General features: G+C 70.3%; 56 protein-coding genes, 1 tRNA gene and 1 riboswitch (2 of these 58 only partly in view). Of the genes, 37 read left to right on the top strand and 20 right to left on the bottom strand.

Annotation, left to right across the window (positions count from 1 at the left end; translation table 11 throughout):
* A protein-coding gene (hppD, locus tag ACZ60Q_RS21030) for a 4-hydroxyphenylpyruvate dioxygenase (RefSeq protein WP_469636575.1) crosses the window boundary here: on the top strand, window positions 1-172 show its 3' portion. The gene continues 974 nt to the left of window position 1, outside the view; only the last 172 of its 1,146 coding nucleotides appear in the window; its start codon lies off the left edge, out of view; the stop codon is at window positions 170-172.
* A 124-nt stretch (window positions 173-296) separates the two neighbouring features.
* Here the strand turns inward: hppD and ACZ60Q_RS21025 are convergent, their stop codons facing one another.
* The gene (locus tag ACZ60Q_RS21025; RefSeq protein WP_469636572.1) at window positions 297-1,982 is read right to left on the bottom strand and encodes a tetratricopeptide repeat protein; all 1,686 of its coding nucleotides are present in this window, start codon (window positions 1,980-1,982) and stop codon (window positions 297-299) included.
* Between the two features lie 98 nt (window positions 1,983-2,080).
* Between ACZ60Q_RS21025 and ACZ60Q_RS21020 the strand changes: the two genes are divergently transcribed.
* Window positions 2,081-3,448: an FAD-binding oxidoreductase gene (locus ACZ60Q_RS21020; protein ID WP_469636569.1), complete on the top strand. Its 1,368-nt coding sequence runs from the start codon at window positions 2,081-2,083 to the stop codon at window positions 3,446-3,448.
* A gap of 25 nt (window positions 3,449-3,473) precedes the next feature.
* Here ACZ60Q_RS21020 and ACZ60Q_RS21015 read toward each other — a convergent pair whose 3' ends face one another.
* On the bottom strand, window positions 3,474-3,956 hold the full coding sequence (locus ACZ60Q_RS21015) for an SsgA family sporulation/cell division regulator (protein WP_469636566.1): 483 nt from the start codon (window positions 3,954-3,956) through the stop codon (window positions 3,474-3,476).
* A 247-nt stretch (window positions 3,957-4,203) separates the two neighbouring features.
* Between ACZ60Q_RS21015 and ACZ60Q_RS21010 the strand changes: the two genes are divergently transcribed.
* Together ACZ60Q_RS21010 and ACZ60Q_RS21005 are read left to right on the top strand one after the other, a co-directional pair.
* Window positions 4,204-5,733, top strand: coding sequence for an RDD family protein (locus ACZ60Q_RS21010; RefSeq protein WP_469636564.1), 1,530 nt, complete (start codon window positions 4,204-4,206; stop codon window positions 5,731-5,733).
* 161 nt (window positions 5,734-5,894) lie between these two features.
* Window positions 5,895-6,563 (top strand): RDD family protein, encoded by a 669-nt coding sequence (locus ACZ60Q_RS21005; protein WP_469636561.1) that lies wholly within the window; start codon window positions 5,895-5,897, stop codon window positions 6,561-6,563.
* Between the two features lie 31 nt (window positions 6,564-6,594).
* Here the strand turns inward: ACZ60Q_RS21005 and ACZ60Q_RS21000 are convergent, their stop codons facing one another.
* Window positions 6,595-6,918, bottom strand: a complete 324-nt coding sequence (locus tag ACZ60Q_RS21000) for a hypothetical protein (RefSeq protein ID WP_469636558.1) — start codon at window positions 6,916-6,918, stop codon at window positions 6,595-6,597.
* Between the two features lie 426 nt (window positions 6,919-7,344).
* Between ACZ60Q_RS21000 and ACZ60Q_RS20995 the strand changes: the two genes are divergently transcribed.
* Both ACZ60Q_RS20995 and ACZ60Q_RS20990 read left to right on the top strand, forming a co-directional pair.
* Window positions 7,345-9,747: an immune inhibitor A domain-containing protein gene (locus tag ACZ60Q_RS20995; protein ID WP_469636556.1), complete on the top strand. Its 2,403-nt coding sequence runs from the start codon at window positions 7,345-7,347 to the stop codon at window positions 9,745-9,747.
* Between the two features lie 124 nt (window positions 9,748-9,871).
* Window positions 9,872-10,312 carry a hypothetical protein gene (locus ACZ60Q_RS20990; protein WP_469636553.1) on the top strand — a complete coding sequence of 147 codons (441 nt, stop codon included), beginning with the start codon at window positions 9,872-9,874 and terminating at the stop codon, window positions 10,310-10,312.
* Between the two features lie 23 nt (window positions 10,313-10,335).
* On the opposite strand, the gene ACZ60Q_RS20985 is transcribed toward ACZ60Q_RS20990, so the two are convergent.
* Together ACZ60Q_RS20985 and ACZ60Q_RS20980 are read right to left on the bottom strand one after the other, a co-directional pair.
* Window positions 10,336-10,923, bottom strand: coding sequence for an isochorismatase family protein (locus ACZ60Q_RS20985; RefSeq protein WP_469636550.1), 588 nt, complete (start codon window positions 10,921-10,923; stop codon window positions 10,336-10,338).
* A gap of 252 nt (window positions 10,924-11,175) precedes the next feature.
* Window positions 11,176-12,504, bottom strand: coding sequence for a nicotinate phosphoribosyltransferase (locus ACZ60Q_RS20980; RefSeq protein ID WP_469636547.1), 1,329 nt, complete (start codon window positions 12,502-12,504; stop codon window positions 11,176-11,178).
* Window positions 12,505-12,583: 79 nt separating this feature from the next.
* Here ACZ60Q_RS20980 and clpS point away from each other — a divergent pair, with 79 nt between their 5' ends.
* From clpS to ACZ60Q_RS20930, 10 genes are all read left to right on the top strand, one after another.
* Complete coding sequence (clpS, locus tag ACZ60Q_RS20975) at window positions 12,584-12,901, top strand: ATP-dependent Clp protease adapter ClpS (RefSeq protein WP_398624987.1); 318 nt, start codon at window positions 12,584-12,586, stop codon at window positions 12,899-12,901.
* A gap of 58 nt (window positions 12,902-12,959) precedes the next feature.
* On the top strand, window positions 12,960-13,571 hold the full coding sequence (locus tag ACZ60Q_RS20970; RefSeq protein WP_469636544.1) for a DUF2017 domain-containing protein: 612 nt from the start codon (window positions 12,960-12,962) through the stop codon (window positions 13,569-13,571).
* A 424-nt stretch (window positions 13,572-13,995) separates the two neighbouring features.
* Window positions 13,996-15,441, top strand: a complete 1,446-nt coding sequence (locus ACZ60Q_RS20965) for an amino acid permease (protein ID WP_469636541.1) — start codon at window positions 13,996-13,998, stop codon at window positions 15,439-15,441.
* Window positions 15,442-15,572: 131 nt separating this feature from the next.
* Window positions 15,573-15,995, top strand: coding sequence for a M67 family metallopeptidase (locus ACZ60Q_RS20960; protein ID WP_469636539.1), 423 nt, complete (start codon window positions 15,573-15,575; stop codon window positions 15,993-15,995).
* Between the two features lie 250 nt (window positions 15,996-16,245).
* A complete protein-coding gene (locus ACZ60Q_RS20955; protein WP_469636536.1) occupies window positions 16,246-17,235 on the top strand; it encodes an ABC transporter substrate-binding protein in 990 nt (329 codons plus the stop codon).
* Window positions 17,232-18,272, top strand: coding sequence for a FecCD family ABC transporter permease (locus ACZ60Q_RS20950; protein ID WP_469636534.1), 1,041 nt, complete (start codon window positions 17,232-17,234; stop codon window positions 18,270-18,272). The genes ACZ60Q_RS20955 and ACZ60Q_RS20950 overlap by 4 nt, the downstream gene beginning before the upstream one ends.
* Before the next feature lie 40 nt (window positions 18,273-18,312).
* On the top strand, window positions 18,313-19,110 hold the full coding sequence (locus ACZ60Q_RS20945; protein WP_469636531.1) for an ABC transporter ATP-binding protein: 798 nt from the start codon (window positions 18,313-18,315) through the stop codon (window positions 19,108-19,110).
* Window positions 19,111-19,179: 69 nt separating this feature from the next.
* Entirely contained in the window at window positions 19,180-19,308 is a 129-nt protein-coding gene (locus tag ACZ60Q_RS20940) for a putative leader peptide (protein ID WP_398069060.1), read from the top strand.
* 97 nt (window positions 19,309-19,405) lie between these two features.
* Window positions 19,406-19,693 carry a MoaD family protein gene (locus ACZ60Q_RS20935; protein WP_469636527.1) on the top strand — a complete coding sequence of 96 codons (288 nt, stop codon included), beginning with the start codon at window positions 19,406-19,408 and terminating at the stop codon, window positions 19,691-19,693.
* Window positions 19,693-20,643 carry a PLP-dependent cysteine synthase family protein gene (locus tag ACZ60Q_RS20930; RefSeq protein ID WP_469636525.1) on the top strand — a complete coding sequence of 317 codons (951 nt, stop codon included), beginning with the start codon at window positions 19,693-19,695 and terminating at the stop codon, window positions 20,641-20,643. Before ACZ60Q_RS20935 ends, ACZ60Q_RS20930 begins: the two co-directional genes overlap by 1 nt.
* A gap of 174 nt (window positions 20,644-20,817) precedes the next feature.
* Here the strand turns inward: ACZ60Q_RS20930 and ACZ60Q_RS20925 are convergent, their stop codons facing one another.
* A complete protein-coding gene (locus ACZ60Q_RS20925; protein ID WP_469636522.1) occupies window positions 20,818-21,330 on the bottom strand; it encodes a type II toxin-antitoxin system PemK/MazF family toxin in 513 nt (170 codons plus the stop codon).
* Window positions 21,331-21,566: 236 nt separating this feature from the next.
* Between ACZ60Q_RS20925 and ACZ60Q_RS20920 the strand changes: the two genes are divergently transcribed.
* Window positions 21,567-22,319 carry an MBL fold metallo-hydrolase gene (locus ACZ60Q_RS20920; protein WP_469636519.1) on the top strand — a complete coding sequence of 251 codons (753 nt, stop codon included), beginning with the start codon at window positions 21,567-21,569 and terminating at the stop codon, window positions 22,317-22,319.
* Between the two features lie 68 nt (window positions 22,320-22,387).
* Window positions 22,388-22,882 (top strand): GNAT family N-acetyltransferase, encoded by a 495-nt coding sequence (locus tag ACZ60Q_RS20915; protein WP_469636516.1) that lies wholly within the window; start codon window positions 22,388-22,390, stop codon window positions 22,880-22,882.
* 87 nt (window positions 22,883-22,969) lie between these two features.
* On the opposite strand, the gene ACZ60Q_RS20910 is transcribed toward ACZ60Q_RS20915, so the two are convergent.
* Window positions 22,970-24,235 (bottom strand): PTS transporter subunit EIIC, encoded by a 1,266-nt coding sequence (locus ACZ60Q_RS20910; RefSeq protein ID WP_469636513.1) that lies wholly within the window; start codon window positions 24,233-24,235, stop codon window positions 22,970-22,972.
* Between the two features lie 279 nt (window positions 24,236-24,514).
* Window positions 24,515-25,774 carry a PTS transporter subunit EIIC gene (locus ACZ60Q_RS20905; protein ID WP_469636511.1) on the bottom strand — a complete coding sequence of 420 codons (1,260 nt, stop codon included), beginning with the start codon at window positions 25,772-25,774 and terminating at the stop codon, window positions 24,515-24,517.
* Window positions 25,775-25,964: 190 nt separating this feature from the next.
* On the opposite strand from ACZ60Q_RS20905, the gene ACZ60Q_RS20900 reads away from it, so the two are divergent.
* The 4 genes from ACZ60Q_RS20900 to rdgB all read left to right on the top strand — a co-directional run bounded on the left by ACZ60Q_RS20900 (window position 25,965) and on the right by rdgB (window position 28,308).
* Window positions 25,965-26,228 carry a PTS sugar transporter subunit IIB gene (locus ACZ60Q_RS20900; protein ID WP_257138869.1) on the top strand — a complete coding sequence of 88 codons (264 nt, stop codon included), beginning with the start codon at window positions 25,965-25,967 and terminating at the stop codon, window positions 26,226-26,228.
* Window positions 26,229-26,389: 161 nt separating this feature from the next.
* Entirely contained in the window at window positions 26,390-27,127 is a 738-nt protein-coding gene (gene rph / locus ACZ60Q_RS20895; RefSeq protein WP_469636508.1) for a ribonuclease PH, read from the top strand.
* Between the two features lie 123 nt (window positions 27,128-27,250).
* Window positions 27,251-27,640: a hypothetical protein gene (locus ACZ60Q_RS20890; RefSeq protein WP_469636506.1), complete on the top strand. Its 390-nt coding sequence runs from the start codon at window positions 27,251-27,253 to the stop codon at window positions 27,638-27,640.
* 65 nt (window positions 27,641-27,705) lie between these two features.
* Window positions 27,706-28,308 carry an RdgB/HAM1 family non-canonical purine NTP pyrophosphatase gene (gene rdgB / locus ACZ60Q_RS20885; RefSeq protein ID WP_469636503.1) on the top strand — a complete coding sequence of 201 codons (603 nt, stop codon included), beginning with the start codon at window positions 27,706-27,708 and terminating at the stop codon, window positions 28,306-28,308.
* A 53-nt stretch (window positions 28,309-28,361) separates the two neighbouring features.
* Here rdgB and ACZ60Q_RS20880 read toward each other — a convergent pair.
* The 4 genes from ACZ60Q_RS20880 to bcp all read right to left on the bottom strand — a co-directional run bounded on the left by ACZ60Q_RS20880 (window position 28,362) and on the right by bcp (window position 32,143).
* Window positions 28,362-28,449: transfer RNA gene (locus tag ACZ60Q_RS20880), tRNA-Leu, on the bottom strand.
* Between the two features lie 714 nt (window positions 28,450-29,163).
* The gene (locus tag ACZ60Q_RS20875) at window positions 29,164-29,823 is read right to left on the bottom strand and encodes an HNH endonuclease (protein WP_469636500.1); all 660 of its coding nucleotides are present in this window, start codon (window positions 29,821-29,823) and stop codon (window positions 29,164-29,166) included.
* Between the two features lie 202 nt (window positions 29,824-30,025).
* The gene (gene proP, locus ACZ60Q_RS20870) at window positions 30,026-31,522 is read right to left on the bottom strand and encodes a glycine betaine/L-proline transporter ProP (protein WP_469636497.1); all 1,497 of its coding nucleotides are present in this window, start codon (window positions 31,520-31,522) and stop codon (window positions 30,026-30,028) included.
* Window positions 31,523-31,675: 153 nt separating this feature from the next.
* Window positions 31,676-32,143 carry a thioredoxin-dependent thiol peroxidase gene (bcp, locus tag ACZ60Q_RS20865; RefSeq protein ID WP_469636494.1) on the bottom strand — a complete coding sequence of 156 codons (468 nt, stop codon included), beginning with the start codon at window positions 32,141-32,143 and terminating at the stop codon, window positions 31,676-31,678.
* Window positions 32,144-32,285: 142 nt separating this feature from the next.
* Between bcp and ACZ60Q_RS20860 the strand changes: the two genes are divergently transcribed.
* The 3 genes from ACZ60Q_RS20860 (at window position 32,286) to ACZ60Q_RS20850 (ending at window position 33,575) form a co-directional block, all read left to right on the top strand.
* Window positions 32,286-32,603, top strand: coding sequence for a DUF3618 domain-containing protein (locus tag ACZ60Q_RS20860; protein ID WP_469636488.1), 318 nt, complete (start codon window positions 32,286-32,288; stop codon window positions 32,601-32,603).
* A gap of 86 nt (window positions 32,604-32,689) precedes the next feature.
* Window positions 32,690-33,064, top strand: a complete 375-nt coding sequence (locus ACZ60Q_RS20855) for a GroES family chaperonin (RefSeq protein WP_469636485.1) — start codon at window positions 32,690-32,692, stop codon at window positions 33,062-33,064.
* A 93-nt stretch (window positions 33,065-33,157) separates the two neighbouring features.
* A riboswitch (guanidine-III (ykkC-III) riboswitch) is annotated at window positions 33,158-33,216 on the top strand.
* A 38-nt stretch (window positions 33,217-33,254) separates the two neighbouring features.
* A complete protein-coding gene (locus tag ACZ60Q_RS20850) occupies window positions 33,255-33,575 on the top strand; it encodes a DMT family transporter (protein WP_469636482.1) in 321 nt (106 codons plus the stop codon).
* Between the two features lie 112 nt (window positions 33,576-33,687).
* On the opposite strand, the gene ACZ60Q_RS20845 is transcribed toward ACZ60Q_RS20850, so the two are convergent.
* A complete protein-coding gene (locus ACZ60Q_RS20845) occupies window positions 33,688-36,018 on the bottom strand; it encodes a transglycosylase domain-containing protein (protein WP_469636479.1) in 2,331 nt (776 codons plus the stop codon).
* Window positions 36,019-36,206: 188 nt separating this feature from the next.
* Between ACZ60Q_RS20845 and ACZ60Q_RS20840 the strand changes: the two genes are divergently transcribed.
* From ACZ60Q_RS20840 to ACZ60Q_RS20825, 4 genes are all read left to right on the top strand, one after another.
* On the top strand, window positions 36,207-37,007 hold the full coding sequence (locus ACZ60Q_RS20840; protein WP_469636476.1) for an ABC transporter permease: 801 nt from the start codon (window positions 36,207-36,209) through the stop codon (window positions 37,005-37,007).
* Complete coding sequence (locus tag ACZ60Q_RS20835; RefSeq protein ID WP_469636473.1) at window positions 37,000-37,896, top strand: ABC transporter permease; 897 nt, start codon at window positions 37,000-37,002, stop codon at window positions 37,894-37,896. The genes ACZ60Q_RS20840 and ACZ60Q_RS20835 overlap by 8 nt, the downstream gene beginning before the upstream one ends.
* Before the next feature lie 6 nt (window positions 37,897-37,902).
* The gene (locus ACZ60Q_RS20830) at window positions 37,903-39,048 is read left to right on the top strand and encodes an ABC transporter ATP-binding protein (RefSeq protein WP_469636471.1); all 1,146 of its coding nucleotides are present in this window, start codon (window positions 37,903-37,905) and stop codon (window positions 39,046-39,048) included.
* Window positions 39,049-39,153: 105 nt separating this feature from the next.
* A complete protein-coding gene (locus ACZ60Q_RS20825; protein ID WP_469636818.1) occupies window positions 39,154-39,867 on the top strand; it encodes a DUF1707 SHOCT-like domain-containing protein in 714 nt (237 codons plus the stop codon).
* 151 nt (window positions 39,868-40,018) lie between these two features.
* On the opposite strand, the gene ACZ60Q_RS20820 is transcribed toward ACZ60Q_RS20825, so the two are convergent.
* Window positions 40,019-41,266 carry an SGNH/GDSL hydrolase family protein gene (locus tag ACZ60Q_RS20820; RefSeq protein WP_469636468.1) on the bottom strand — a complete coding sequence of 416 codons (1,248 nt, stop codon included), beginning with the start codon at window positions 41,264-41,266 and terminating at the stop codon, window positions 40,019-40,021.
* A gap of 142 nt (window positions 41,267-41,408) precedes the next feature.
* On the opposite strand from ACZ60Q_RS20820, the gene ACZ60Q_RS20815 reads away from it, so the two are divergent.
* The 3 genes from ACZ60Q_RS20815 (at window position 41,409) to ACZ60Q_RS20805 (ending at window position 44,668) form a co-directional block, all read left to right on the top strand.
* A complete protein-coding gene (locus ACZ60Q_RS20815) occupies window positions 41,409-42,992 on the top strand; it encodes a DUF445 domain-containing protein (protein ID WP_469636465.1) in 1,584 nt (527 codons plus the stop codon).
* A gap of 153 nt (window positions 42,993-43,145) precedes the next feature.
* Complete coding sequence (locus tag ACZ60Q_RS20810; RefSeq protein WP_469636462.1) at window positions 43,146-44,015, top strand: alpha/beta fold hydrolase; 870 nt, start codon at window positions 43,146-43,148, stop codon at window positions 44,013-44,015.
* Between the two features lie 53 nt (window positions 44,016-44,068).
* Window positions 44,069-44,668, top strand: a complete 600-nt coding sequence (locus ACZ60Q_RS20805) for a hypothetical protein (RefSeq protein ID WP_469636459.1) — start codon at window positions 44,069-44,071, stop codon at window positions 44,666-44,668.
* Here the strand turns inward: ACZ60Q_RS20805 and ACZ60Q_RS20800 are convergent.
* Together ACZ60Q_RS20800 and ACZ60Q_RS20795 are read right to left on the bottom strand one after the other, a co-directional pair.
* Window positions 44,628-44,867 carry an excalibur calcium-binding domain-containing protein gene (locus ACZ60Q_RS20800; protein ID WP_469636456.1) on the bottom strand — a complete coding sequence of 80 codons (240 nt, stop codon included), beginning with the start codon at window positions 44,865-44,867 and terminating at the stop codon, window positions 44,628-44,630. The two genes, ACZ60Q_RS20805 and ACZ60Q_RS20800, sit on opposite strands and share 41 nt — an antisense overlap.
* A 50-nt stretch (window positions 44,868-44,917) precedes the next feature.
* A complete protein-coding gene (locus tag ACZ60Q_RS20795) occupies window positions 44,918-45,643 on the bottom strand; it encodes an excalibur calcium-binding domain-containing protein (RefSeq protein WP_469636454.1) in 726 nt (241 codons plus the stop codon).
* Window positions 45,644-46,036: 393 nt separating this feature from the next.
* Here ACZ60Q_RS20795 and ACZ60Q_RS20790 point away from each other — a divergent pair, with 393 nt between their 5' ends.
* A complete protein-coding gene (locus tag ACZ60Q_RS20790; protein WP_469636451.1) occupies window positions 46,037-47,053 on the top strand; it encodes a phosphotransferase in 1,017 nt (338 codons plus the stop codon).
* Window positions 47,054-47,088: 35 nt separating this feature from the next.
* Here ACZ60Q_RS20790 and ACZ60Q_RS20785 read toward each other — a convergent pair whose 3' ends face one another.
* Window positions 47,089-47,640, bottom strand: a complete 552-nt coding sequence (locus ACZ60Q_RS20785; protein ID WP_469636448.1) for a hypothetical protein — start codon at window positions 47,638-47,640, stop codon at window positions 47,089-47,091.
* Between the two features lie 241 nt (window positions 47,641-47,881).
* On the opposite strand from ACZ60Q_RS20785, the gene ACZ60Q_RS20780 reads away from it, so the two are divergent.
* Window positions 47,882-48,523 carry a nucleotidyltransferase domain-containing protein gene (locus ACZ60Q_RS20780; RefSeq protein ID WP_469636446.1) on the top strand — a complete coding sequence of 214 codons (642 nt, stop codon included), beginning with the start codon at window positions 47,882-47,884 and terminating at the stop codon, window positions 48,521-48,523.
* 1,376 nt (window positions 48,524-49,899) lie between these two features.
* Here the strand turns inward: ACZ60Q_RS20780 and ACZ60Q_RS20775 are convergent.
* Complete coding sequence (locus tag ACZ60Q_RS20775) at window positions 49,900-50,769, bottom strand: endonuclease/exonuclease/phosphatase family protein (RefSeq protein ID WP_469636816.1); 870 nt, start codon at window positions 50,767-50,769, stop codon at window positions 49,900-49,902.
* Window positions 50,770-51,151: 382 nt separating this feature from the next.
* Between ACZ60Q_RS20775 and ACZ60Q_RS20770 the strand changes: the two genes are divergently transcribed.
* From ACZ60Q_RS20770 to ACZ60Q_RS20760, 3 genes are read left to right on the top strand one after another with little or no spacing between them, the layout of a single operon-like run.
* Window positions 51,152-51,607, top strand: a complete 456-nt coding sequence (locus tag ACZ60Q_RS20770) for a hypothetical protein (RefSeq protein ID WP_469636443.1) — start codon at window positions 51,152-51,154, stop codon at window positions 51,605-51,607.
* Window positions 51,608-51,615: 8 nt separating this feature from the next.
* Complete coding sequence (locus tag ACZ60Q_RS20765) at window positions 51,616-53,448, top strand: alpha/beta hydrolase (protein ID WP_469636440.1); 1,833 nt, start codon at window positions 51,616-51,618, stop codon at window positions 53,446-53,448.
* Window positions 53,441-53,947, top strand: coding sequence for a hypothetical protein (locus ACZ60Q_RS20760; RefSeq protein ID WP_469636438.1), 507 nt, complete (start codon window positions 53,441-53,443; stop codon window positions 53,945-53,947). The genes ACZ60Q_RS20765 and ACZ60Q_RS20760 overlap by 8 nt, the downstream gene beginning before the upstream one ends.
* A 60-nt stretch (window positions 53,948-54,007) precedes the next feature.
* On the opposite strand, the gene ACZ60Q_RS20755 is transcribed toward ACZ60Q_RS20760, so the two are convergent.
* Window positions 54,008-54,286 carry a hypothetical protein gene (locus ACZ60Q_RS20755; protein WP_469636435.1) on the bottom strand — a complete coding sequence of 93 codons (279 nt, stop codon included), beginning with the start codon at window positions 54,284-54,286 and terminating at the stop codon, window positions 54,008-54,010.
* A gap of 57 nt (window positions 54,287-54,343) precedes the next feature.
* Window positions 54,344-54,423: the end of a hypothetical protein gene (locus ACZ60Q_RS20750; protein ID WP_469636432.1), read on the bottom strand. Its footprint extends 370 nt past the window's final position; the window shows 80 of its 450 coding nt (coding positions 371-450); its start codon lies beyond the right edge, outside the window — the gene reads right to left on this strand; it ends in the stop codon at window positions 54,344-54,346.

Here is a 54,423-nt window from a genome sequence, read left to right as displayed (position 1 = left end):
CCGCGACGAGGACGGCTACCTGCTGCAGATCTTCACCAAGCCGGTCCAGGACCGGCCGACCGTCTTCTTCGAGATGATCGAGCGCCACGGCTCCATGGGCTTCGGCAAGGGCAACTTCAAGGCCCTGTTCGAGGCGATCGAGCGCGAGCAGGAGAAGCGCGGCAACCTCTGAGCCGCACCGGCCGCGCGTCTTTGGACCGCGGCTCCGCCTGATCCGCGTCCCGGCACGCGCAACGCCGCCGCGGTCCGGGGCAGTACCCCGGACCGCGGCGGCCCCCATCGTTGACGACGCCCCGTCAGGAGCTCTCCGACGCCCCGGCCGCCGCCGATCTCTCCGCCGCCGGGCTGCTCGCCGCCGTCTTCGACGGAACCGGGGCCGGACGCGGAGACGTCGAGGGGGCCGGAGGCGGAGACGTCGAGGGGGCCGGAGCCTCGGGCTTCGTCTCCCGCCTCGGCTCCGGCTTCGGCCCGGGGACCGGCGGGGCCGGGGGCGGCTGCATGTCGCCCGGTCCGCCCGGCGGCGGCTCGCCCAGTGCCTCCAGCGCCTCCCGGGCCAGCGGCGCGGCCAGCGGCGAGAAGGCCGGGTTGGTGCGCACGGCCTCCTCCAGATGGCGGCGCGCCGGACCGTAGTCCTCCAACTCCCGCTGGATGATGCCCAGGTGGTACGCGTACGAGGCGTTCCGCACGCCCGTGCCGACGGCCTGCTCCGCGTACTTGAGACCTTCCTCCGGCTTGCCCGCCCGGTGCAGCGCCCAGCCCAGCGCGTCCGCCACCGCCGCACCGCGGTGCTGCTTCCGCCACTGGCCGCGCAGCAGCTCCACGGCCTCGTCCGGGTCCCCGTGGTCGGCCTCGAAGCGGGCCAGCAGCAGGGACTCGTCGACCCCGGCCCTCTTCGCCCCGGCCGCCATCTCCAGCAGCTTCGCGTACTGCGTGCGGGCATCCCCGTCCAGCCCCAGCGACTCGTACAGCTCGCCCAGCTCCAGGGCGTACTCCGGGCGCGGGAGCTTCTCCAGCGCGCTCTGGTACGCGGCCAGCGCCTCGTCGGTGCGGTCCAGCGCCACCAGGGCCCGGGCCCGGCCGGCCAGCGAGGCGTGGTGACCGGCGTCCGTGCGCAGCGCCGCGTCGAACTGCGCCACCGCCTCATCCGGTTCGCCCCGCTCCCAGGCAAGCTCGCCCAGACGGTGCAGCGCCTCGGCCTTCTCGGCGGGCTGCGTCGCCCGGTCCGCCGCCTCCCGGGCGGTGGCCAGCGCGTCCTCGCGCCAGCCCTGGCCCCGGTACAGCTCGGCGGTGCGGGCCAGCGCCGGGACGCCCTTGCGCAGCTCGCCGAACTTCTCCGTCGCCGCGGTCACCGCCTTCTGGTCGCCGAGACCGGTGTACGCGTCGATGAGGACCGGATACACGCTCCAGGCCTTCGGCTGCCGGGACTTGACCGTCTCGCCCCACCGCTTCGCCGCGAGGAAGTCGTGCCGGGCGTTGGCCAGGGCAGCCAGGCCCACCCACGCCTCCCCGTTGCCGCGCTCGCCCGCCCGCGCCTTGAGCGAACGCTTCAGGGTCTCCTCGGCGCGGGCGTAGTACGCCGTGTCCGCCGAACGCCGCGCCCACTCCACGTACGCCGTGCCGAGCGTCGCCAGGGACGGGGCGTCGGACGGGTGGGACTCCACCCACTTCTGCCGGTCCCCGATCAGCGCGGTGAGGTCCGAGAGCGAGGCGGGGGAGCCCGCGGTCGTCGCCGCCTCGGCCCGCTCGACCGGCCCCGGTTCCCTCGGCACCTCGCCCTCCCCGCCCTCCACCGCCACCAGCGCCCCGGCCAGCAGCACCCCGGCGGCGACCGCGCCGAACGCGGCCCTGCGCAGCGTCGTCCGCAGGGTGGGCGGTGGCGGGGGTACGGCGGTGGCGCCTTCGGCGGGCAGCACGTAGGGGTCCTGCGGGGACGGTCCGGGCGGCTGGCGGGACTCCGGATCCTGCTGCGGCATGACATCCATGGCCATCACTGTGCGTCAGTCATACGAGCACACCGCGCCTTGGGATCGTCGCCGCCCTACGGGTTCACACCATTGGCCCCGGGTGTCACGCTTGGATCATGAGCGATCTCCTCGAACGGCTGCGCGCGGGACTGCCCCCCGAGGCGCTGATCACCGATCCGGACGTCACCGCGTCCTACGCCCACGACATGGCGAGCTTCTGCGAGGCCGGCACCCCGGCCGTCGTCGTGCTCCCCCGCACGGTCGAGCAGGTCCAGCACGTCATGCGCACCGCCACCGCGCTGCGCGTCCCGGTCGTCCCACAGGGTGCCCGTACCGGCCTGTCCGGCGCGGCCAACGCCTCGGACGGCTGCATCGTGCTGTCCCTGGTGAAGATGGACCGGATCCGGGAGATCAGCCCGGTCGACCGGATCGCCGTCGTCGAACCGGGCGTCGTCAACGCGGTGCTGTCACGCGCGGTGAACGAACACGGTCTGTGCTACCCGCCGGATCCCTCCAGCTGGGAGACGTGCACCATCGGCGGCAACATCGGCACCGCGTCCGGCGGCCTGTGCTGCGTGAAGTACGGGGTCACCGCCGAGTACGTCCTGGGCCTGGACGTCGTCCTCGCCGACGGACGGCTCCTGACCACCGGCCGCCGCACCGCCAAGGGCGTCGCCGGATACGACCTGACCCGGCTCTTCGTCGGCTCCGAGGGCAGCCTCGGGATCGTCGTCAAAGCCGTCCTCGCGCTCAAACCGCAGCCACCCCAGCAGCTCGTCCTCGCCGCCGAGTTCCCCTCGGCAGCCGCCGCCTGTGACGCTGTGTGCCGGATCATGGAGCACGGTCACACCCCGTCACTCCTCGAACTGATGGACCGTACGACGGTGCGTGCCGTCAACGCGCTGGCCTCCATGGGTCTGCCCGAGACCACCGAGGCCCTGCTGCTCTGCGCCTTCGACACCCCCGACCCCCTCGCCGACCTCGCCGCCGTCGGAGCGCTGTGCACCGCCGCCGGGGCCACCGAGGTGGTCCCGGCCGACAGCCCCGCCGAGTCCGAACTCCTCCTCCAGGCGCGCCGGATGGCGCTCACCGCGCTGGAGGCCGTCAAGTCCGCCACGATGATCGACGACGTCTGCGTACCGCGCTCGCAGCTCGGCGCGATGCTCGCGGGCACGGCGGCCATCGCGAAGGAGTACGACCTCACCATCGGCGTCTGCGCCCACGCGGGCGACGGCAACACCCACCCCGTCGTCTGCTTCGACCACGACGACCCCGACGAGTCCCGCCGGGCCCGTGAGTCCTTCGACGCGATCATGGCCCTCGGCCTCGAACTGGGCGGAACCATCACCGGCGAACACGGCGTCGGAGTCCTCAAGAAGGAGTGGCTCGCCCGCGAACTGGGCGAGACCGGCATCGAACTGCAGCGCGGCATCAAGGCGGCCTTCGACCCGCTCGGCCTCCTCAACCCCGGCAAGCTCTTCTGACCGCGGCCCTCCTGTCCGGCCGTCCTCACGCCTCACCGTCCTGGGACGGCGCGTCGTCGGACGACCAGGGGTCGCTCAGCCACAGGTCGTCGGCCGGCAGCGGGGACAGCAGCTCCGCCAGCTCCTCGTCCATGCCGAGCCGGTCGGCCTCGGTGCCCGGCGGCACCACCCGCAGGGTCCGCTCCACCCAGGCGGCCACGGCGGCCGAGCCCATTTCGAGCAGGGCGTTGCCGTCGGGCGAGGTGAGGGCCACGCAGATGACGCTGTGGTTGTCGACCTTCGTCGGCCAGATCCGTACGTCCCCGTGCCCGCACGGCCGGAACACGCCCTCCACCAGCAGCTCCCGGGCGAACGTCCAGTGCACGGGCGACTCGGAGCCGATGTGGAAGGCGATGTGCACGGCGTACGGGTCGTCCGTGCGATACGTCAGCCGGGCGGGCACCGGGATGGACCGCTCGGGGGACAGGACCAGCTTCAGTTCCAGCTCACGTTCCACGATGCTCATCATGAGAATGCACAACCTTCCGGTGCTCGTGGGCCGGCCCCGTGACCGTCCCGCACAAGGAGAGAGCGCCCTCCCCGCCACCTATTACGCGACTTCTCGAAAAAACTTCGCGCCGCCCCGAAAGTGGTCCCGAACAGGTGGACCGGCCCGGGGGTGGCCGACTGTCTGATAGATGTGGACCCTTGTATTGAGGCCGTCCGCCCGCCCGGCGGGGACGGCCTGAGGCCTCGAAGAGATACGGGACCCGCTGATGAGCGCGCCAACTCCGGCACCCGGTGACGAAAGCCCCCGCGAGGGCTATTACCCCGACCCCTCCATCCCCGGCTACGTCCGGTACTGGAACGGCGCGTCCTGGGTCCCCGGCACGAGCCGTCCCGCGCCCCGTCAGGCGGGTCCGGCCACCGCTCCCTCCGCCGGTGCGCAGGCCGCTCCGGCGGAGGAGACCGGGCCGATCTTCTTCGACGAGGAGGACCGCCCCCAGGACGGCCCCGGGTCCCCGGCCGGGTCCGGTGAACCCGTCGTGGACCACGCGGACACGGACCACGCGGACGCCGCGTCCGTCTGGCAGGCGGACACCGCACGCCAGAACGGTTTCGGCGGCGAACGGGACCACCGGGTCGGCTGGGGTGGGCCGGCGCAGGAGTCCCCCGGCCGCCCGTCGCCGTCGGCCGACCCGAGGGCGCCGCTGGCCCAGGAGCCGACCGGCGGCGCGCTGCCGGGGATGCGGGACGGCGGCGGCCGGCCCGTCGAGGAGGCCGGGGTGCGTCCGCCGACCGACGGGACGGTCACGATCCGCGCGGTGGGGCCGCGCACGCCGGGGCCCAACGCCGTACAGCCCAACGCCGTACAGCCCAACCTCGCGCAGCCCGCACCCGCACCCGCACCCGCTCCCGCACCGTCGAACGCCGGTACGCAGCAGGGGCCGCAGAACGTGGGTGCGGCACAGAACAGCCTCGTACCGGCTCCGGCGCCCCGGGCGCTGCCCGCGCAGGTACAGCAGGCACCGCTGCCGACTCCCGCCCCGGCTCCCGTACCCGTACCGCAGGAAGTGCGGCAGCGGCCGGTCCAGGCCCCCGACCCCAGGCCCCCGGCGGCCCCGCAGCCGTCACGGGCGCCGGGCCCCGGCGGCGGCTCGGCCTCCTGGGCACAGCAGGACCGCCAACCGGCCCAGCCCGAACCGCAGCACCAGCAGCAACAGCAATCGCACCAGCACCAGGGGCCGGGCGCGGACCAGCCCGTCGTGCCCTGGAAGCCGCCGGTCGACGACCCCTTCCAGCAACTCGCGCGTAACCAGGCCTCGGCCAGGCCCGCGGGACTCGGCAGGCGCTTCGCCGCCCGACTGGTCGACAGTCTCGTTCTCGGCGCGGCCGTCGGGGCGGCGGCGGTCCCCCTGGTGACCCGGGCGCTCGACCACATCGACCGGAAGATCACCGCGGCGAAGGAGTCGGGAGAGACGGTCACCGTCTGGCTGCTGGACTCCACCACCGGGGCGCTGCTGGGGGCTCTGCTCGCCGCGTTCCTCCTCATCGGCTTCCTCCTGGAGGCGCTGCCGACAGCCAAGTGGGGGCGGACACTGGGCAAGAGGCTCTGCGGGCTCGACGTACGGGACATCGAGTCCCACGACCCGCCCACTCTGGGTGCCGCCCTGCGCCGCTGGCTCGTCTACGGCGTGCTGGGGCTGCTCGTCATCGGCGTGGTCAACGTTCTCTGGTGCCTCATCGACCGTCCCTGGCGTCAGTGCTGGCACGACAAGGCGGCCCGCACCTTCGTCGCCGGCTGAGTGGGCCGAGCTGGCCGAGCGGACTGAGTCGGCCGAGCGGGCCCCCGGGACGCGTGGCCGGGCGCGGGGCGGCATGCCCGTTTAGACTCGTATGCCGCTGTGTGTCCCCCGAACGTACCTGAGCCGTTGCGGGGCCCGGTGGTGCGGGATGCACTGCCCCCATGAGCAACGACCAGCCGACGCCCGGCCAGCCGCCCGAGGACGACGATCCGTTCCTCAAGAAGCCGCAGGAGCCCTCGCCGCCGTCCGAGGGTCAGCCGTACGGCAGCGCGCCGCCCCCGCCGCCTCCTCCGCCGAACGATCCGTACGGCAGCGGCAGCGGCGGGGGCTTCGGGGCGCCCGATCCGCTGGCCGGAATGCCGCCGCTCGCCGAGCCGGGGAAGCGGATCCTGGCGCGGCTCATCGACTTCCTCATCATCTCGATCCCGCTGTACCTGATCTCGTTGCCCTGGGGCGGCGCGGTCGACGTCAACGGGGACGGCGACGACGGGTTCGGCGACGCGGTCGCCAACGGGTACAGCGGGCATCAGCTGGTGTGGTCGATCATCGGCCTGGTGGTCTACGTCGCCTACGACACGTACTTCACTCACAAGGACGGCCGTACGGTGGGCAAGCGGCTGCTGAAGCTGCGCGTCGCGATGCTGAACGACGGGCGGGTACCCGACACCCGGGCCGCGCTGATGCGGGCTGTCGTGCTCTGGGCTCCGGCACTGCTGTGCTGCCCGTGCCTGTGGTGGCTGATCAACATCGTGCTGATGTTCACCGACAAGCCCTATCGGCAGGGGTTGCAGGACAAGGCGGCCAAGACGGTCGTGGTGGCCGCCCGCTAGCGGACGGCCGTCCCGCGGTCCCGTCGCCCGCTCAGCGGCGCGGCGAGCGGTCGTCCGTCGGCGCCGGTGCCGACGAGCGGCCCGCCGGAACCCGCTCCCGGGCCCCGATGCCCTCCAGGGCGTGATGGGTTCGGGCGGCGGCATCGGTGGTCGCCGTCTGCCCGGTCCCCTCCGCTCCGCGGTGGCGGGGGAGGGGCAGACGCACGGCGACCAGGAGGCCGAGGGTCAGCGCGGTCGTGCCGACGGCGGCGACGCCGATGCCGGACTCGGTGCGGAACAGCAGCAACAGGGCGAGCGTCGTGACGACGACGGTGGCCGAACCGTAGGCGAACTGTGCGACAGTCGGACGCGGCATGGCGGTTTCCGTCCTCGGGACGTCGGATGGGCGGGCGGCGGTCGGCACGATCGTGCGCGCCGAACGACCCTACGACGGTGAATGCCCACCCGGACCGGTAGTAAGCGTGACCTAACACATGGTACCGGTGCACAGGGGGCGCACGGAGTCACGCCTCTCACCAACCGGACAGCGGGACGCGCCCTTCGGGGCGTGACGAACGGTCCGCTCCGGGCCGCCGACGTTCTTTTACCGTTCCTATGCCCTCCCCATGCCGTCCGCATACCGGAAGGACGCTCCGCATAGTGCACTTGGTCTGTTCAAGTCAAGGTCTGTCTTTTCTCTCGTAACTCCGATCGAATGTCGTCACTTGTGACGCGTTTACGCGCGCGGCCCGTTTCTTACCCCCCTGGCCGCTGCGCGGACGCCCGGGGAGGACTGCATCAAGTGACCAATCAGAGACGGGCGCTTCGCGCCGCCGCCGTTGTCGTGGCCATGGCTGCGACCGCTGCGACGGCATCGACCTTCGCCACCGCCCAGGCGCATGACAGCTCATCAGGTTCCGGTGTCTCCACCGTCGACCGCCGCGACCCGGCGCCGGACAAGGGGCACGTGGAGCACAACCTGGAGGGTCCCTTCAGCGAGGAGCAGGCCGCCCAGCGCGAAGCCGCGCTGGAGCTGGTGCTGTCCGGGGACAAGAAGGTGGCGAACCGGAGCGGCTCCAAGGTCGTCAAGCTCGGCGACAAGAAGTACGTGGAGCTCGGCCGGGAGAAGACCGACAAGATCTTCACCATCCTGCTGGAGTTCGGCGACCAGATCGACGACACCACGATGTTCGACCCGGACGGCGACGGCCCCAAGCCGCCCGTCAAGAAGTTCGGGGGAACCCCGGGCCCGGCGCACAACAAGATCGCCAAGCCGGACCCGAAGAAGGACAACAGCACCGCCTGGAAGGCCGACTACAACCAGGAGCACTTCCAGAAGCTCTACTTCGGCGAGGGCAAGGGCGTCAACTCGCTCAAGACCTACTACGAGAAGACCTCCTCGGGCCGCTACTCGGTCGAGGGAACGGTCTCCGACTGGGTCAAGGTCCCCTCCAACGAGGCCCGCTACGGCTCCAACTACTGCGGCCAGACCAACTGCGCCAACGTGTGGGACGCGGTGCGCGACGGCGTGAACGCCTGGGTCGCCGACCAGAAGGCCAAGGGCCGCACCGACGCGGAGATCAAGGCGAACCTCGCCGAGTACGACGAGTGGGACCGCTACGACTTCGACGGTGACGGCAACTTCAACGAGCCCGACGGCTACATCGACCACTTCCAGCTGGTCCACGCCGGCGAGGACGAGTCGGCCGGCGGCGGCGCCGAGGGCACCAACGCCATCTGGGCGCACCGCTGGTACGCGTACGGCACCAACGCCGGTGCGACCGGCCCGGCCAACAACAAGGCCGGCGGCGCGCAGATCGGCGACACGGGCATCTGGGTCGGCGACTACACCGCCCAGCCCGAGAACGGCGGACTGGGCGTCTTCGCCCACGAGTACGCCCACGACCTCGGCCTCCCGGACCTGTACGACACCTCCGGCGGCGGCGAGAACTCGGTCGGTTTCTGGTCCCTGATGTCGGCGGGCTCCTGGCTCGGCACCGGCAAGGGCGAGATCGGCAACCTGCCGGGCGACATGACCTCGTGGGACAAGCTCCAGCTGGGCTGGCTCGACTACGACAAGGCCAAGGCCGGCAAGACCTCGCTGCACAAGCTGGGTGTCTCGGAGTACAACACCAAGAACCCGCAGGCGCTCCTCGTCGAGCTGCCGAAGAAGGCCGTCACCACCACCGTCGTCAAGCCCGCCGAGGGTGCGAAGCAGTGGTGGAGCGACATGGGCGACGACCTGTCGAACACCCTGACCCGCTCCGTCGACCTGACCGGCAAGTCCAAGGCCACGCTGGACCTTTCGGGCTGGTACGACATCGAGGCCGACTACGACTACCTCTACACCGAGGTGTCCGACAACGGCGGCGCCAACTGGACCGCGCTCGACGGCACCGCCGACGGCCGTGCCATCCCGCGCGACGCCAGTGACAAGCCGGCCCTGACCGACGTCTCGGGCGCGTACAAGAAGCTGTCCTTCTCGCTGGACGCCTACGCGGGCAAGAAGGTCGACCTCCGCTTCCGCTACCAGACGGACGGTGGCGCGGGCGGCAAGGGCTTCGCGGCCGACGCCATCACCGTCACGGCCGACGGCGCGGCGCTCTTCTCGGACAACGCCGAGGGCGACGACAACGGCTGGACCGCGAAGGGCTTCGCGCGGATCGGCGAGTCCTTCACCCAGGACTACCCGCAGTACTACATCGCGGAGAACCGCCAGTACGTGTCGTACGACGAGACCCTCGAGGTCGGCCCGTACAACTTCGGCTTCTCCAGCACCCGTCCGGACTGGGTCGAGCACTACGCGTACCAGAACGGTCTGCTGATCTGGCTCTGGGACACCTCCCAGAAGGACAACAACACCTCCGCCCACCCGGGCCAGGGTCTGATCCTTCCCGTCGACGCGCACGCCAAGCCGCTGAAGTGGAAGGACGGCTCGTTCCTGCGCAACAAGATCCAGCCGTTCGACGCGCCGTTCAGCTGGTACCCGAACCAGGGCTTCACGCTGCACAACGCGGACGTCCCGCTGCACATCAAGCCCGCGCTGGGCAACCCGGTCTTCGACGACCGCAAGGGCACCTACTGGTACAAGGAGAACCCCACGGGCAGTGTCAAGGTTTCTGACACGAACACCCGCATCTCCATCGTCAACGAGCCCCGCAACGGCTCGACGATGAGCGTGCTGGTCGGCCCCTCGGGTCGCTGATCAAGTAAAAACGCAGGTCAAGCCATGATCGGCCGTCGCCCCCTAGCGGGCGGCGGCCGATCGTGTTTAGGTGCGTCTTGTTCACATCCTTATTGACACGACGTCTTACGGGGGAGCGCGGAGCATGGCAGGCGGAGGTTTCTGCAGGTTGCCGAACGGCACGGTGGTGGTCGCACTGACCCTGACCAGACCGGCCGACGGAACAGGCCCCCACGGGGGTACGGGAGCGGGGCCCGGGGCCCCGGTGCGGGTGCTGGTGCACGCGGCGAACCGGGCGCGCGCCCTGACCCGGCTGCGCAACCTGGGGCTGCGGGCGGTCTACCTGCGCGGCAACGACCGGCCGCCCACGCCGGACGAGATCACGGCGGTGCTGCACCATCCGGACGGTCTGCTGTGGCGGGCCGCCCCACAGGCGGACCCGGCGGGGCCGGCGGAGCCGTCGGGCCGCATGCCCCAGCCTTCCCGATCGCACCGGTCGCCCCAGTCGTGCCAGGAGCTGTGGCACCCGATCAGGGCCCTGCTGGGCCCCTCCGGCTACGCCGGACCGGCCCGCCCGGCCGCGTAGCGGGTGCGACGACCGGTGTGCCGCTACGGGACGGCCGGTGTGCCGGAGAGCTTCACGCCCGCCGTACGCATCTCGGCCAGGGCCCGTTCCGTGGTCGCCCCGGACACGCCCGCGGTCAGGTCGAGCAGCACCTGCGTGACGAAGCCCTCACGGGCCGCGTCCAGCGCGGTGGCCCGCACACAGTGATCGGTGGCGATGCCGACCACGTCGACCTCGGTGACCTCGCGGTCGCGCAGCCACTGGGCGAGTCCGACCCCGTTCTCGTCGGAGCCCTCGAACCCGCTGTACGCGGCGGCGTACGCCCCCTTGTCGAACACCGTGTCGATCGCGCCGGAGGCGACGGCGGGAGCGAAGTTCGGGTGGAAGCCGACGCCCTCCGTACCGGCGACGCAGTGCACCGGCCAGGAGTGCTCGAAGTCCGGACTGGGCGAGAAGTGGTCGCCCGGGTCGATGTGGTGGTCGCGGGTGGCCACCACGTGGCGGTAGCCGGGCCGGGCGTCGCCGATCAGGTCGGTGATGGCGGCGGCGACATCGGCACCGCCCGCCACCGCGAGGCTGCCGCCCTCGCAGAAGTCGTTCTGAACGTCCACGACGATCAATGCGCGGTGCATGGCGGGTGTCCTTCGGTGGGGGCGGGAGCGGATGGGGTGGGCCGGAGCGGGATGGCGCCGAGCGGAGGGGGGCGCCGGGGTGTCCGGGTGCGTCCGCGGGTTCGAGCCTAGACATTGGACCGTCACAATCAAGCCCGTCCGCCAAACCCCCGGTTGCGGATCCGGCCGGTCCGGACCCCGGGGCGCCCCCGAGGGCCGCCCCGGCGTGTTCCCGGCGTGTTCCCGGCGTGTTCCCGGCGTGCTCAAGCGTGCTCAGGCGTACTCGGTCGGGATCACCGGCTCACCCCGCGACAGCTGGATCGCCGACATCGGCAATCCCGCCCGCGCGGCCACGTGCCGTTCCCGTACCGTGTCCAGCGGCTCGCGGGCGACCACCTCGCCGCCCCGCACCAGCTCCACCAGCAGCTGTCGGTCGGCCAGCTCCTCGGGGACCGGCCCGGTGCCGACCACCTCGGCCTCGGCGACCCCGTGGTCGTCCGTCCGGCGCGCGGCCCACTTGCGGCCGCCCTTCGACGACTTCGCGCCGAGCGACTTCTTCGCCACCGGCACCAGCGGGGCGTCCGGCTCCGCCGAGCCGGCGCGGGCCACCAGCTTGTAGACCATCGAGCAGGTGGGGTGCCCGCTCCCGGTGACCAGCTGGGTGCCGACCCCGTACGCGTCCACCGGCGCGGCGGCCAGCGAGGCGATGGCGTACTCGTCCAGGTCCGAGGTCACCACGATCTTCGTGCCCGTCGCCCCCAGCTCGTCCAGCTGCTGCCGCACCCGGTGCGCGACCAGGAGCAGGTCCCCGGAGTCGATCCGTACGGCGCCCAGCCCGGGGCCCGCGATCTCGATGGCCGCCCGGACCGCCTCGGTCACGTCGTACGTGTCGACCAGCAGCGTCGTGCCCCGGCCCAGCGAGTCCACCTGCGCCCGGAACGCGTCGTGCTCGGTGTCGTGGAGCAGGGTGAAGGCGTGTGCGCTCGTGCCGACGGTCGGGATCGCCCAGCGGAAGCCCGCCGCCAGGTCGGAGGTGGCGTCGAAGCCGCCGACGTACGCGGCACGGGACGAGGCGACCGCGGAGAGCTCGTGGGTGCGGCGCGCGCCCATCTCGATCAGCCGACGGCCCCCGGCGGCGGCCGACATCCGCGAAGCGGCGGCGGCGATGGCGGAGTCGTGGTTGAGGATGGAGAGGACCACCGTCTCCAGCAGCACGCACTCGGCGAAGGAACCCTCCACCCGAAGGATCGGGGAGCCGGGGAAGTAGACCTCACCCTCCGGGTAGCCCCAGATGTCGCCGCTGAAGCGGTAGCCGGCCAGCCATTCGAGGGTGGGCTCGTCGACGATCTCCCGCTGTCGCAGGAAGCCGATCATCTCGTCGTCGAAGTGGAAGTTCTCCACCGCGTCCAGCACGCGGCCGGTGCCCGCGACGACTCCGTAGCGCCGCCCCTCGGGCAGTCGGCGGGTGAACGCCTCGAAGACCGAGTGCCGGTCGGCGGTGCCGGCCTTGAGGGCCGCCTGCACCATGGTCAGCTCGTACTGGTCGGTGAAGAGCGCGGTCGACGGAACGCCGACCCGTCGCCCGAGGTCCGCTGAGTTCATGGCTGGGATGCTACCCCCTATTCGTCAAAGTGACGAGATGTGGGGTCCGTTGGTGCGCCGGACCCGCCCGGGTGGCAGCATGGGACAGGTGAGCGTTGCTACCCCGCTAGAGATCGAACGTCCCGATTCGGCCGAGGAGACCTTCGCGGTCCCCGAGCCGGACGTCCCGTGGGTGACGCTTGTCCACAATGACCCGGTCAACCTCATGAGCTACGTGGCCTATGTCTTCCAGGCCTACTTCGGCTATCCGAAGGACAAGGCCCACAGGCTCATGATGGACGTGCACCAGAAGGGCCGCGCCGTCGTCTCCAGCGGGAGCCGCGAGGAGATGGAACGCGACGTCCAGGCCATGCACGGTTACGGGCTGTGGGCCACCCTCACCCAGGACCGCAACTAGCCCCCCTCGGGCCGTCCCGAACCGCCCCTGCCCCGTTCGACCCACCATCGGAGAATCCATGGCCGGCCATTTCGAGGCCACCCCAGGCGGCGGCGCGGCCGTCGCACTCGACGAGGTCGAGATCTCCATCCTGCGCTCCCTCGCCGTCCAGCTGCTCGAACTCATCGGCCCCGGCGAGACGCCCGCCGACGGTGAGGACCCGCTCGCCGCCCTCTTCGCCGAGGGCCCCAGCAAGCCGCCGTCCGACCCGGCGCTCGCCCGGCTCTTCCCCGACGCCTACGGCGGCCCCGGCCGGCCCGCGGAGGGCGGAAAGCCGGAGGAGGAGCTGCGCGAGCTGTCCTCCGAGTTCCGCCGCTTCACCGAGAACGACCTGCGCTCGGGCAAGCGCGAGGACGCCGTCACCGTCGTCCGCACCCTGGACGCGCTCGCGCCCGCCGGGGGCGGCGGCGCCGTCCTCACCCTCACCGGCGACGAGTGCCGCGGCTGGCTCCGCTCCCTCAACGACCTGCGCCTGACCATCGGCACCCGGCTGGAGGTCTCCGACGAGGACGAGGGTGACGGGGGCTCGCTCTACCGGCTCCCCGACACCGATCCGCGCAAGCCCATGGTGATGGCCTACCTCTGGCTCGGCGCGCTCCAGGAAACGCTCGTCGAAACGCTGATGCCGTAATGCGGTCACGCCGTAATGCGGTCATGCGGTCATGCCGTGGTGCCGTAGTGCTGTATTGCCGTGGTGCGGTCATGCCGTAGTGCCGTGAACGGAGAGGGTGTCCCCCCGCCGCGCCGGGGCGGGCACCCTCCGTTCGCTCAACGGACGCTCAGATCCGTATAACGATCTCACCAAGCGTTGCGGCCTTTTCGTGCCGGACGGAACCCCTTGCCCGCTTTTTCCTGTGTCGTGCGCCACAGAATGTCCCACCGTGTCCCATGACGGCCGTGATAAATCTTCACGACCGCCCGGGGACGCCACCCCTGTTCCCGGGGGCGCCACAAACCGGCCGAACGCCGACGGCACTCCATCCATATCCGGGGGGATCAGGACCTGATCCGCGGCCTTGTGAGGCGCGGATCGGCGTGGAGAAAGGCGCACCACCATGACATCGGCGCAGGTCGACGAGGGACAGGCCGACAAGGGTCGGCCCAGCGGCGAGACCGGGGAATCCGGGACCGGTGGCGAGGGATACCAGCGCGCTCTGGGAGCTCGCCAGATTCAGATGATCGCCATCGGCGGAGCCATCGGCACCGGTCTCTTCCTCGGCGCGGGCAAAGCCATCGACCGGGCCGGACCCAGCCTCATCCTGGCCTACGTCATCGCGGGTCTGGTCATCTTCTTCATCATGCGGGCACTGGGCGAACTCCTCATGTACCGCCCGGTCTCCGGCTCCTTCTCGGAGTACGCCAGGGAATTCCTCGGCCCGTTCTTCGGATTCGTGACCGGCTGGACCTACTGGCTCTTCTGGGTCGTCACCGGAATCACCGAAGTCACCGCCGCCGCCACCTATATGACGTACTGGTGGAATATTCCCCAATGGTTGTCCGCGCTCGTCTTCACCGTCATTCTGTACGGTGCGAACCTGATCTCCGTGAAGCTCTTCGGTGAGCTGGAGTTCTGGTTCTCCATGGTGAAGGTCACCGCGATCATCGGCATGATCCTGATCTGCGCGGGCGTCCTGACCGTCGGATTCTCCGACGCCGGTGACACCGCCACCGTCGCCAACCTGTGGAACGACGGCGGCTTCTTCCCCAACGGCATCACCGGCACGCTCATGACGCTCCAGATCGTCATGTTCGCCTTCCTCGCCGTGGAACTCGTCGGCGTCACCGCCGGGGAGTCCAAGGACCCCAAGACCGTGCTGCCCAAGGCCATCAACACCGTGCCGTGGCGCATCGCCGTCTTCTACGTCGGCGCGCTGATCATGATCCTCTCGGTCGTGCCGTGGTCCACCTTCAAGCCCGGCGTCTCCCCGTTCGTGAAGGCCTTCGAGGAGATGGGGTTCAGCGTCGGCGCCGCCATCGTCAACTTCGTCGTCCTCACCGCGGCGCTCTCCTCCTGCAACTCCGGCATGTACTCCACCGGCCGTATGCTCCGCGACCTCGCCCTCAACGGCCAGGGTCCCCGCGCCTTCACCAAGCTGACGAAGAACGGCCTGCCGCTCGTGGGCACCACCTTCTCCGCCGCCCTGATGCTCGTCGGCGTGTGGATCAACTACCAGTGGCCGGGCAAGGCGTTCACCTACGTCGTCTCCTTCGCCACCATCTCCGGCATGTGGGCCTGGATCATGATCCTGGTCAGCCAGATCCGCTACCGCCGCATCGCCGACGCGGGCCTGCTGCCGCAGTCCTCGTTCAAGGCCCCCGGCGCCCCGTACACCAGCTGGTTCGCGCTCCTGTTCATCGGCATGGTCATCGTGATGATGGCGATCGACGAGGAGGCCAGGATCTCGCTCTACTGCGCACCGCTGTGGGCGCTCGTCCTCTTCGTCTCCTACCGGGTGCTCCAGGCGCGCACCCCGGAGAAGACCACCGCCGGCACCCACTGACCCCGGGGGCGGGCCCCACACCGCCCTCCTCCCGGACCGCCCCGGCCGCCCCAACGGCCGGCGGCGTCCAGCATGCGGGCTCCCGCGTACCGCCCACCGGTACGCGGGAGCCCGCTGCTTATCCTGGCGCCATGCTGACCATCACCCAGGCGCTCCACGACCGGATCGTCGCCCACTCCCGCACCGACCACCCCGACGAGGCGTGCGGAGTGGTCGCGGGCCCGGCCGGGACGGACCGCCCCGAGCGCTTCATCCCGATGCTCAACGCCGCCCGCTCGCCCACGTTCTACGAGTTCGACTCGGCCGACCTCCTCAAGCTCTACCGCGAGATGGACGACCGCGACGAGGAGCCCGTGATCGTCTACCACTCGCACACGGCGACCGAGGCCTACCCCTCCCGCACCGACGTCACCTACGCCAACGAACCCGGCGCCCACTACGTCCTGGTCTCCACCGCCGACACCGACGACGCCGGCCCCTTCCAGTTCCGCTCGTACCGCATCGTGGACGGCGAGGTCACCGAGGAAGACGTGCGGGTCGTCGAGGCGTACTGAGCACCCGGCCACCCCGCAGGGCCGCCGCACGGGTCTGGCACACTGCCCCCAGAACCGATCAAGGCAGCAGGAACCAGGAAGCCGGTGCGAGCCCGGCACGGTCCCGCCACTGTGACCGGGCCCCCTCCCACGCGGACGACTCCCCGAGCGGACGACGACGCAACCGGAGGGCGGCCCGGAAGTCAGGAACTGGCCCGCCGCCTTTCCGCATCGACCAGGGGACGCGGAAATCCCCCGGAGAGGCCTCGCCATGTCCCGGCGCACCCCCGCGCTCATAGCCGCCGCCGTGCTGCTCCCGCTCGCCCTCACCGCCTGCTCCACCCCGGACGGCGACGACGCCACCGGGGACAAGGCCGCGGCGAAGAGCGACGGATTCCCGTACACCGTGAAGAACTGCGGCGTCACCACCACGTTCAAGGCCCCGCCGAAGCGCGTCGTCACCATGAACCAGCACGTCACCGAGATCATGCTGGAACTGGGCCTGGTCAAGTCCCTCGTCGGCACCGCCTACCTCGACGACCGGGTCCTGCCGAAGTACGGAGAGGACTACGCCTCCGTCCCGGTCATCGCCAAGGAGTACCCCTCCTACGAGCAGGTCCTCGCCACCAACCCCGACTTCGTCTACGGCGGCTACGGCACCGCCTTCACCGCCGGCGACGGCCGGGGCCGCGAGGCGTTCGAGAAGTCCGGCATCGAGACCCGCCTCAACACCGAGAGCTGCACCAAGGGCGACCAGCCCATGGACACCCTCTACGAGGAGATCCGCGAGGTCGGCCGCACCTTCGGCGTCGCCGACCGCGCCGAGGCCTGGATCAAGCAGGCCAAGGCGGACAACGCCGCCACCGCGAAGAACCTCGCCGGCCTGAAGCCCGTCTCCGTCTTCGACAGCGGCGACAAGACCGCCTTCACCGCGGGCGGCGAAGGCATCGGCAACGAGCTGATCGAACGGGCCGGCGGCACCAACGTCTTCGCCGACCTCGACAAGTCCTTCGGTGACGCCTCCTGGGAGAACGTCGTGGCCCGGAAGCCCGAGGTCATCGTGATCTACGACTACGGCGCCACCACCGTCGAACAGAAGAAGAAGCGCCTCCTCACCGACCCGGCCCTCGCCGACGTCCCCGCCATCAAGAACAAGCGCTTCGCGGTCATGCCGCTCTCCGACGCCGTCCTCGGCGTCCGCGTCCCCGCCGCCGTCGACAAGCTCGCCGCCCAGCTCCACCCGGGGGCCACCACCCCGTGAGCTGCCGCACCCCCGCACCGCGGCGGCTGCTCCGCTACACCCTGGTGCTCGGCGTCCTCGCCGCGCTCCTCGCCGCCGCCGTGCTCGCCGCACTCGCCCTCGGCTCCGTCCGTATCCCGCCCGGCCAGGTCCTCGACATCCTGACCGGGCGGGCCGAGGCGAGCCCCTTCCGCACGATCGTCCTGGACGTCCGGCTGCCCCGGGTACTGCTCGGCATCGTCGTCGGCGCCGGACTCGCCGTCATCGGCACCGTCCTCCAGGCCCTCGTACGCAACCAGCTCGCCGACCCGTTCCTCCTCGGCGTCTCCTCCGGAGCCTCCACCGGCGCGGTCCTGGTGATCGTCCTCGGCATCGGCGCCACCCTCGCCACCACCGTCACCATCCCCGCAGCCGCCTTCGCCGGCGCACTCCTCTCGCTGCTCCTCGTCTACACCCTGGCGCGCGGCGGAGGCGGACTCACCACCAACCGGCTCGTCCTCGCCGGGGTCGCCGTCTCCTACGTCCTCTCCGCCCTGACCAGCCTGATCCTGGTCACCTCCGCCCGCGCCGACCACCTCCAGGAAGTCCTCTACTGGACCCTCGGCGGCCTCGGCGCGGCCCGCTGGGACATGCTCGCGCTCCCCGCGGTCACCCTGGTCGTCGGCACCGCCGTCCTCCTCGTCCTGGCCCGGCCGCTCGACCTGCTCCTGGTGGGGGAGGAGGGCGCGACCGTCCTCGGTCTCGACACCGCCCGCTTCCGGGCCGCCGTCTTCGTCCTCGCCTCCCTCATGACCGGGGCGCTCGTCGCGTACAGCGGGGCGATCGGCTTCGTCGGACTGATGGTCCCGCACATGGCCCGGATGGCCGTCGGCGCCGCACACCGCGCGCTGCTCCCGGTCGTCGCCCTCGGCGGAGCGGTGTTCCTGGTCCTCGCCGACCTGGCCGCCCGGACGCTCGCCGCCCCGCAGGACATCCCGGTCGGTGTCCTCACCGCGCTGACCGGCGGCCCGTTCTTCCTCTGGATGCTCCGCCGCCGCCCCGAGGGAGCCCCCGCATGACGACCGCGTCCTCTTCACCTCCGGCCGAGGGAGCCCGCCCGTGACCACCCTGCGCACCGAGGGCCTCTCGTACGGCGTCGGCGAGGGCCGCCACCTCGTCGACGCCGTCGACCTCACCGCCGCCGACGGCGAGACCGTCGGCCTCGTCGGCCCCAACGGCAGCGGCAAGACCACCCTCCTGCGCTGCGTCTACGGCACCCTGCGCCCCACCCACGGCCGCGTCCTCCTCGACGGCGTCGACCTCGCCACCCTCCCGGTGAAGGCCCGCGCCCAGCGCATCGCCACCGTCCCGCAGGACGGCCACGCCGGCTTCGAGCTCACCGTCGGCCAGGTCGTCGCGATGGGCCGCGCCCCGCACAAACGGTTCTGGGAGGCGGACACCGCCGCCGACACCGCCCTGGTCACCGACGCCCTCGCCCGGGTCGGCATCGCCGCGCTCGAATCCCGTACGTTCGCCTCCCTCTCCGGCGGTGAACGCCAGCGTGCCCTGGTCGCCCGCGCCCTGGTCCAGCAGCCGTCGCTCGTCGTCCTGGACGAGCCGACCAACCACCTGGACATCCGCTACCAGCTGGAGATCCTCTCCCTGGTCCGCGAGTTGGGCACCACCAACCTCCTCGCCCTGCACGACCTCAACCTCGCCGCGTACTACTGCGACCGTCTCTACGTCCTCAAGGACGGCGCCGTCGTCGCCTCCGGTCCCCCGGAAGAGGTCCTCACGGCCGAACTGCTGGGCGAGGTGTACGGCGTCGCCGCCGAGGTCAACACCCACCCGAAGACCGGCGCACCCACGGTCGTCTACCTGCCGGAAGGGCTCACCCGCCCCGCGCTGTCCATATAGCGGTCGCTCACCATCCATCATCTGATACGACACTCGGGTTTCCGCACCGGGAATCGATACGATGCCCGCATGGTTCCCCATGACGTGAGCGACAAGACGCCGGGCACGCTGCTCGTAGCGCGGCTGCACGTCGACCTGTGCAGGCTCGCCAGCGCGATCTGTCCCGCCCGCAGCCTGCCCGTGAGCCGCCCGGCCTGAGCCGCGGTCCGCGCGCCCACCCACACGCACCACCCCCGCGCGGGGGCAGAAACGCGCGCCCCACGCCACCTCCACGCTTTCGACAGGAGCCCACGCCATGGCCATCGAGGTCCGCATCCCGACCATCCTCCGCACCTACACCGACGGCGCGAAGGCCATCGAAGGCAACGGGGACACCCTCGCCGACCTCCTCGCCGACCTGGAGAGCCGCCACCCCGGCATCCGTGAGCGCATCGTCGACGGCGCGAACGGCGAACAGCTCCGCCGCTTCGTGAACGTCTACCTCAACGACGAGGACGTCCGCTTCCTCGACGGCATCTCCACCAAGCTCAGCGACGGCGACAACGTCACCATCCTCCCGGCCGTCGCCGGCGGCATGCGCTGATGCGGTACGACTCCCCGCTGGCGGCCGTGGGGAACACCCCCCTCGTCCGCCTCCCGCGGCTGTCGCCCTCCGAGGACGTCCGCATCTGGGCCAAGCTGGAGGACCGCAACCCCACCGGCTCGATCAAGGACCGCCCGGCGCTCCACATGGTCGAACAGGCAGAGAAGGACGGCCGGCTGACACCCGGCTGCACCATCCTGGAGCCCACCAGTGGCAACACCGGCATCTCGCTCGCCATGGCGGCCAAGCTCAAGGGCTACCGCATCGTGTGCGTCATGCCGGAGAACACCTCCCAGGAACGGCGCGACCTGCTCGCCATGTGGGGCGCCGAGATCATCCCCTCCCCGGCCGCGGGCGGCTCCAACACCGCCGTGCGCGTCGCGAAGGAGCTCTCGGCCGAGCACCCGGACTGGGTGATGCTCTACCAGTACGGCAACCCGGACAACGCGGGCGCCCACTACGCCACCACCGGGCCCGAGATCCTCACCGACCTCCCGTCCATCACCCACTTCGTGGCGGGCCTCGGCACCACGGGCACCCTCATGGGCGTCGGCCGCTACCTCCGCGAGAACCGCCCCGGCATCCAGGTCGTCGCCGCGGAACCGCGCTACGACGACCTGGTCTACGGCCTGCGCAACCTCGACGAGGGATTCGTCCCCGAGCTCTACGACGCCTCGGTCCTCACCACCCGCTTCTCCGTGGGCTCCGCCGACGCGGTCACCCGCACCCGCGAACTCCTCCAGCGGGAGGGCATCTTCGCGGGCGTCTCCACCGGCGCCGCCCTCCACGCGGCGATCGGCGTGGGCAACAAGGCGGTCAAGGCGGGGGAGAGCGCCGACATCGTCTTCGTCGTCGCGGACGGCGGCTGGAAGTACCTGTCGACGGGCGTCTACACGGCGGAGACGACAGAAGCGGCGATCGAAGCACTTCAGGGCCAGCTCTGGGCGTAAGGCCGTACTCCGGCCCGTCCAGGAGCACCCGCCCGGCCTGTCCGGGAGCACCCGTCCGGGGGACGGGCCATCCCGGCCCGTCCGGCGCTCGCGGACGACTTTCAGCCTCTCCGGCGTTCGAGGAGCGGAGCCGGGGGCGGAGCCCCGAAGAGACCGGGGCCCCGCCCCCGCCCCTCACCCCGCTCCCAGCCCGCGCACACGCTCCCACAGCCCCGGATCCACCACCCCCACCCGCCGCCGGAACCCGGCGACCGGGACCTCCCGCAGCTCGTCCGTCTCCAGGAAGCTCCGCCGCCCCTGACGGTCCCCGACCGTCCCCGAGGGCAGCGCGATCACCCCGGGCCGCTCCTCGTGATGCCTGCTGGTGATCTTCGCGACCAGCGCCGTGCGCCCCCGGCCCCGCCCCCGTACCGAGATCACCAGACACGGGCGGTCCTTCGACCCGGGCCCGTCCTCGTACGGCACGTCGGCCCACCACACCTCACCGGCCCGGGGCGCACGCCCGTCCCCCCGCCCCTCCGGGCCCGAAGGCCGCGACGGCCGGGACGGCGGCCGGGCCGACCCGGCCGGCCGCCGGGGCCGGCGCGAGCGCGGACCGCGGTCCGATCGACCCCGGCCGTCCACCACCGTGGCCACGAGCGCGAGCAGAACCACGGCGACCAGCGCCACCCACCAGAACGTGTTCATCCTCCGACCGTACCGGCGGCCGGGACGGGCACGGCGGGGCGGCCGGTGGGCGCGCTTCCATCGAACCGGTGACAGTGCGGGTGAGTTCCCCCACAACGGAGGGCAGCGGAGGAGCGACGCGGAGTTTCGCGCCTTACGCTCGACAAACCGCAGAACCCATTCCGCAGGCACCGTACGGAGCTCCGGCGGAATCGCACGAACCCTCCCCGTTCCCGCGTACCGGAGGTTCACGCTCCATGAAGCTCACCGTCGTCGGCTGCTCCGGCTCGTTCCCCTCCACGGGTTCGGCGTGCTCGAGCTACCTCGTAGAGGCCGACGGCTTCCGGCTGCTCCTCGACATGGGCAACGGCGCCCTCGGCGAGTTGCAGCGCCACGTCGGTCTCTACGACCTCGACGCGATCTTCCTCAGCCACCTGCACGCCGACCACTGCATCGACATGTGCGCGTACTTCGTCGTGCGCTACTACCGCCACGACGGCGCCCGCCCCGTCTCCCTCCCGGTCTACGGGCCCGAGGGCACCGAGCAGCGCCTTACCGTCGCCCACGGGGACACCCCGTCCGACCGGGCGATGGGCGAGGTCTTCGACTTCCACACCCTGAAGCCCGGGTCCTTCGAGATCGGCCCCTTCTCGGTCCGTACGGAGAAGCTCCGCCACCCCGTCGACACCTTCGGCATCCGGGTCGAGCACGGCGGCTCCGTCCTCGCCTACTCCGGCGACACGGGGACCTGCGAGGCGCTGGAGGAGCTGGCCCGGGACGCGGACCTGTTCCTCTGCGAGGCGTCGTTCGTCGACGGCAAGGAAGACATCCCGGACCTGCACCTCAACGGCCGCGAGGCCGGCGAAACGGCGGCCCGCGCCGGAGCGCGCCGGCTCGTCCTCACCCACATCCCGCCGTGGACCGACGCCGACCGCAACGCCGCCGACGCCCGTGCGGTCTACCCGGGCCCGGTGGAACTGGCCGCCCCGGGCGCGGTGTACGAGCTCTGAGCCCCGCGCGGGCGGCGGGCGGCCCGGGACGCGCCACCGCCCCGGGGCCACTCTGCGAGACTGCCGGGATGATCACGATCAGACCCGCCCGGAACACCGACCTCGACGGCTTCCTTATCCTGGCGTCCCAGGTCGAGCACTGGTTCGGGCCGATGGTCGAGGAGCCGGGCTTCCACCGCGCGGTGGAAGCACACATCCGTGACGGGGCGGCGTTGGCCGCCGAGTCCGCCGACGTGTCCGCCGAGGTGTCCGGCCTCGTCGGCGGCCTGCTGTTCGGCGCCGAGCCGCCCACGTACCACGTGCACTGGCTGGTCACCTCGGAGCGCTGCCGAGGCGCGGGGGTGGGCCGGCTGCTGATGGCGGAGGCGATGCGCCGGTACGTCAGCGGGCCCGGCACCGTCGAGGTGGTCACCTTCGGGTCCGACCACCTCGGGGCGGTGGAGAGCGGGGCCCGCGTCTTCTACGAGCGGCTCGGCTTCTGCCCCGGCGAGCCCGCCGAACCGGGTCCGGAGGGCGGCTCCCGCCAGCTCTACCGGCTGGACGTGCCCGTACGCCAGGTGTGACGCGACCGCAGGTGCGCCGAAGCCCTCGCTTCCCGAAAGGCATCTTCGGGAAGCGAGGGCTTCGGGCGTACGGACGTGGCGGGGCTGCTACTTCGCCTCGGCCTTCTGCAGCTCGGCGAGCTCCTCGTCCGACTCCCGGCCCGGGGTCGGGAGGTTGAACCTGGTGATCGCGAAGCGGAAGACCGCGTAGTAGACCGCCGCGAAGCAGAGGCCGACCAGGACCAGCAGCCAGGGCTTCGACGCGATGCCGAGGTTCAGCAGGAAGTCGACCAGACCGGCCGAGAAGCCGAAGCCGTCCTTCATGCCGAGCGCCCAGGTCAGGGCCATCGACACACCGGTCAGCACCGCGTGGATCGCGTACAGCACCGGGGCGACGAACATGAACGTGAACTCGATCGGCTCGGTCACACCGGTGACGAACGAGGTGAGCGCGAGGGAGAACATCATGCCGCCGACGACCTTGCGGCGCTCCGGGCGGGCACAGTGGACGATCGCGAGGCAGGCCGCCGGAAGGGCGAACATCATGATCGGGAAGAAGCCGGTCATGAACTGTCCGGCGGTCGGGTCGCCCTCCAGGAAGCGGGCGATGTCGCCGTTCTTGCCGTTGTACTCGCCCGCCTGGAACCACGGGAAGGAGTTCAGCAGGTGGTGCATGCCGACCGGGATCAGCGCACGGTTGGCGACACCGAAGATGCCCGCGCCGACCGCGCCGGAGCCGACCAGCCACTCACCGAAGTTGTGCAGACCGGCACCGAGGACCGGCCAGACCAGACCGAAGACGATACCGATGAGCAGACCCGCGAAGGCGGAGAGGATCGGGACCAGGCGGCGGCCGCTGAAGAAGCCCGCCCAGTCGGGCAGCTTCGTCCGGTAGAACTTCTGGTAGAGCAGGGCCACCACGATGCCCATCACGACCCCGCCGAGGACCTTGGCGTCCACCGGCGCCTCGGTCATGACTATCTTGCCGTCGATGACCTTCGCGACCTTGGCCAGGCTCGGGTCCGTGAACGTGGACAGCACGTTCTTGAAGACCAGGTACCCGGTGACGGCGGCCAGGGCGGTGGAGCCGTCCGACTTCTTCGCGAAACCGATCGCGATGCCGACGGCGAACAGCAGCGCCATGTTGTCGAGGAGCGCGTTGCCGCCCGCGGACATGTAGCCGGCGAGCTTCGTGATGAAGGTCGGGAACGACTCGCGGCCCAGCATGTCCTCATTGCCGAGGCGGACCAGGAGTGCGGCGGCCGGCAGCACGGCGACCGGCAGCATGAGGCTGCGGCCGATGCGCTGCATGACGGCCATCGCGCCGGCGCCCTTCTTCTTCTCGGCCGCGGGTGCGGTCTCAGCCGTGGTCATCAACTTCCTCCATGGGACACGGTGCCGCCCAGGTCGTTGATGCGGGGAGGCGGCGACTCGACAGACGCCGGCAGACAGCCGTGGTCTACACCACTCAGTGGTGTAGACCAGTTTTAGCACGGTGAGGGTTAGATAAGGAACCTGCAATTACCTGCTTATTCGCAGTAGCAGATCCGGCACTTTCGGTGACATGCCGAAGGCCCCCGGACCAGGTGGTCCGAGGGCCTTGTGCGGGCCGTGTGCGCCGCGTCCGAAGACCGGCGGTCCTTGCTGCTCGCGCTACTTGGTGAGGTCCTTCTCGATCTCCTTCTCGACCTCCTCCGGTTCGCGCCCCGGTGTCTTGAGGTCGAACTTGGTGATCGCGAAACGGAAGACCGCGTAGTAGATCACCGCGAAGCACGCGCCGATCGGGATGATCAGCCAGGGTTTCGTGTCCAGATGCCAGTTGACGACGTAGTCGATCAACCCGGCCGAGAAGCTGAACCCCGCGTGCACCCCCAGCAGCCAGGTGATGCCCATCGACGCCCCGGTGAGCACCGCGTGCACGCCGTACAGCAGCGGCGCGACGAACATGAACGAGAACTCCAGCGGCTCGGTCACACCCGTGACGAACGAGGTCAGTGCCACCGAGACCATCAGGCCCGCTACTTCCTTGCGGCGCTCGGGCCGCGCGCAGTGGGTGATGGCCAGAGCGGCGGCGGGCAGGCCGAACATCATGATCGGGAAGAAGCCCGAGGTGAACTGGCCGGCCGACGGGTCCCCGGCGAAGAACCGGGAGATGTCGCCCTGGACGGTCTGGCCGTCCGCCCCGGTGAACTCGCCCGCCTGGAACCAGAAGAAGGTGTTCAGGAACTGGTGCATGCCGATCGGGATGAGCAACCGGTTCGCGAAGCCGAAGATCGCCGCGCCCCAGGATCCGAGGTCGATCAGCTGCTTGGAGAACCAGGTCAGCCCATCGCCCACCGGCTGCCACAGCAGGCCGAACAGCACGCCGAGGATCACGCAGAGGAACGCCATCAGGATCGGCACCAGGCGCCGCCCGTTGAAGAACCCGAGCCAGTCGACCAGCTTGGTGCGGTGGTAGCGCTGCCAGACGACCGCGGTCAGCAGCCCGATCAGGATGCCGCCGAGCACCCCGGGGTTCTGCGGCTCGCCGTCGGGCAGGGCCTCCGTCACGGTGCCGTCGATGGGGAAGGCGGTCAGCACCCCCCGGTAGACGAGGAAGCCGACTACGGCCGCCAGCGCGGTGGAGCCGTCCGCTTTCTTCGCGAAGCCGATGGCGACGCCGATGCAGAACAGCAGGGGCAGGCCGAGCTCGCCGTCGAGGATCGCGCCGCCGCCGTTGAGCAGGACCTTGGAGGTCTTGTCCCAGAAGGCGCCGTCCAGGTACGAGCTGAAGAGGTTGCCGAGGCTGACGAGCAGACCGGCGGCGGGGAGGACGGCCACCGGGAGCTGGAGGCTCCGCCCGACCTTCTGAAGGCCCTGGACCGGTCCGTTCCACCATTTTCGCTGCGGTACCGCAGCGGCGCTCGAACTCATGGGTGTCCTCCCGGAACGCTTCACGTTTGGCGGTCGTCGCAAACTGGTGTAGACCAGTTGCGTCACGGTCCGGGGTCCGTCCCGAAGGCGGGGCGCCGGTGATCGTCATCCTTCGGGATCGTCCGGTTACCCGCTCGCGAAGTTGGGCCAACCGTGCGTTACCGTGACGAAACGGACCCGCAGCGGGCGGCTGTCTGCGCGCGAAACCAGGGAGAAGGACATGGCCACCAAGGCTGAGAAGATCGTCGCCGGGCTCGGCGGCATCGACAACATCGACGAGATCGAAGGCTGCATCACCCGCCTCCGCACCGAGGTCCACGACCCCAGCAAGGTCGACGAAGCCGCCCTCAAGGCCGCCGGCGCCCACGGCGTCGTCAAGATGGGCACCGCGATCCAGGTCGTCATCGGCACCGACGCGGACCCCATCGCCGCCGACATCGAAGACATGATGTGACCGGCTGACCCCACGCCGGAAACCGCAGGCCCCGTCCCCCACCGGAGGACGGGGCCGTGCCATGTCCCCCACACCCCGCGCACACGGTCCCCGGTACGGTCCGCGGCGGCCGCCACCGCACCCGAACGGAGCCACCCCCGCCACCGGATAAAGTCGGGCCCATGTCTCGCATCGACGGCCGCACCCCCGAACAGCTCCGCCCCGTCACCATCGAACGCGGCTGGAGCAAGCACGCCGAGGGCTCAGTCCTCATCTCCTTCGGCGACACCAAAGTCTTCTGCACCGCCTCCGTCACCGAAGGCGTCCCGCGCTGGCGCAAGGGCAGCGGCGAAGGCTGGGTCACCGCCGAATACTCCATGCTGCCCCGCTCCACCAACACCCGGGGCGACCGCGAAGCCGTACGCGGCAAGATCGGCGGACGCACCCACGAGATCAGCCGCCTGATCGGCCGCTCCCTGCGCGCCGTCATCGACTGCAAGGCCCTCGGCGAGAACACCATCGTCCTGGACTGCGACGTCCTCCAGGCAGACGGCGGCACCCGTACGGCCGCCATCACCGGCGCCTACGTCGCCCTCGCCGACGCCGTCGCCTGGGCCCAGGGCAAGAAGATCGTCAAGGCCGGCCGCAAGCCGCTCACCGACACCGTCGCCGCCATCAGCGTCGGCATCGTCGACGGCACCCCGCTCCTCGACCTCCGCTACGAGGAGGACGTCCGCGCCGAGACCGACATGAACGTCGTCTGCACCGGGGACGGCCGCTTCGTCGAGGTCCAGGGCACCGCCGAGGGCGCACCCTTCGACCGCAAGGAACTCGGAGCGCTCCTCGACCTCGCCACCGCCGGCTGCGTCGACCTCGCCGCACTCCAGCACGGTGCGCTCGCCCGCACCCAGGACGCGTAGCGACCCACCCCCCGCGGGTAGAGAAGCAACCACATACGCACCGCAGAGCGTCGTTACGGATACGGGCGCACGGGTCGAACCGTGCGTCCGTCCACGTAACGATCCCCGGGGAGGGACCGAACCATGGCTTCGCGCCGCCACCAACGCCTCGCACTCGCCACCGCCGCCACCCTGCTGACGCTGACCACGGCCGCAGGCTGCGCCGGCCTCGACAAGGCGCTCGACTGCGTCCGCACCGCCGACGCCATCGCCACCAGCGTCGGCAACCTCCAGAAGGCCGTCTCCAACGCCTCCGAGGACGTCACCCAGGCCTCCGAGTCCCTGGACGAGATCGACCGCGAGCTGAAGAACCTCGGCGACTCCACGGACAACGCCGACCTCTCCAAGGCCGTCGACGACCTCCAGACGGGCGTCACAGGCGTCCGCAAGTCCATCGAGGGCGGCGACGCCACCCCCGACATCACCCCGGTGACGGACGCGGCGACGGAGATCGGCAAGGTCTGCAGCCCGTAGCGCCGGGGGCGGGGTGAGCCGGGGGCGCGACCGGCCCACCCCGATCGTGCGGCGATAATCGCCGCATGAAGCGCCTGATCCTCGCCACCCGCAACGCCGGGAAAATCACCGAACTCCGCGCCATCCTCGCCGACGCGGGACTCGACCTCGACCTCGTCGGCGCGGACGCGTACCCCGACATCCCCGACGTCAAGGAAACCGGCGTCACCTTCGCCGAGAACGCGCTCCTCAAGGCCCACGCCCTGGCGAGCGCCACCGGCCTCCCGGCCATCGCCGACGACTCCGGCCTCTGCGTGGACGTCCTCGGTGGCGCCCCCGGCATCTTCTCGGCCCGCTGGGCCGGCACCCACGGCGACGACGAGGCCAACCTGAACCTGCTCCTGGCCCAACTCGGCGACATCGCCGACGAACACCGCGGCGCCTCCTTCGCCTGCGCCGCCGCCCTGGCCCTCCCCGACGGCACGGAACGCGTGGTCGAGGGCCGCCTGAACGGCACCCTGCGCCACACCCCGTCCGGCGCGGGCGGCTTCGGCTACGACCCGATCCTCCAGCCGGAGGGCGAGACCCGCACATGTGCGGAGCTGACCCCGGCGGAGAAGAACGCGATCAGCCACCGCGGGAAGGCGTTCCGGGCGTTGGTGCCGGTGGTGCGGGAGTTGGCGGGGTAGGGCGGGACGGAAAAACGGCCTGCGCATCAGTGCTTCGATTCGCAGGCCGTTCTTGGTGCGGCGGAAGGGATTCGAACCCTCAAGCCGTTTCACGGGCCACAGATCCTAAGTCTGCTGTGTCGCCAGTTGCACCACCGCCGCCAGACGCATGTCATCGTACCGGGCGGGCGGGGGAGGCGAGGAGCGCATTTCACCGGCGCGTGAGTCCGTGTGCTCCCCCTCGGCACCAGGTGGTGGTGACCGCATGGCAGTTCGGGCACAGTAGCCGAAGGTTCTCGGCGCGGTCGTCGCTCCAGTCACCGTTGACGTGGTCGATCTCCAGGGTGATGGGCGACCCATGCCAGACAGGTTCGGTTCCGCACTCGCCACACTGCTCGGGTACACCGATCCCGCGCAGGGCCCGGCGTAGGAGCACGGTCTTCGTGCGATGCCTGCCGGTGTGCTTCACCAGCACTTCCTCCGGGGGTCTGACGGAGGTCGGGCCCGGCCGTCCACGCTGATGAGCCTGACCGAGGAAGTGGGAGGTCGACAAGTCCTCTTCGGCGATCCACCGCCGCAACAGGTTCCGTTGATGCCCGTTCTCGCGACGCCCGAGTCTGCGGAGCAGTTCCGCGATGGAGCGTGAGGCCGCCACCGCCTCGCGGAGCGTGTCCCGCGAAGGGCGGGAGGCCACGGTGTCCGAGCCGCGGTGTCCGAAGTGGGAGATGTCGATCCCGAAATGGGCGAACCGTCTCCGTAGATATCGGGGGAGTCGCGTGTACGGGTGGGTACCCAGGAACGTGATGACTTCGTCGATGTTCGAGCAGCTTTCCGCGGCCTCGGCCAGCCGCTCGCGGGTGTACCGCTGTCTCTGGTTCACCGGTTGTCGCCGCGTCCGGCACGGCGGCCCTTGGCCCGGCCGCGATAGTTGTCGGTCGCCGCATGGCAGTTGGGGCAGAGGAGCCGCAGGTTCTCCAGGCGGTTGTCGCTCCACCTGCCGTTGATGTGGTCCACCTCGAGCGGAAGCGGCCGACCACGCCAGAGCGGTTCCGTTCCGCAGTGAGCGCAGCGTTCCGGTACGCCGAGCGCGGCCATGGCGGGCTTGAGGCGGGAGCTGGGGATACGGCGAGGGTGCGGCGAGCGGTCGTCCACCAGCAGATCCTCGGCCGAGAGACGGCGCTTCTTCGTCCCGGCGCGCGAGGGCTGGGCGAAGTGCGACGTGTCGAAGCCGTATGCCTTGATGCGTCTGCTGATGTTGGTGTGGTGGCCCCCCACGGCGTCCAGACCGAGACGTCGCAGCACTTCGTAGACGCTCGTCGACACGGCGACCACGGGCTCCAGGACTTCCTTCGTCCAGCGGGCGCCCTCGCGTTCGAAGTGCTCCGTGGCTATGCCCATCTTCTTCATCCGTTCCCGGAGGTACCGCCGCGACGGCCCCTTCGGATCCACCCCCAGCCTCGTCAACGCCTCCGAGAGCGTCCGTGACGACGAGGCCGCCTCGGTCAGCCGGGCCCGTGTGTACGGGCTGTCCGCCATGTCCCCTCCATCCCGGCCGCGAGCGCGTTCGCAGCCTCGTACGGAGTAACGAACCGTTTATCGGACAGTCACGCCCGAAATGCGGTGGAAGTGCGATGGGGGCACGGCAAGAACCCGGAGAGGACACGGAACAGCCCGTACCGCTCGACATGAGCGCTACGGGCCGTTCCTCCGAGGAGGGGGTCGCACGAGGCGGAAGGGCTCAGAACTTCGGCTCCGGCGCCTGCGACTGCACCAGCTCCGCCGCCTCCTCGTCCGTCTCGACCGACGGCGGGGAGCCGATCAGCGGCTGCTGGGCCGTCTCCTTCATGCAGGCGACCGCGATCAGGCCGACCAGGGCCGCCGCCATCGCGTAGTACGCGGGCATCAGGTTGGAGCCGGTCCAGCTGATCAGGGCCGTGATCACCAGCGGGGTCGTGCCGCCGAAGATCGACGCGGAGAGGTTGTAGCCGACCGACAGGGACCCGTAACGGACGTTCGTCGGGAACAGGGCCGGGAGCGCCGCCGACATGGTGCCGAGCATGCAGACCAGGGAGAGGCCCAGCATCAGCATGCCGACCGTGATGGGCAGGATGCCGTCCACCCGGATGAGGAGGAACGCGGGGAGGGAGAGGAAGAGGAAGCCGAGCATGCCGGCCATCAGCAGCGGTTTGCGGCCGAAGCGGTCGGAGAGCTTGCCGACCTGGTTGATGATCGTCATCAGGAACACCATCACCGCCAGCAGGATCAGCAGGCCGTGGGTCTCGCTGTAGCCGAGCTCGTCGGAGAGGTACGTCGGCATGTACGACAGCAGCATGTAGTCGGTGATGTTGTACGCGCCGACCAGGCAGATGCAGAGGATCAGCGTCGGCCAGTACTGCCGGAAGATCTTCGCGAGGTCGCCCTTGGCCGTGGACTCGACACCGTCCGCCGCCTCGCTGGCGTGCGCCGTGCCGCCCTCCAGCTTCTGGAAGGCCGGGGTCTCGTCCAGGCGCAGTCGCAGGTAGAGGCCGACCAGGCCCAGCGGGCCCGCGACGAGGAACGGGATCCTCCATCCCCAGGTCTCCATCTGCGCGTCGTTCAGGAGGGCGTACAGGGCCGTGACGAGGCCCGCCGCGCCGACGTAGCCGGCCAGGGTGCCGAATTCCAGGAAGCTGCCGAAGAAGCCGCGCCGCTTGTCGGGGGCGTACTCGGCGATGAACGTGGAGGCGCCGCCGTACTCACCGCCCGTGGAGAAGCCCTGGAGGATCCGGAAGATGATCAGCAGGGCGGGGGCCCAGACGCCGATCGTGGCGTGCGAGGGGATCAGGCCGATCGCGAACGTGCCGACCGCCATCAGGATCATCGTCAGCGCGAGGACCTTCTTGCGGCCGACCTTGTCGCCCATCGGGCCGAAGAACATGCCGCCGAGCGGCCGTACGAGGAAGGCCACCGCGAAGGTCGCGAAGGAGGACAGGAGCTGAGTGGTCTCGTTCCCGGACGGGAAGAACACATGTCCGATCGTCACGGCCAGGTAGGAGTAGATCCCGAAGTCGAACCACTCCATGGCGTTACCCAGTGAGGCGGCCTTCACGGCCCTCTTGACCGCGGCGTCGTCCGTGACCGTGATGTCCGTCCGGCGCAGCCGCGGGTTCTGCCGCTTCCGGATGGCCCGGAAGAGCAGGGGGTGGCGTTTGACCGCTTCGGGGTCGGCCGCCTGGTGGGGGTCGGGGGCCGCCATGGCCGGGTCCTTTCTTCGGAGTGTTCCAGGAAAGGCTTCTGTGCAGTCATGGCGGTCGCAAACCGGCCTCGGGGGTGGATGCGATCTCCCTCACACGATCCTGACACGTTCTCCGGTCGGGGAGCGTGCCGAGATCGCGCGCGGGGGTGGGTCTCAGATGCCCAGATCCCTGATGATCTTGGCCACGTGGCCGGTCGCCTTCACGTTGTAGAACGCGTGCTCGATCTTGCCGTCCTCGTCGACGACGACGGTGGAACGGATCACGCCCGTCACCACTTTGCCGTAGAGCTTCTTCTCGCCGAAGGCTCCGTAGGCCTCCAAAGTTCCCTTGGCCGGGTCGCCCACCAGAGTGACCTTGAGGTTCTCCGTGTCGCGGAACTTCGCGAGCTTCTCCGGCTTGTCGGGGGAGACGCCGATGACGTCGTACCCGGCGTTCGTCAGGAGGTCGAGGTTGTCCGTGAAGTCGCAGGCCTGCTTGGTGCATCCGGGGGTAAGCGCGGCCGGGTAGAAGTACACGATGACCTTGCGGCCCTTGTGGTCCGCGAGCGACACCTCGTTGCCGTCGGCGTCGGGAAGGGTGAAGGCGGGAGCGGTGTCGCCGGGCTTCAGTCGCTCGCTCATGTGGTTCTCCTCGGGTGGTGCACGGGTCGGACGGGACCGAGGGTAGTAGGGGTGCCGCCGGGTGCGCGGGGGTTCGAGCTGACAGACTGTCGACGAAGGTTCAGACGAAGGTTTACCGGACGACGACCACGGAGGCGGCGCAGTGTCGGATGCCAGGACCCCTGCGCAGATCGAGGCGGACATCATCAGCAGGCGCGAGCAGCTCGCTGTGGTGCTCGACGAGATCGGGGTGCGGGTACACCCGAAGACGATCATCACAGATGCCAAGGCGAAAGCGGCCCAGTCCGTGGACCGGACGGCCGGCCGTGCCTTCGTCGCGGTGAACCGTTCGGTGTCGGAGGTGAAGGCGCGGTTCGTCGCGGAGGACGGCTCCCCGCGGCTGGAGCGGGTGATTCCCGCGGCTCTGCTGGTGGTCGGTGTGGTGGGCCTGCTCACCGCGTCCAGGCGCCGCCGCGGGTAACCGGTGGTGGTCGGGGTCGGTACGCGTCCGGTGGTGTTCCGCACCCGGACGCGTACGGTCCGGGGCCCGGCAGGTAGGTTGCGGGCGTGAGCGACAACACCCACAAGGGCCATCGCGGCGCCACCGGCTCCGCCGACGAGGACAAGCTGCCCATCCGGATGCTGCACGACCGGGTGCTGGTGCGGAACGACGCGTCCGAGGGCGAGCGGCGCTCCGGCGGCGGCATCCTGATTCCGGCGACGGCCGCGGTGGGCCGGCGCCTGGCCTGGGCCGTCGTCGTCGCGGTCGGGCAGAACGTGCGGACGGTGGAGCCCGGCGACCGGGTGCTGTACGACCCCGAGGACCGTGCCGAGGTCGAGGTGCGGGGCGTCGCGTACGTCCTGATGCGGGAGCGTGATCTGCACGCGGTGGCCGCCGACCGGTTCGAGGGTTCGGTGGATTCGACCGGGTTGTATCTGTAGGACCGCGGCTGTCCGGGGTCCGGTCAGGGTTCCTCGGGTCTGTGGCTGTCAGGGCCTGGTGACCGGTGTCACCAGGCCCTTTCCCTGTTCTTTGCTACGGTGGGACCACCCCGACGAGACGCGCCGTACCGGGCCTGCAAAGACGACGCACCCGTTCTGTTCACGTGGTTTCTCGTCGGAGGTGTCAGTCATGGCGTGGGTTCTGTTGGTCGTTGCCGGTTTGCTCGAAGTGGGCTGGGCGATCGGGATGAAGTACACCGAGGGGTTCACCCGGCTGTGGCCGAGCGTGTTCACCGGCCTCGGGATCGTGGCGAGCATGGTGTTGCTGTCCCATGCGGCGAAGACGCTGCCGATCGGTACGGCGTACGGCGTGTGGGTCGGTATCGGCGCGGCCGGTGCGGCGATCGTGGGCATGGTCGCGCTGAACGAGCCGGCGACCGCTGCGCGGATCTTCTTCGTCTGTCTGTTGCTGGTGGCCGTGGTCGGTCTGAAGGCGACCTCCGGGCACTGACTGGACCTACGGGCTCCGGTGGGCCGGAGCGACCGGCCACCGGTCGCTCCGGCCCACCGGTCGCTCCGGCCCACCGGTCGCTCCGGTCGTACTGGTCATGCCGGTGGGCCGGTCATGCCGGCCGGTCGCCGGGGAGGCCGGGGACGCGTACCCCCTCGCCGCCTCCGCCGCCTCCGGTGTCTCCTGTCTCTCCGGAGCCTCCGGAGGCGCCGTCGTTCCCGCCCGTCCCGCCGGTGTCCGTGCCGGACGTGGGCGGGCTGCTGTCGGCCGGGCTGCTCTCCGTGGTGCCGGAGGGGGCGGTGGTGGGTTCCGACGAGGAGGACGGGTCCGTGCTGCCGTCGGGGTTCTCGTCGAGCGGGGGTTCGTCCTCCTCGTCGGAGCCGGGTGCCGTCTGCAGGTCGAACTCCTGGGCCGGGGAGGAGCGCAGCGCCGCTTCCGTGTAGGCGGCCCAGGTCTCGGCCGGGGCGCCGCCGCCGTTGACGCGGGGCAGGCCGAGGGCTCCGTACAGCGAGGTCTGGGCGCCCGTGTCCGGGTTCTGGCCCATCACGGCGACGACGGTCGCGAGGTCCGGGGTGTACCCGGCGAACCACGCGGCCCGGTCCTCCTCGGCGGTGCCGGTCTTGCCCACGGCGGGGCGGCCCACGGCCTGGGCCGCCGTGCCGGTGCCGCCCTCCACGACGCTGCGCAGCACGGAGGTGGTGGTGTCGGCGGCCTCACGGCTGACGGCCTGGCCGGTCGTGCGCTCGGGCAGCTTGATCTCCGCGCCGTCCTTGGTGACCTTCTCGACGAGGACGTGAGCGCCGTGCCGGCCGTGGTCGGCGAGGGTGGCGTACGCCTCGGTCATGTCCAGGACGCTGGCGTTGGCGGGGCCGAGCGCGATGGAGGGGGAGGCGGTGAGGTCGGGGGTGTCGGTGGGGATGCCGAGGGCGACCGCGGTGTCCCGGACCTTTTCGGGGCCGACGTCCTGGGCCATCTGCGCGTAGACGGAGTTGACGGACTTGTCGGTGGCGGTGCGCACGGTGATGTCGCCGTAGTCTTCGTCGTCCTCGTTGGCGGGGGCGTAGCCGGTGGGGCCCTCGGGTCCGACGACCATCCGCTTGTTGGTGCCGTCGTAGACGGTGTTGGGCGTGATGCGCCGGCCGTCCTGGGTGGTGGAGTCGTTGACGACGGCGGAGGTGAGGACGAACGGCTTGAAGGCGGAGCCGACCTGGTAGTCGCGGCGGGTCGCGTTGCTGACGTACTGCTTCGTGTAGTCGATGCCGCCGTACAGGGCGACGACCTCGCCGGTGTCGGGGACGATCGAGGCCCCGCCGACCCGGACGTTGCGGTCGGCCTCGCGTTCGGCGCTGGTCCTGGACGTCACGTTGGCGTCGACGGCCTCGACGAAGGCGTCCTGTCTGGACTTGTCGAGGGTCGTGGTGATGCGGTAGCCGCCGGTGGCGAGGGTCTTCTCGTCGAGGATGCCGCGTTGGTCCAGGTAGTTCTCGACGGCCTGCACGATGTAGCCGCGCTGTCCCGAGAGTCCGGTCGGCGGTTTGGCCTCGCCGGGGGTGGGGAACTCCGTCGTCGCCCGTTCGGCCGCATCGAGCCAGCCCTCCTTGACCATGCCGTCCAGGACGTACTTCCAGCGGTGCTGGGCGGTGGGTTCGTTGTCGGGGTGGGCGGCGACGTCGTAGGCGCTGGGGGCGTTCAGGAGGGAGGCGAGGTAGGCGCCCTCGGCGGTGGTGAGGTCCTCGACGTTCTTGCTGTAGTACGCCTGTGCGGCGGCCTGGATGCCGTAGGCGTTGCGCCCGAAGTAGCTGGTGTTGAGGTAGCCCTCGAAGATCTGGTCCTTGGTCTCCTCGCGGTTGAGCTTGACCGCGATGAAGAACTCCTTGGCCTTGCGCAGGACGGTCCGCTCCTGGCCGAGGTAGTAGTTCTTCACGTACTGCTGGGTGATCGTCGAACCGCCCTGCTTGCCCTTGCCGGTCACGGTGTTCCAGCCGGCCCGGACCATCGCCTTCACGTCCACGGCGCGCTCGGAGTAGAAGTCCCGGTCCTCGGCGGCCAGTACCGCGTGCTGGACGGTCGTGGGGACCTGGGAGAGCTTGACCTTCTCCCGGTTCACCTCGCCGTCCCGGGCGATGACGCTGCCGTCGCTGTGGAGGTAGACGTTGGACTGGGCGGTGGCCGCGGCGTTGGCCGCCGGGATGTCGACGAACTGGTATCCGGCGACGAATCCGCAGATGAGGAGGAGGGCGAGGCCCAGGACGGTGCCGAGGGTCATCCGCCAGGTCGGGACGGCGCGCCGCCAGCCGGTGCGCTTGGCGCGCTCTTTCTTCTTCTCCTTCTTGCTCGTGTTCTTCCCCTGGCTCGTGCCGGGCGGCCCTCCCCGGTCGCCGCCGGGTGCGGCCACCGCGTCCGAGGGGTCGCGGGGGGCCCAGTGCTGTGACTCGTCGCTCATGTCCGTGGGGCTCCTCGGGCGTGGTCGGTTCTCCCATCAGTGCCCGTTTCGCCGGAAAACCTTCGGTTCTGATCGGATCGTTCCCTCCTCCGGACGTTCCGAAATCCGGTCGCGACGGCCGTCACGGGTGCACTAGGGTCGGACGCTTTGGTGTCGGGAACCGGTGGCGGCGGGGGAGAGGGGACGACGTGCGGCTCTACGCGGTGGTGGCGGGGGGTGCGTTCCGGCGCTATGCCACGTACCGGACGGCCACGGCCGCGGGCGTGTTCACCAACACGGTCTTCGGTTTCATCGTGGCGTACACCTACATCGCCCTGTGGGACGCGCGTCCGCAGCTCGGCGGATACGACACGTCCCAGGCGCTGACCTATGTCTGGCTCGGGCAGGCCCTGCTGATGGCCTGCGCCATGATGGGCGGCGGCTTCGAGGACGAGTTGGTGGAGCGGATCCGTACGGGGGACATCGCCGTCGACCTGTACCGCCCGGTCGACCTCCAGCTGTGGTGGCTGGCGGGCGACCTGGGCCGGGCGGCGTTCCATCTGCTGGGGCGCGGTGTCGTGCCGATGTTCCTGGGGGCCCTCGCCTTCGATCTGGCTCTCCCGGGATCGCTGTGGACCTGGCCGGCGTTCTTCGTCTCGGTGTTCCTGGGCGTGGTGGTCAGCTTCGCGACGCGCTATCTGGTCGCGATGTCGGCGTTCTGGCTGATGGACGGGGCGGGCGCGATGCGGATCGTGTCGCTGGCCGGGCTGTTCTTCTCCGGGATGCTGCTGCCGCTGAACCTGTTCCCCGGACTGTTGGGCGAGGTGGCGCGGGCGCTGCCGTGGTCCTCGCTGCTCCAGGTCCCGGCCGATGTGTTCCTCGGCAAGCACACGGGGTGGGGGCTGGTGGAGGCGTACGCGTTCCAGGGCGGCTGGGCGGTGGTGCTGCTGCTGGCGGGGCGCCTCGTGCAGACCGCGGCGACCAGGAGGGTGGTGGTTCAGGGTGGCTGAGAGCGTGGTGCGGGCGGACGGGAAGGCCGGGGCGGACGGGGGGAGCCGGGCGGCGGAGGCGTTCCCGTTCCCGGAGCGGCCCCGGCTGCTGGAGGGTGTGCGGGCGTACGGGCTGATCATGACCATGTGGGTGCGCTCGACGATGGCGTACCGGGCCTCGTTCGCGATGACGCTGTTCGGGGACTTCGCGGTGACGGCCTTCGACTTCGTGACGATCCTGCTGATGTTCACGCACGTCGACGCTCTGGGTGGTTACACCCTGCCCGAGATCGCCCTGCTGTACGGCCTGTCGGCCACCGCGTTCGGGCTGTGCGACCTGCTGCTGGGGTCGATGGACCGGGTGGGACGGCGGGTGCGGGACGGGACGTTCGACACCCTGCTGGTGCGGCCGGTCCCGGTGCTGGCGCAGGTCGCGGCGGACCGGTTCGCGCTGCGCAGGCTCGGGCGGATCACCCAGGGGCTGCTGGTGCTCGGCTACGCGCTGGTCTCCCTGGACATCGCGTGGACCCCGCTGAAGGTGCTGATGCTGCCGATGATGGTGGTGAGCGGTGCGGCGATCTTCGGGGCGGTCTTCGTGGTGGGGGCGGCGTTCCAGTTCGTCGCGCAGGACGCCTCGGAGGTGCAGAACTCCTTTACGTACGGCGGGACGACGCTGCTCCAGTACCCGCCCACGATCTTCGCGAAGGACCTCGTGCGCGGGGTGACGTTCGTGGTGCCGCTGGCCTTCGTCAGCTGGCTGCCCGCGCTGTACGTGCTGGACCGGGAGTACCCGGTGGATCTGCCGCAGTGGGTGGCGTTCCTGCCGCCGCTGGTGGCGGCGGGCTGCTGGGTGCTGGCGGGCCTCGCGTGGCGGGCGGGGCTGCGGGCGTACCGGAGCACGGGCAGTTGAGCGGGAATGATCACGGAGGAGGGTACGGGCATGGGCATGGGTGACGGCACGGGTACGGGTACGGGTACGGGTGTGGGCACGAGCACGAGCGTGACTACGAGCACGAGCACGAGCACGAGCACGAGCACGAGTGCGAGTACGACTACGACTACGACTACGAGCGTCGACGGCGACGACGGCTTCATCACTCTCGACGGTGTCGAGAAGGTCTTCGAGGTCCGCCGTCGCACCGGTCCGCTGCGCCGCGAGCGCCGCGAGGTGCGGGCGGTGGACGGGATCAGCTTCCGGGTGGCCCGCGGCGAGATGGTCGGCTACATCGGCCCGAACGGGGCCGGGAAGTCGACCACGATCAAGATGCTGACGGGCATCCTCACCCCGAGCGGCGGCCGGCTGCGGGTCGCGGGCGTCGACCCCTCCCGCGAACGCACCCGACTGGCGCACCGCATCGGTGTGGTGTTCGGCCAGCGGACGACCCTCTGGTGGGACCTGCCGCTGCGCGACTCGTACCGGCTGATGCACCGCATGTACCGCATCCCCGACCGGCGTTACCGGGAGAACCTGGACCGCTGCGTCGAACTGCTCGATCTGGGCGACCTGTTGGAGGTCCCCGTACGTCAACTCTCCCTGGGGCAGCGGATGCGCGGCGACATCGCGGCAGCGCTGCTGCACGACCCGGAGGTGCTCTACCTGGACGAGCCGACGATCGGCCTCGATGTGATCTCCAAGGCCAAGGTGCGGCAGTTCCTGAAGGAGTTGAACGCCGAGCGGGGGACGACGGTCCTGCTGACGACGCACGACCTCACCGACATCGAGCAGTTGTGCGGCCGGGTGATGGTGATCGACCACGGCCGCCTGATGTACGACGGTTCGCTGGCGGGCCTCCATGAGGTGGGGGAGAGCGAACGCATGCTCGTGGTGGACCTGGAGAGCGAACTCCCCCCGATCGTGCTGGAGCCTGAGGTGGCGGGCGGTGGGCCGGCCCTGCGGGCGGTCAAGGTGGAGGGCCCGCGCCAGTGGCTGGCGTTCCCCGCCGCCGCGTCGGCGGCCCCGCTGGTGGCGCGGATCGCCGCGGACTACCCACTGGTCGACCTGTCGGTACGGGAGCCGGACATCGAGGCAGTGATCGCGAGGATGTACGCGTCGGCGCGGTGACGGGCGCCCCTCCCGGGCGGCACGCGCAGGTCATGGGGCTGTATGGCTGTGCTGGAAACGGGTGCGTTCAATAGGCTGCGCGGTATGACAAGTGAGAGTCCGGACATGCGTGCCTCCGATGCCGAGCGTGAGCGGATCGCGGAACTGCTGCGCGAGGCGGTGGCCGAGGGCCGACTGGATATGGACGAGTTCGACCAGCGCCTCGAAACGGCCTTCAAGGCCCGCACGCACGGAGAGCTGGAGCCGTTGGTCCAGGACCTTCCGGCGCCGGGCTCGGTGGTCGCTCCGATCGGTTCGTCCGCGCCCGCCCCGCTGGGGGGCTCCGCCGCGAACTGGCCGGCGAGGATCGGCGGCCAAGCCACCTCCAAGGGGGCGTTCGCCCTGTGGGGCGGCTTCAACCGGAAGGGCCGCTGGACGGTCGGCCGGATGTTCACCGCGTTCGCGATGTGGGGCGGTGGCGAGATCGATCTGCGCGAGGCGAACTTCGAGGGCCGTGAGACCGTCATCCGCTGCATCACCATCATGGGCGGCATCCATGTGACCGCGCCGCCGGAGCTGAACGTCGATGTCAGGGGCGTCGGCATCATGGGCGGCTTCGGGGAGGGCTCCAACGAGGAGGGCGAGCCGGCCCCGGACGCCCCGTACGTGCGGATCACCGGCTTCGCCCTGATGGGCGGTGTCGGCGTGGACCGCAAGCGGACGAAGGCGGAGCGTCGCCGGCTGAAGGAGGCGAAGGAGGCGGAACGGGAGGCGCGCCGTCGGCGCGAGCTGGAGGACCCGGACGGCGGAGCGGCGGGCGGCGGCCGCAAGGAACTCTGAGGGCCCGGGCCCCGGGGCGAGGAGTGGGGCAATGCCCGGGACAAGGGGTGGGGCCATGCCCGGGGCGGGGGCGGATTCGCGTCGGGTCCGCCCGTATGCGGATGCGGCTCCTCAGCCCTTCCTTCCGGCCTTCCTTCGGCCCTTCAGCGCCTCACAGCGCGTCGGACCGAAGTGTGCCGGCCCGGTCCAGGACCTTCAGGTTCAGCCGGTCGCCGAGCGCGCGGTACCCGTCGTCGTTGAGGTGCAGATGGTCACCGGAGTCGTACGGGGCGAGGATCCGGTCGGGTGCGGCGGGGTCGCGTACCGCCGCGTCGAAGTCCACGTACGCGTCGAAGACCGTGCCCGCGCGGATCTGCTTGTTGACCGCCTGGCGTACGGCGTTGCGCTGGGGTGTCCAGGTGGCGTAGCCCTCGAACGGGGTCAGCGTCGCGCCGACGACCGTGAGCCCGCGCGCGTGCGCCCGGTCGGTGAGGGCACGCAGGCTGTCCACGATGCGCTGGGGGTCGGCTTCCTGGGGGCGCTGCTGTACGTCGTTGATGCCGAGTGCCACGACGACCGTCCGGGCTCCGGCGACCGCCAGGACGTCGCGGTCGAGCCGGTCGGTGCCCGACTGGCCACCGGTGCCGCGGCCGATGCCCACGACCCGGTTGCCCGCGATGCCCGCGTTGGCGACTCCGTACCGGCCGCCCAGCCGGTCGGCGAGGACGTCGGTCCAGCGGGCGTTGGCGTCGGTGGAGGAGCCGCTGCCCGCGGTCAGGGAGTCCCCGAAGGCGACGATCGCGCCGCGTGCTCTCTCGCTGCGGACGTCCACGGCGGTCAGATAGCGCCAGTGGGTGCTGCTCCGGGTGCCTCGTTCGTCGATCAGGTACGAGGTCTGGTGCGTGTTGGGGTGGTAGGTGACCGGCCCGCCCGCCTGTGGGGTGCGGAAGCCGACCTGGAGGTCGGAGTCGGGGGCCACGGGCACCTCGACCGGGTCACTGATGACCTGTCCGCCCGCCGCCACGGTGACGGCGGCGGCGCCCTTGAAGGTCACTGGCCGGGTGTTGACGGTGGCCTGGTCGATGACCAGGGGGCCCGTGCCGAAGAGGTTCGACAGCGTTATCCGGGCGACCTCCCCGCCAATGCTGGTGTGCACGATGTTACGGATGGTGCGCCCGGGGAACCCGTCCTCGGTGCCCGGTTCGGCGCGGACGGGCGCGGCGGCCCAGGTGGCGACCCACCTGCCGCCCGAGGTCGCGGGGGCGACCGGGTTACGGGCCGCCGCGTGGGTCTCGGCGGGCGGGAGCGGTGCCGACCGGGGGCCGGAGAACAGCGTCGTACCGAAGGCGACGGCGGCGGCGAGCACGGCTGTGCCCGCCACTAGGGCGATGAGCAGGGCATACGCCTGGCGCCTGGGCATGTGCGGTGTTTCTCCTTGTGATGATCGTGCTGGTCCCATGATGCGACAGGCCGTCGGGAACTCGACGTGCGGCCCGGGAGTAGGGGAGGTAAGGACAATGCGTACGTCACGGGGGCGAGACGCACGCGGACGGGTGGAGCGGATGGAACGGACCGGATCCGGCGAGCAGGAGCAGGGCGAGGACGCGGTGCAGAAGTCGGAGCAGTCGCAGGACCCGTCGGAGCATGGGGCGGAGCAGTCGCAGGACCCGTCGAATCGCGAGGCAGGGCAGTCGGAGCGCTGGGTGGAGCAGTCGCGGAAGCAGCCGGTCGAGCGCGGGTCGCTGGGGGCACAGGAGCCGTCGCAGCGTACGGCCGATCGGGTACAGGAGGCGCCGCAGCGTACGGCCGATCGGGCACAGGAACCGTCGCGGCGTACGGCCGATCGGGCACAGGGGCCGAGGGCGGGTGCGGGCCCGCTGGCCTCGTTCGCGTACACCGCCGCGGACGAGGAGAAGCAGCGCGGCGTACGGCGCATGAAACTCACGGCCACCGGCCTCCTTCTGCTCGTCGCGCTCGTCTACGTCCTGGCCACCTGGGCGAAGAACTCAGGCGTGGGGGGCTGGCCGGGCTACGTCGCGGCGGCTGCCGAGGCGGGGATGGTGGGCGCGTTGGCGGACTGGTTCGCCGTCACGGCGCTCTTCCGGCGCCCGCTCGGCCTGCCCATTCCCCACACAGCCATCATCCCCACCAAGAAGGATCAGCTGGGACAGTCACTCGGTTCCTTCGTCGGCGAGAACTTTCTCTCCGGAGACGTCATTCGTGACCGAATTCACGCTCTGGGGGTCGGCAGGAGGCTCGGTGTGTGGCTTGCGGAGCCGGCCCACGCGGACAGGGTCACCGCCGAGCTGGCGACGGCCCTGCGCGGTGCGCTGACGGTTCTTCGGGATTCCGATGTGCAGGCGGTGGTCGGCGAGGCCATCACCCGGCGCGCGGACGCGGTCGAGGTCGGCCCGGGCCTCGGCAAGATGCTGGAGAAGGTCGTCACGGACGGCGGCCACCGCAAGGTCGTCGACCTCGTCTGCGTACGGGCGCACGACTGGCTGGTGGAGCACGGCGACTCGGTGATGAACGCGGTGCAGGGCGGAGCCCCCGGCTGGACCCCGCGGTTCGTCGACAAGCGGGTGGGGGAGCGGGTCTACAAGGAACTGCTGCGGTTCGTCACGGAGATGCGGGACATGCCGGAGCACCCGGCGCGCGGCTCCATCGACACGTTCCTGACCGACTTCGCGTCCGACCTCCAGAGCGACGCCGACACGCGGGCCCGGGTGGAGCGGCTGAAGTCGGAGATCCTGGGGCGCGGCGAGGTCCAGGACGTCATCGCCTCGGCCTGGGCGTCCGTACGGACGATGATCCTCTCGGCGGCGGAGGACGAGCGCAGCGAACTGCGGCTGCGGGCACGCGCCTCGCTGATGTCGCTGGGCGCGCGGCTGGCGAACGACGAACGGCTCCAGGGCAAGCTGGACGGCTGGCTGGAGGACGCCGCGGTGTACGTCGTGACGACCTACCGCGCGGAGATCACCTCGCTGATCAGTGAGACGGTGGCCGGCTGGGACGCGGACCAGACGTCGAGGAAGATCGAGGCGCACATCGGCCGCGACCTCCAGTTCATCCGGATCAACGGCACGGTGGTCGGCGCGCTGGCGGGCCTGGCGATCTACACGGTGTCGCATGCGCTGAGCGGCTGAGCCGCTGAGCGGCCCGCCGGAGCAGGGACGCGCTGAGCGGTCCGCAGGAGCCCGGACACGCCGCGCTCCGGGTGCGTACTCGTCCTGTCGTACGGGTACGCACCCGGTTTCACGCGAGTACGGGGAAGAGACGCGCAGGGACGGGAGTGTCGGGTGGGAACGGTCACGACGACAGTGACGGTCGAGGCGGACGGGGCGGACGGGGCGGACGGCGCGGACGGGGCGGACGGGGCGGACGGGGCGGCGAGAGGGACCGGTCCCGTGCGTCTCCACTGCACCGACCACGGTGGCGAGGGCCCACCCCTGCTCCTGCTGCACGGGCTGGCCGGTCATTCCGGCGAGTGGGAGGCGCTGGCGGCCCGGTTCGCGGCCACGCACCGGGTGGTCGCCTTCGACGCCCGGGGCAGCGGGGCGAGTACCCGCCGCCCCGGGGACGTGACACGGGCGGCGCACGTCCGTGATGTCCTCGCCGTCGCGCACCGGTTCGGTCTTGCGGGGGAGGACACGGTGCTGGTCGGCCAGTCGATGGGCGGCCTCACCGCGCTGCTGACGGCGGCGGCCCACCCGGAGGTGTGCCGCGCGCTGGTCCTGATCGAGGCGGGCCCGACGGGGCCGAGTCCGCAACTGCCGCAACAGATAGGCGACTGGCTCGACTCGTGGCCGGTTCCGTTCCCGGACGCGGGAGCGGCCGAGGCGTTCTTCGGCGGCGGGCCGGCGGGCCGGGCCTGGGCGGCGGGGCTCGTGCCGGGCCCCGGCGGTCTGCACCCCCGGGTTGACCGGGACGTGATGGTGGCCACCGTCCAGGAGAACGCGCAGCGACACTACTGGGACGACTGGGACGAGGTGCGCTGCCCGGTGCTGGTGGTACGGGGTGAGAACGGCACGATGAAGCCGGACGAGGCGGACCGGATGCGGGCCCGGCGCCCCGGGACACGGATCGGCGTGATCCCGGGCGCCGGCCACGACGCCCACTTGGACAACTCGGCAGCGGTGTATGGGGAGATGGTGACCTTCCTCGTGTGATACCCGGCTGTGACCCGGTGTAGGGTCTGGAACCTTCGCACGAGGGGGGTCTCATGCTGTTCCGCAACGCTGCCCGCACGACCACCGGTACGGGTGACCGTGCCGACGCTCACCGTCCGGTCCGAACAGGGCTGCGTACAGCGGCACTTGCCGTGGTCGTGGCCGGGGCGCTGGTGTCCTGCACCCAGGCATCGAGCGGGGGCGGGCCCGGTGCGGACGTCCCGACCGCGTCCGCGGACCCGGCGGCGGACCGGGCGGGCATCGCGGAGGACACCGAGAGCGCGGACCGGGCCGAGCGGGAGGCCGCCGCCGAGGAGCCCACCGACGTGCCCGCGCCCGGCCCCGCGCTGGTCCGCGACGCCTTCGCGACGCTCCAGGCGACGCTCGACGACACCTGCACCCCGGGCGCGGGCGACTGCGCCTACTTCCTCGGCCGGGTCACCCAGGAGCTCACCGAGCTGGACGAGTCGATGCGGGCGGACGCCAAGGGTCCTGGCCACTTCAAGAAGCCGCTGGCCGACATGAAGGTCCTGTTCGACAAGCTGGGCGACGAACGGTCCGAGGCGCATCTGGAGAAGTACTTCTCCGAGATCGTCGGCGTCCGTGACGGCGTCAACACCTGGATGCAGGACCACCCCGACGACTACCGCTGACAGGCGACCGGCCGTCTCCGAACTGTCCCTTCCACGGCACAAGATCGTGCGCCGTGTGTCCCGCCCGGCCGGATTCTCCGGCGGCCCCGCCCCGCCCACGGCCCCGCCCCGCCTGGCGGAGACGCGCGGCTCGCTCGCAGCCGACGCCGTCCCCGTCGCGGTCCACGTGCCGTCCGTAGCCCGGGTCCCCGGCCCGCATGGGGCCCGTATGGGCGCGGCGCCCGCGTTTCGTACGGCGGGGCGGTTCGCTCAGGAGGCATCGCCACCGCCCGTACTCGTACCGTCCCCGTCGGAGGACGACGCGGACTCGCCCCACGGCTCGCACCCCACGCCGTCCCCGTCGCGGTCCAGATGGGATGCGTAGCCGGGATCGCCCTCCTCGACCGGAGCGGCCCCGGCGGCGCGGACGGCGTCGCAGTTCTCGTAGTGGACGGGTGCCGGGTCCGTCGCCTTCGGCGCGGGGTTCGAGGCGTTCGAGGCGGAAGCCGATGTCGGCTCAGGGCCGGCCGCGGTGACGGCGATGCGGACGACGGCGGTGGCGGCGGGGACCTCGGCGCCCTTCACGAGGACCTCGTACGTGAGCTTGTCCTTGCCGGCGTACCCGTCCCCTGCGGTGTACGTGACCGTGGCCCCGGACACCGAAGCCGAACCGTGGGCGGGCTCGCTGTCGATGCGCAGGGTCAGTTCGGCGGGGTCGTAGGCATGGAGCAGTGCCGTCCGGGCGCCGTTCTCCAGGGTGACGGAGTCGTTGTCGAGGACGTCCATGTCCAGGCTGCCGCCCGCGTCCACGCCCTGCTCGTCGTCCATGAGCGCCAGCGTCCGGTCCACGGAGGCCGAGGAACCGACCGACGTGGCGACCTCCCCGTCGTCGCTCCCGCACCCCGTCAGGATCAGCGCGAGCGCGCCCGCTCCGGCCGATATCCGTATGCGGAGGAACCCGCGCCTGGGCCGCCGTGACTGCTTCCTCGTCTGCATGTGTTGCCCCCAAGGCCGAACTCTGTGCTGTGGAGCAGCCGATGTTCGCAGCGCGCCCGGGCGTACATCAGGGGCACGCCGGAAGAGAAGCGGAATCGTGATGAGAGCGTGTACAAAGCGTGTGGGGTGTTCGGAAGGATGCGAAGGAGAAGCCGCAGCGGAGGAGCCGCCCCGGATGCGCCGCAGGAAGAACCGCACGAAGAAGCCGCAGGGAGAGACCGCAGGAAGAGACCGCACGAGAAGCGCCAGGGAGAAGCGCCAGGGAGGAGCGCCAGGGAGGAGCACCTGGGAGGGGCGCGGGGAGAAGTCGCGGGGTGGCGGGGGACGGCGACGGAAGCGGGCGGAGCCCGATCGCCTCGGTCCTCTTCACGGAAGGCCACTACGGTGTCCCGTATGAAGGACAGCCCGACCGATATCGACGTGACCGTCCTCGCCTCCACCCTCGGGGCCTGGGGCGTCGAGCCCGTCACGCTCACCCACGCCCCGGTCGGCTTCGGCGACCACCATTGGGTCGCGGCCGACGAGGAAGGCCGGCGGACCTTCGTCACGGTCTCCGACCTCGCGCACAAGCCGCACTGCGGACCCGGCGCGGCCGAAGCGTGGACGGGTCTGAGCCGCGCCATGAGCACGGCGACGACGCTCGAATCCGCTTTCGACGAGCCGGCGTTGGTGGCACCACTGCGCACCGACGGTGGCGAGACGCTGCTCCGCCTGACCGACCGGTACGCCGTGAGCGTCTTCCCGTACGTGGACGCGCCCACCGGCCACTTCGGGAAGGTTCTGGACCCCGAGGCGCGCCGGAGGCTGGTAGAGCGCCTGGCTCAACTACACACGCGGAAGCCTCCGTTGACGACCCCGGTCCATGACCCGGCGCTGCCGGGCCGCCCGGCGATCGAAGCGGCGCTGGCCGACCCGCAACGCTTCCGCGCGGATTCGGGCCCGTACGCCCAACGCTGCGGGGACCTGCTGACCACCAACTACACAGCGCTGCGTTCAACGTTGGACCACTTCGACGGCGGTACGGCGCGGCTCGCGTCCGACGCGTCGACCGCCGCCACCGTGGTCACCCACGGCGAACCCCACCCCGGCAACGTCCTGGACCCCGGAGGGCGCACCCTCCTGGTCGACTGGGACACCGTCGCTCTCGCGCCGCCGGAGCGCGACCTCTGGCTCGCCACCGACGTCCCGGAGGACCTGGACCGCTACGCCGAACTCACCGGCCACCGCCCGGATCCGGCCCTGCTCGGGTACTACGAACTCCGGTGGGCCTTGGACGACATGGCGGCCGCACTCGACATCTTCGGCGCGCCGCACCCGGACACGGCCGACACGCGGCAGGCGTGGGAAGGCCTGGTCGACGCGGTGGCGAGCCTGACGGACCGCCGACGCCGCTCGGGCGCGAACGGGTAACAGGCCGCAGCGGCAGAGGAGTCGGGCGCAGAAACTCACCTGGTGCGCCGTTGCCCCAGCAACTGGGCCTGTGTCTCCTTCAGGGCGGTGAACCCGTCCCGCGCGTAGGCGGCGAGGTCCTGGCTCGGGAACGGCACGACGGAGAGGTGCTGGTCATACCGTTCCTGTGCCCATCGGGCGGCCGTGATCTCGTAACCGGACACGTGTGCGCAGAGCTTGAGCAGGAGCGGCGGCATCTCCGATTCGCGCAGCAGGTCGGCGTGGGTGACCACGAGATCGCGCATGGCCCGTATGTTCGGCAGGAAGACGATGGTGACCCACAGCCGCCACTCGGCGAGTTCCTCTTCCGTGGGCGGATCTTCATGATCGAAGGGAGAGCGCCCGTCGGGGCGGACATTGCGCTGGGTGAAGGCCTCGAAGGCACGGCTGTTGGCCTCGGTGATGGCGAACAACGGTCCGTAGAAGTCGCTGAGTTGCCGATTCACGCGCGCGAGCCGCTCGTGGCGCTGGGCGAGCCGCAGCCCGTTCAGGTAGGCCACGACGTACCCGACGAAGGCCAGGGCGATGGTGACGACCAGAGCAATCATGGAGGGTGATGCTACTGAGGCCGGCGCGAGAGGCAACTTGCCCGTCGCGATGCCGACCTCCCTGACCGGCTGACCTCAACCCGGGCCCGCTCCGGCCACAGCTCACTGCCCTCACGGGCGGCGGGCCGACTCGTGTGCTACCCGGCGTGCGTGATCCGCCGGCGGCATACGGCTCCAGGGCCCGCTGGTCTCCTTCATCTGCCACGACCAAGGCGTTCGAATCCACTGATAGCTTCCTGTGATGAGCGACCAACTGCCCAGCGGCGGCACCGAACTGTCACCCGACGAGATCGAGGCCCTCGACGCCAGGTGGGCGTCCAGTTGGACTCCGGACGAGGTCGCGCGGCGGCTGGTTGGCGTCAGCGTGCCCTGGTGTGTGGCGGCCGGCTGGGCGCTGGACCTGTTCCGGGGTGGACAGACGCGCGTTCACGGAGACATCGAGATCGCGATCCCGGAGGCAGGCTTTCCCGAGGTCCGAAGCCGCTTCCCCGGATACGTCTTCGACGCGGCGGGCAGCGGCCGGATCTGGGAGGACGCCCCGCCGGAGGCACTGGCCGCCGTACACCAGACATGGCTCCGCGACCCGACCACCGGCAACTACTTGCTCGACGTGTTCCGGGAACCGCACGACGGCGACACCTGGATCTGCCGCCGCGACGAGGAGATCCGGCTCCCCTACAGCGAGATCATCCATCACACCCGGGACGGCATCCCGTATCTGGCGCCCGAACTGGTGCTCCTGTTCAAGGCCAAGCACACCCGCCCGAAGGACCAGAGGGACTTCGACGCGACGGTCCCGCACCTGACCGGGGCGCAGCGCGCGACCCTGGCGGAGCTGCTCGCCCGCGTACACCCGGGGCATGCGTGGCTCACGGATCTGTAGAGCGGCCGACTGTGGCAACGGCGCACGGTGGTAGTCAGGTTGTGAGCCGGGTGGTGAGCGGGGGCGCACTTTTCGCGTACGTCGTAGCAGGACGAAACCGTGCGGTAGCGTGACGGTGACATCACGCTCTGTGCGCGCACGTAGGCGGGCATAGGGCGGCCCCCGGAGGTGCACCAACACCCATCCGAGGGCCTCACACCCCCAGTGGCAGGAACCCACTAGAAATGCTGCGTCATGTTATCGCGCCCTCCTCGGGCTGGACCAAAGCCCCGCACACGGTCGTACGCGACCGGCAGATGAACAGCGATGCGAAAGTCCTCCTCCTGTACGTCCAGGGCCTCCCCGACTCCGCCACGGACCGCCCGCTCGGCGAACTGGCGCGGAAGCTGGACATGAAGGGCCGCCCGTACCAACTGGCCAAGAGACAACTGGTGGAGCACGGTTACGTCCACGAGTGGCGGGCCCAGGGCGACGGCGGACGCTGGGCGACGGACCAACTGTTCACGAACACCCCGCTGACGAGCGCCGAGGCGAGGATCGTACGGGCGACGCTGGCGCCGGACGGCGGGCGCTCGCCGGAAGTGGAGGCTGCCGCCCCGCCGCCGGGTAAGCGGCATCCGACGGTCGGTGGACCGACTTCCCGGACGGCCGGTGGCTATGAACCGGAGGAAGACCACAGTGATAAGACCACTCCCCACCCACCCTCCGAAGCGGAACGGCCGGAGCAGCGGCGAGCGCAACCGGACCCGGAACTGACACCGGAACCGGAACCGGAACCGGAACTGACACCGGAACCGGAACTGACACCGGAACCGGAGCTGACACAAGAGCCGACACGAGAACCCCACCCCGCTGTGGCTGATTCGGCCCCGGCATCCCACCTCGCTCCGGCACCCCACCCCGCTTCCCGACTCGCGCAGGCGGAACGGCTGCTGCTGTCGCTGCGCCACACATACCGCGACCTGTTGCTGGGCGTGGGGGAGGCGCGCGGGCTGGCGGTGGAAGCGGTGAAGTGGCTGGAAGGCGGCTTGTCGGAAGGAGATGTACGGCACGCGCTCCTGGCCGCCAGGCCCGAGGAAGGGGTGCGCTCGGCGGTGGGCTTTCTGCGCCACCGCCTGATCCAGAAATGCCCGGTGACCCCGCTGCCGGCTCCGCCGCCCCTACCGCCCGTCAGGGAGCTGATCGCCTGCGCGGGCGAGGGGGAGGAGCACGTCTTCCGCCCGGTGGGCGACGAGACGTTGTGCGTGGACTGCCGCAGGGCGGCGGCGTATGCCAGCTGGATGGTCGACACGGACACGTACGACTTCCCCGAGGACATGACCTGGAGGCAACGCGTCGAGGCGGTACGGAAGGCGGACGCGCTCCGAGCCGCGCACCTACCCCAGGACGACGCGGGCGGCGACGGGCAGATGGTCGCTGCCGGTGGCGGGCAGGGTGCGGATGTGGCCTACGGTGGCGGAGCGGGCCATGACCTGATCGATCCGGGCCAGCGGGAGGAAGGCGGGGAAGCTGAAGGCGAAGCCCCGCTCGGCCACGTTCAGGCGTGAGGTGAGAGGCGCCAGCCCCCGGTCCTCCACGGCCCCGTTGAGATCCCCGAGCAGAATCACCGTGTCGACGGCCTCGGCGGCGATGGCCCGCCCGAGCAGCTCGGCACTCGCGTCTCTCCGGTCGGACGCGAGCCCACCCGCCCCGACCCGGACAGAGGGCAGATGGGCGACGTACGCCGCGATGTCCCCGTACGGCGAATCGACGACGGCACGCAGACCACGGCTCCACCCTTCCGCGATGCTCGGCGGCTTGATGTCGACGACCCGCTCCCCGCTGAGCGGGTACTTGGACCAGAGCCCGACGGTGCCCCGGACGACATGATGCGGATAGTCAGCGGCGAGAGCGTTCTCGTACACGGACAGCTGCGGAACCACCAGCTCCTCCAGCGCGACGAGATCGGCCCCGGCCTCGATCAGCGCCCGGGCGGTCGCCGCCGGATCACGGTTCTCATCGCTGACGTTGTGCTGCACGACGACGAGCTCCCGCCCACCGCCTTCCGCACCGGGCAGCAGCAACCCACCGAAGAGATGCACCCAGACCCCCACGGGCAGCAGCACCGCCACCAGCGCGACGGCGGAGCGCCGTACGAGGGCGGCGATCAACAGCACGACAACGAGGACGCCCACCCACGGCAGGAAGGACTCCAACAGACTCCCGACCCGCCCGACGGCATTGGGCACACCCCGGTGAAAGGCCATCACCCCGGCCAGCACCACGGCGAACCCGACGAGGACGCGTCCCCGCCGGCCGCCTCCCGTGCCGGGGACACCCTGCCCTGGCACCGAGGCCGCTGCGCTCTCTGCCCGCTCCATCATGTCCACCTGTCTGCTCGGCCCTGTCCCAGAGGACGAGCGGCCGGAGAGATCAGGTTCCGATCTCCGACAGTGACCTGGGCGATGTGTTAGGGCTGACGAGACGAGACGAGCGGATGGTTGCTGGAAATGGACGCTGCGCGACCGTCGCGTTTGGCTCGGGCGTCGGAAGCCGGAGATCATGTCGGCTCAACCCGAGGCGCCCGGGAACGGGACCAGGGGGTACGGGAATTTTTAGGGACAACGGGGCAACGGGGAGAATCTTTCGATGGCATGGGACGAATGGGAGCAAATCAAAACCGACGTCGCGGCGAACGGGTCGGCGCAGACGCAGCTGAACCAGGCCCCGTCGGAGGGCGGAACCACGGCCGGTGCGACTTCGGGCGATCTGAAGTCGAACAGGAAGACGTGGGTGAAGGCAGGTGAGGGAGTCACCGGTCTCAAGAGCGGCGTCGGCAAGGCGCTGACGAAGCTGGCCGATGGTCAGACGGGGCTGGGGGACACCGCCGGGTCGCAGAGCGCGGCGGCACAGAAGGAGCTCTACGACTCCTGGAAGAAGTACGTGAGCGATGTGAGCGGACGCTGTGAGGCGTTGGGCGGACTTCTGCGGGCAGCGGGCCACGACCTGTCGAAGTCCGATGCGCAGGCCGAGGCGGAGCTGGAGAAGCTCAAGGTGAAATACGAGGACACCGAGCCCGTCGGCGGCCAGGCGAAGGAGAAGTGAGCCCGGTCATGGACCTTGCGACGCTCACATCCTTCAAGCCGTCGGAGTACGAAGAGGCCGCGGACGGCTATCGGGCAACTGGTGACATGGCCTCCGAGGCCAAGGATGCGATCGACAACCGGATCAGCGTGGAGCTCCGCGACCAGTTGGAGGGCGAGGCGGCGAAGGCCGCAGTCGAGGAACTCAAGAGCCTCTCGAAGAACTTCCACTACACGCAGACCGAATGCGGCCTGGTGAGCACCGCGCTGAATGGCTTCGCCTTCGACATCGCGGTGGCCAAGCGCAAGCTGGAGGCGGCCATGGAGGACGCCCGAGCCGGCGGCTGCACGGTGAATGCGAACGGCTCCGTCTCCTACCCGGCGGGCAGCAAGCCCGGCGACGAGAAGACGGCGGACGGCGGCACGGTGACGGGGAGCGCGGGAGGCGGCTCGACGTCCGACGCGCTGGAACGCCAGGCGATCAACATCCACCCGAACCCGTACTACGGCCGGGCGATGGCCTACGCGAACCGCATCGCCGACGCTCTGGAAGAAGCCACGGACGCGGACACGAAGTGGGCGCCGAAACTGCGCGCGCTGAAGGCCGACGACGACTTGACGGTCTCCCACCGGGACTGGGCGGACGCGCAGTCCGACACGGGCGGCGTCCGCGAGGCGGGCAAAGCCTATCTCGACTCCCTGCCGGAACCCCCGAAGGACGGCACCCCGAAGGACAACGCGGCCTGGTGGAAGGGCCTCAACGCCGACGAGCAGTCGGCCCACCTCGCCTTGAACGCCGCCTCGGTCGGAGCCCTGGACGGCCTGCCCGCCGTGACGCGTGACGAGGCCAACCGAATGGTGCTGGCGGAAAAGCGCGGTGAGTATGAACAGGCCCTGAAGGCGATCCCTGCGGCGCCAACGAAGTACACGTACATCCACACCGCCAGAGGTCCGGTCAGGGTCTACACCGACGAGTACGTTGAGTGGGATGACAAGTACAGCGACAGGAAAAAGGAGCTAGAGGGTTACCTCAAGGGGATGGACCAGATCCAAGACCGCTTCGATCGGACCGGCGTGCGCGGCCTCCCAGAGGCGTACCTGCTTGGCTACGACCCTGTAGGTCACTCTGACGGAAGAATCATCCTGGCGAACGGGAATCCCGACACGGCAGATCATACGGCCGTATATGTGCCGGGGACCAAAGCCAACATCGAGAAGATCGGTGAGGGCGCCGACTTGGGCGACTTGGGTAGAAGTGAGAGGTTGTGGGCGGAAAGTGGAAGGATGGCTCCAGGTAAGAGCATTTCCACTATCACGTGGCTCGACTACGACGCTCCCGACAAGGTTCTCGGCGAAGCCACTCGCGGTTCGTACGCAGAAGATGCCGGCCCGACGCTGCGCGGCTTCATGGAAGGGAACATGGCCGCACATGATGAAACCAACCCCGGAAACCCGGGCCACACGACGCTCATTGGGCACAGCTACGGAACCACCGTTGTCGGCGTTGCCGCCCAGTCCGACATCGGGCCGGTCGGAGAACTCGGACCGACCCCACGCATCGCTGATGACGTGATCGCTGTCGGCAGCCCCGGCATGCAGGCCGACCATGCGGCGGACCTGGGAATCGGCGCGAAGCACGTGTGGGCAATGGGCGGCCCCTGGGACGACCAAGGCGTCCGTCAGGGCGGCCGCTTGGTCGGACTTGGCGACAGTCTGACGATCCCTACCGATGAACGCTTCGGCGGGAACATCATGAAGAGCGACTCGGGTGGTCACAGCGGGTTCTGGGATCCTGAATCAACCAGCCTCAGAAATCAAGCAGCCGTGATTGCGGGAAAATATGAACGAGTCCAGCATGACTAGCAAGATGCGCAAGACTGCAGCCTGCGTAGTCCTCTTTTGCTCGCTAATTTCGGGGTGTTCTGGGATGAACGAAAATAGTGCCGACGCTCCGGTGCGTGCCAGTTCCGAGATGCAGGATGAGGTCGAGAAGGTTTCGAGCTCGATCCTGGAGATCCTTTCGCTCAAGGCGAAGATGACCGAAGCGGGTGCCATGGTCTCTCCGTGTGAGGGAGGGACGTATCGGGCGCACCACCCATGGGGCGTCTACGGGCCTCCTGCCAAGGATCTGGAAGAAGCAATGGATAGGTTGCGAAGCCAGCTGCCGAAGAATGGCTGGAAGGTCGTGAAAGACGGCCCAGATGACAGTCGGGCAAAAAGCCCGCAAATTGTCGCCGACTCGGCCGATGGGCAGTACTCCGTCGATGCCCGTTTCCATGGCAGGAAGAGTGACGATCCGGCCCAACTTGAGGTCACCGTTCAATCAGCGTGCTTCCGCCCTGAGTCTGGATCCACGTCCTGAAGGCTCAGTCGGTCTGGAGGCGGGCGAATGCAAAGTCCGTTGATCGCTGGTCGGTGCAGATCAGTCGAGTCCGAGGATGTCCAGCTGACGCTCGTAGGGACGGATAGCTGTCGTGCGGAGGCGGGCTGCGATGTTGGTGCGGCCGGCGGCGCGGAACTGCTTGATGGCGAATCTGCGCAGGGCCGCCATGTTCTCCGGGCCGTGACCGGCATGGATCTTGAAGGCGTCCTCGCGGAACGCGGTGGCCCGTACGAAGTGGACGATGCGCTGGGAGGCCCCGCTGAACGCCTTCCAGATCGCCTTCGAGGTCGGCTCACCCCGGCCATCAACTGAACTCATCAGACTGGATCAGCCGTTACTGCAACCGGACCCCGGGGCCACAGAAATGGAAACGGGTCAGGAGGGCGGGAGGGGGCACGGGAGGGCGGGATGGTGGTGGTTGAGGCAGCACACCACCGAGAAGGAGATCAGGCTCT

The sequence above is a fragment of the Streptomyces sp. NPDC104313 genome (assembly GCF_055583985.1).
The sequence above is the reverse complement of the archived record's forward strand: the minus strand, read 5'-3'. Positions and strand labels throughout refer to the sequence as shown.

Coding starts and splice junctions, on each gene's coding strand:
- ACZ60Q_RS21025 (WP_469636572.1), bottom strand. CDS start 1,982: ATGGATGTCATGCCGCAGCAGGATCCGGAGTCCCGCCAGCCGCCCGGA.
- ACZ60Q_RS21020 (WP_469636569.1), top strand. CDS start 2,081: ATGAGCGATCTCCTCGAACGGCTGCGCGCGGGACTGCCCCCCGAGGCG.
- ACZ60Q_RS21015 (WP_469636566.1), bottom strand. CDS start 3,956: ATGATGAGCATCGTGGAACGTGAGCTGGAACTGAAGCTGGTCCTGTCC.
- ACZ60Q_RS21010 (WP_469636564.1), top strand. CDS start 4,204: ATGAGCGCGCCAACTCCGGCACCCGGTGACGAAAGCCCCCGCGAGGGC.
- ACZ60Q_RS21005 (WP_469636561.1), top strand. CDS start 5,895: ATGAGCAACGACCAGCCGACGCCCGGCCAGCCGCCCGAGGACGACGAT.
- ACZ60Q_RS21000 (WP_469636558.1), bottom strand. CDS start 6,918: ATGCCGCGTCCGACTGTCGCACAGTTCGCCTACGGTTCGGCCACCGTC.
- ACZ60Q_RS20990 (WP_469636553.1), top strand. CDS start 9,872: ATGGCAGGCGGAGGTTTCTGCAGGTTGCCGAACGGCACGGTGGTGGTC.
- ACZ60Q_RS20985 (WP_469636550.1), bottom strand. CDS start 10,923: ATGCACCGCGCATTGATCGTCGTGGACGTTCAGAACGACTTCTGCGAG.
- ACZ60Q_RS20980 (WP_469636547.1), bottom strand. CDS start 12,504: ATGAACTCAGCGGACCTCGGGCGACGGGTCGGCGTTCCGTCGACCGCG.
- clpS (WP_398624987.1), top strand. CDS start 12,584: ATGGGACAGGTGAGCGTTGCTACCCCGCTAGAGATCGAACGTCCCGAT.
- ACZ60Q_RS20970 (WP_469636544.1), top strand. CDS start 12,960: ATGGCCGGCCATTTCGAGGCCACCCCAGGCGGCGGCGCGGCCGTCGCA.
- ACZ60Q_RS20965 (WP_469636541.1), top strand. CDS start 13,996: ATGACATCGGCGCAGGTCGACGAGGGACAGGCCGACAAGGGTCGGCCC.
- ACZ60Q_RS20960 (WP_469636539.1), top strand. CDS start 15,573: ATGCTGACCATCACCCAGGCGCTCCACGACCGGATCGTCGCCCACTCC.
- ACZ60Q_RS20955 (WP_469636536.1), top strand. CDS start 16,246: ATGTCCCGGCGCACCCCCGCGCTCATAGCCGCCGCCGTGCTGCTCCCG.
- ACZ60Q_RS20940 (WP_398069060.1), top strand. CDS start 19,180: ATGGTTCCCCATGACGTGAGCGACAAGACGCCGGGCACGCTGCTCGTA.
- ACZ60Q_RS20935 (WP_469636527.1), top strand. CDS start 19,406: ATGGCCATCGAGGTCCGCATCCCGACCATCCTCCGCACCTACACCGAC.
- ACZ60Q_RS20930 (WP_469636525.1), top strand. CDS start 19,693: ATGCGGTACGACTCCCCGCTGGCGGCCGTGGGGAACACCCCCCTCGTC.
- ACZ60Q_RS20925 (WP_469636522.1), bottom strand. CDS start 21,330: ATGAACACGTTCTGGTGGGTGGCGCTGGTCGCCGTGGTTCTGCTCGCG.
- ACZ60Q_RS20920 (WP_469636519.1), top strand. CDS start 21,567: ATGAAGCTCACCGTCGTCGGCTGCTCCGGCTCGTTCCCCTCCACGGGT.
- ACZ60Q_RS20915 (WP_469636516.1), top strand. CDS start 22,388: ATGATCACGATCAGACCCGCCCGGAACACCGACCTCGACGGCTTCCTT.
- ACZ60Q_RS20910 (WP_469636513.1), bottom strand. CDS start 24,235: ATGACCACGGCTGAGACCGCACCCGCGGCCGAGAAGAAGAAGGGCGCC.
- ACZ60Q_RS20905 (WP_469636511.1), bottom strand. CDS start 25,774: ATGAGTTCGAGCGCCGCTGCGGTACCGCAGCGAAAATGGTGGAACGGA.
- rph (WP_469636508.1), top strand. CDS start 26,390: ATGTCTCGCATCGACGGCCGCACCCCCGAACAGCTCCGCCCCGTCACC.
- ACZ60Q_RS20890 (WP_469636506.1), top strand. CDS start 27,251: ATGGCTTCGCGCCGCCACCAACGCCTCGCACTCGCCACCGCCGCCACC.
- rdgB (WP_469636503.1), top strand. CDS start 27,706: ATGAAGCGCCTGATCCTCGCCACCCGCAACGCCGGGAAAATCACCGAA.
- ACZ60Q_RS20875 (WP_469636500.1), bottom strand. CDS start 29,823: ATGGCGGACAGCCCGTACACACGGGCCCGGCTGACCGAGGCGGCCTCG.
- proP (WP_469636497.1), bottom strand. CDS start 31,522: ATGGCGGCCCCCGACCCCCACCAGGCGGCCGACCCCGAAGCGGTCAAA.
- bcp (WP_469636494.1), bottom strand. CDS start 32,143: ATGAGCGAGCGACTGAAGCCCGGCGACACCGCTCCCGCCTTCACCCTT.
- ACZ60Q_RS20850 (WP_469636482.1), top strand. CDS start 33,255: ATGGCGTGGGTTCTGTTGGTCGTTGCCGGTTTGCTCGAAGTGGGCTGG.
- ACZ60Q_RS20845 (WP_469636479.1), bottom strand. CDS start 36,018: ATGAGCGACGAGTCACAGCACTGGGCCCCCCGCGACCCCTCGGACGCG.
- ACZ60Q_RS20830 (WP_469636471.1), top strand. CDS start 37,903: ATGATCACGGAGGAGGGTACGGGCATGGGCATGGGTGACGGCACGGGT.
- ACZ60Q_RS20825 (WP_469636818.1), top strand. CDS start 39,154: ATGCGTGCCTCCGATGCCGAGCGTGAGCGGATCGCGGAACTGCTGCGC.
- ACZ60Q_RS20820 (WP_469636468.1), bottom strand. CDS start 41,266: ATGCCCAGGCGCCAGGCGTATGCCCTGCTCATCGCCCTAGTGGCGGGC.
- ACZ60Q_RS20815 (WP_469636465.1), top strand. CDS start 41,409: ATGGAACGGACCGGATCCGGCGAGCAGGAGCAGGGCGAGGACGCGGTG.
- ACZ60Q_RS20805 (WP_469636459.1), top strand. CDS start 44,069: ATGCTGTTCCGCAACGCTGCCCGCACGACCACCGGTACGGGTGACCGT.
- ACZ60Q_RS20800 (WP_469636456.1), bottom strand. CDS start 44,867: ATGCGGGCCGGGGACCCGGGCTACGGACGGCACGTGGACCGCGACGGG.
- ACZ60Q_RS20795 (WP_469636454.1), bottom strand. CDS start 45,643: ATGCAGACGAGGAAGCAGTCACGGCGGCCCAGGCGCGGGTTCCTCCGC.
- ACZ60Q_RS20790 (WP_469636451.1), top strand. CDS start 46,037: ATGAAGGACAGCCCGACCGATATCGACGTGACCGTCCTCGCCTCCACC.
- ACZ60Q_RS20785 (WP_469636448.1), bottom strand. CDS start 47,640: ATGATTGCTCTGGTCGTCACCATCGCCCTGGCCTTCGTCGGGTACGTC.
- ACZ60Q_RS20780 (WP_469636446.1), top strand. CDS start 47,882: ATGAGCGACCAACTGCCCAGCGGCGGCACCGAACTGTCACCCGACGAG.
- ACZ60Q_RS20775 (WP_469636816.1), bottom strand. CDS start 50,769: ATGGCCTTTCACCGGGGTGTGCCCAATGCCGTCGGGCGGGTCGGGAGT.
- ACZ60Q_RS20770 (WP_469636443.1), top strand. CDS start 51,152: ATGGCATGGGACGAATGGGAGCAAATCAAAACCGACGTCGCGGCGAAC.
- ACZ60Q_RS20765 (WP_469636440.1), top strand. CDS start 51,616: ATGGACCTTGCGACGCTCACATCCTTCAAGCCGTCGGAGTACGAAGAG.
- ACZ60Q_RS20760 (WP_469636438.1), top strand. CDS start 53,441: ATGACTAGCAAGATGCGCAAGACTGCAGCCTGCGTAGTCCTCTTTTGC.
- ACZ60Q_RS20755 (WP_469636435.1), bottom strand. CDS start 54,286: ATGAGTTCAGTTGATGGCCGGGGTGAGCCGACCTCGAAGGCGATCTGG.